The following is a 57671-nucleotide window of genomic DNA, read 5'->3' as shown; positions in this document are numbered from 1 at the left end:
CACATATTTGCCGAAAGTTTTCAGCTCCGACGGCAATCAATACATCTTCTTGTTTTAATAAAGAAAGATTTTTCATAAATGACGAGAGACGAACAGGAGCTAACGAAGTACCAGAAGGCAAAAGTTGTGATAATTTGAATGTAAGCGCCCGTACCGAGCTTTCAACAGTATCATGCACAACGTAAATTGCAGCCGACGTTTTTAACCCAAACAACAAGCAAAAGACAGCCAAGAGAATCTGTTTCACTTTTCTATTCATCCAAGTTAGAAAGTGATATTAGTGTAGACATAGGCAGAAAAATCTTCCGTAAAATTGTTATTGATGGAAGCCAGAGGATTATCATCCAAGCGAGACTGAACACCGATCCCTGCAGTGGCTTTAGATAAACCACCAAGCGATAAATCATAAGATACCCAAGTGTTCAATAGTTTATAATCGCGCCCCCCTAACCTTTGACCGTACCAATAATAACCTTGAACAGCCCAATGCTCAGTCAAAGGTAAGCTCCCAAAGGCAGAAATCATCATTGGTGTTGTCGCTTTTAGCAAATCAGCATTATGTGTTTGAGTATCTTGATAGGCATAAGTAATACGAGTGATCGCACCTGAGCGAAAGCGCCAGTCAAGTTCAAGCTCGATACCATTAATATTGACATCTTCAGTAATGCCTTCTTCTATAGGTCGGTCACTACTTAAAGCGATAAATTTTTTGTCGCTAGCCACCATATCAAGCACTTCATCATGGTATAACTTCATATCAAAAGATAAACCATACATGGGCCAATAATGATAATACCCCGCTTCATAAGAAGTGATTTTTTCTTCCTGCTCACCATTAACGGCATAGGTCGTAGACGATGTTTCTCCGTTCAATAAAACATAATGCCATTTAAAATATTGATCGGATAAATCTGGCGTACGTACTGCCCTAGACACATTAAATCGAATCGATTCTTGCTCTGAAAGTTTGTAAGTTACACCAAACTTTGGAGATAAAAACGTATCACTAATTTCGCTACGCTCAAGCATTGCACCGGTATTAATTACCCAATTGTCATCCACTAAATATTCTAGGTTTGAAGAGAGGCGAAAAACTTCATCTGTCGCTTTACCTGAAAGGTAATGTTCAGATTTTGCTTCATCCCAACGATAACCAATGGCTGAAATAATACGAAGTTGATTTGAAGCTTCCCATAAACTTTGCAACTCTAAGTCTTGACGTGTTTCTAATAAATCAACGTTATAAGAAACATCCATATCGGTTAAACTAGAAGCAGAGAATAGTGCATTATAAATATCCTTTTTTAAATGAGCTGTATGATATTCCCCTAAATCAGATTGATCATAGTAATACTGTATTTTTAACTCATGGCTAGGGGAAACTTGGCTAGAATAGCTCATTTTTATATGTTCTCGGTCAATCAAGCGCATTGGCTTATTGGTATCTCTTCCCCCCAAAGTAGAGTTTACCCTATATTCCATAGGATCAATTTTTCCTCTTAAGCTGCTTGCCCCCATATCCAAATCAAACAAACTTGTTGAAGTATCTCTTTGTATGACAACATTCCCCATTGAGGTCTTATGACCATCATGCCGATCATTGCCATAAAAGTCTTCATCATAACCATGAACCGAGTTGGTAGAAGCTGAAGCTCGATAACTCCAATCATTATTTAAACCACTGTGTTGACCATACAAACGGTAACCTCCTCGAGATCCCGAATAGGCAGTAATGCTATTACCTAAGGTTTCTAAAGGAGAGCGAGTAATAATATTCACCACAGCAAAAAACGAGTTAATACCATAGCTAGCCGCATTTGGACCGCGATTAATTTCAACCCGAGCAACATCTTCAATACTTAATGGTAATGTAGCCCATTCAACACGAGCCAATCCAACACTATAGACAGAACGCCCATTGACCAGCACTTGAATACGTCGATATTGGTTTAATTGCGTACCATGATAAGACGCTTCTTTTTGACTGGATGATTTATACGGCACAACAGAGAATCCCGGCACAAACTGCAAGAGGTCTTCAACGTACTGCACATTAACGCGACGAATAAATTCACCATCTAATACAGATAATGTGGAAGAAACGTCTACTCTAGGCTGTGCTATTTTGGAGGGCGTCACAACAACAGGAATAGAGTCAAAAAAGTCATCATAGGCATTCAGCTCAGAAAAATCGCCCATTGCCATAGACAAATCTTGCGCTTCCACACATAAACTTAAGCTCGACAAAAGAAAGCTACCAACATATAACCAAGAAGTTTTCATGATTACTTCAGCCTATAATCATCCGCTAAATAAGTTCCTAATATACGAACTTCCTCAGAAAAGAAGTTCAACTCCTCAAGTGCCGCTTGCATAGAAGAAGATTGAAAATGTGCTTCAACATCAACATAAAATTGAGTCGCAGTAAAATTGCCATTGACCATATAACTTTCTAGCTTGAGCATATTGATGCCTTGAGTCGCAAAGCCTCCCATCGCCTTATAAAGCGCAGCAGGGATATTGCGCACACGAAACATAAAGGAAGTGATATAAGTTTTACCCTCTTCATGCACAGGCATTTTCTGTTGACGAGAAAAAACCAAAAAACGCGTTGTATTACCTTCACTATCATTAAAAAACGTTTTTAATATCTTAAGGCCATACAATTGTGCAGCTAACTCAGACGAAATAACGGCCAAGCCAGGCTCCTCAATTTCAGCAATATGCTTAGCAGCTCCTGCCGTGTCATACATCGCCAGACTTTTGGCACCAAGAGCCTTAATATTGCCATCACACTGAGCTAAAGCCTGAGGATGACTACCGATTCGCGTAATTTGATCTAGAGACATAGAGTGGCGGGCAATCAAACAGTGATTTACAGGCTCAAAATGCTCTTTAACCACATAAAGTTGAGTGCGTTTAAGCTCCCGATAAATTTCTTCCACCCGACCCGCTGTTGAATTTTCAACTGGAATCATTGCGTAATAAGCCTCTCCACGCTCAACCATTTGTAAGGCATCAACAAAGGAGGCGCAGTGGACACTACTCCAATCGGGAAAGGTATGTTTACAAGCTAAGTGTGAATAGGCACCAGGCTCACCTTGGTAGGCAACAACCTGCATCGCATCAAGGGTTAGATGTTGATCTGGCATAGTGAAATCGATTCTGTGGTATATTTCCAATACAGTAACAAATAGACGATATTATTTACACAAAAATGACAGAATCTCATCCTCATCACACCAATCACAATATATGCGACTTATGAAAAGAATCTTCGTAACATTGGTAAAAGGTTATCAGTTTCTAATTAGCCCATTACTAGGGAACAACTGCCGCTTTTACCCAACTTGTTCGCACTATATGATCCAAGCGATAGAGCGCTTTGGTATTGTGAAAGGAACCTATCTAGGTGTGAAGAGATTATTGAAATGTCATCCATGGCATGAAGGTGGAATAGATCCAGTTCCCGACTCATGTCAGTGCAAAGACAAACATAAATCAGATTAAACGCACACTAACTCTGTACCGAAGTCATTTGCAGTTTCAAATCACTAGCAACCAATACAGCTTGAGTTCTGTTATTAATTTCTAACTTGCGAAATATCGCAGTGATATGTGCTTTCACTGTGGCTTCAGAAATAGACAACTCATAAGCAATTTGCTTGTTCAACAATCCTTCGTGTAAATAGCAAAGCACTTTATATTGCTGAGGGGTAAGCTCAGCCACTTTATTTTGCATAGAAAGATCTGGCTTGGGCTGATTTGCAACATCCTGTCTAAGAGCATCGGGTAACCATATATCACCCGCCAAGATTGCATGAATGGCTTCAACATAAGTTGCAGGTTCACTCGTTTTAGGAATAAACCCAAGTGCGCCAGCATCTATAACCTTCGCTACCATTTCACTATCTTCACTACCAGAAATCACAGCAACAGGAACATCGGGGAAATCTTTACGAATTCTAATAAGGCCATATAACTCACCGCTGCCAGGCATGTTTAAATCCAACAGCAGTAGATCAAGGTCATGGAGGCTCGCCAAACATTGCAAAGTCGAATCCAAATCATGGGATTCGACTACCACAACACCCTCAATTTCTGCCCGTAGTGCACCACATAGTGCACTACGGAACAAGGGGTGATCATCCGCGATTACAAGTGAAATCACTGTGTATCCTTTTTAAATGTGTTAATCGTCACACATTTAAACGGTTTTCGATTAAATCATCAACCACACTCGGATCAGCTAAAGTACTTGTATCGCCTAATTGATCATGTTCATTCGCCGCAATTTTTCTCAAAATTCGACGCATGATTTTGCCGGACCGGGTTTTCGGTAAGCCTTTACTGGCCCATTGAATAAGGTCTGGCGTAGCAATCGGCCCAATTTCCTGCCTAACAAACTGCTTCAATGATTTTGTCAGTTCTTCATCAGGTGTAATGCCAGCAACCGCACTTACATAAACGTAGATACCTTGGCCTTTAATATCATGGGGATACCCTACAATAGCGGCTTCAGCAACAGAAGGATGGGCAACTAACGCACTTTCAATCTCAGCTGTTCCTAATCGGTGTCCTGATACGTTAAGCACATCGTCCATACGTCCAGTAATCCAATAATGACCATCTTCATCACGTGAAGCGCCATCACCAGTAAAATACATACCTTCAAAAGTACTGAAATACGTTTGTTCGAAGCGCTCATGGTCACCGTATACAGTTCGAGCCTGACCCGGCCAAGAATCCGTAATCACCAAGCCACCTTCAACCAATACACCCTGTTCTTCTTGCAAGACACCTTGGGCATCAACCAAGGCTGGCTGTACGCCATATAAAGGACCAGTACATGACCCTGGCCTGACATTGCCTTGGACTACTCGTGGCGTCATCATCATGCCACCTGTTTCAGTTTGCCACCAAGTATCAACAATAGGACAAGAAGAGTTACCAATTTCGTTGTAATACCAAGACCATGCTTCAGGGTTAATTGGCTCACCAACACTGCCTAACACACGCAAAGAGTCACGTTTGCTTGAGCGAGTTGCCTCATCCCCTTTCGCCATCAGAGCTCGAATAGCGGTTGGAGCAGTATAAAGAATGGTTACACCAAATTTGTCGACAACTCGACCGATTCGGCCCGAATCAGGGTACGTTGGCACACCTTCAAATAAGATACTCGTCGCACCGTTAGCAAGTGGCCCATACACCATATAACTATGACCTGTGATCCAGCCCACATCGGCTGCACACCAATAAATATCATCAGGTTTAAGGTCAAAGACTAATTCATGGGTTAAAGAGGCATATACTAGATACCCACCTGTTGTGTGTACCACACCTTTTGGTTTACCTGTTGATCCGGATGTATAAAGAATAAATAGCGGATCTTCCGCATTCATGGGTTCGGCTTGGCACTGTGTGCTTTCGCTTTCCACTTCAACAGCCCAATCAAGATCACGACCTTCAACCCAAGCCACATCTTTTTGGGTATATCGGTAAACCACAACCTTTTCAACGGATGGACAAGCGTTATTATCCAACGCCATATCAACATTATGTTTAAGAGGGATTGTATTACCTGCGCGACGCCCTTCATCTGCAGTAATAACCAGCTTCACTTCACAATCATTTAAGCGGTCAGCTATAGCGTGGGCAGAAAAGCCACCAAAAATAACAGAGTGAATAGCCCCGATTCGTGCACAAGCCAACATGGCATAAACAGCTTGCGGAATCATTGGCATGTATATAGCGACACGGTCACCTTTTGTCACACCCTGACGTTTCAATAAGTTTGCTAAACGCCCCACTTCGTCATGCAATGTTTGATAGGTAATCGAGACTTTTTCGTTACTTTCAACATCACCTTCACAGTAATAAGCAACTTTGTTAGCAGACGTTGCTAAGTGGCGATCAATACAGTTATAAGCAACATTTAGCTCACCATCTTCAAACCACTTAATATTAACTTCGCCGCGCTTAAATGAAGTATTTTTAACTTTGGTATAAGGTTTAAACCAGTCCAAACGCTTGCCTTCTTGTCCCCAAAACTTTTCTGGGTTTTCAATCGATTCTTGATAGCGTTGTTCAAACTCTGCTTGACTCACATTGGCATTTTTTGCCGCCTCATTTGAGGTCGCGCTATATAATGACTTCATAACCCGCTCCATTGTTAAATTTGTTATTCGGATGCTGAACTACTATAACCCGCTAACCGCCTGTATCTATTCCACTTTAGTCTTATGCATAAAGACTATTTATAAAACAGTCTAATCCACTCTCCCAGCCTTCACAAAAAAGGGCAAACACACTTCCTGTTTCTTAGTAGGGTCTGACCATACGGATCGCATAATAGGAACAGCACTTAGTAAAAAATCATCACCTTGTTCTTGAATACGTAATTGCGATGCAGATAACGTTCGAATGAAATCCAAAGTTTGAGTTACAGACCAATGACAGCGTAATTCAAAATCTGGCACTGACATTAAATCAAAAGGAAACTCTATATCTCGATACTGATTCCACAACAAACGACTTTGTGTAGGCCAATAATCTTCAAGGTGGGGTAATATTGCATCCGCGATCGCTCGATCTTCAGCCTCTCCAATTTTCAACCAGTTATACCCCCAACAGACAAAGATCCCTCCCGGCTTTAATACTCGTTTAAGCTCTAACCAAAAAGCCTCTAAATCAAACCAATGAAGAGCGTGAGCGACACAAACTGCATCAAAATAATGATCGGGATACGTCGTTTTCTCGGCTGGAAAAACTTGATAGTTAACCTTACGGTGCGGGGTCGCTGCAGTGACTTGAGACTCACTAATATCAGAGGCTTCAACGCGATCAAAATAAGCTGCCAAATCCACTGATGCTTGACCTGTACCACAAGCACAGTCCCAAACCACACCCGGCTCGGCCACTTGTTGCGATAGCCAATAATACAGCTCGGCCGGATACATAGGACGAGTTTGCGAATAACTAGTAGAAGATTGCCCATCAAAAGTACGCATAGAAGCCTCTAGATTAAATGGCATTCATACCTCAACAACTTAATTAAAGGTTTCAGTTTTTTGCTAATCCAGTAAAAACCTACTGGGACAACACTCCATATTGATTCAGCACATTTCGCGCTTCCTCTATTCCTTTTACTCGGTAGGCCTTCATACCAAGCGCATTCGCCGTATCAATATTCACCTGATTATCATCAATAAAAAGTATATGTTCAGGCTCAACTTGCAATTGATTAATAACATGATGATAAATAGCTTCATCCGGCTTAACAAAACCTACCATATGAGAAGCAAAATAACTGTGAAATTTACCAGCTAATTTCATTTCATCCATTAACCTAGGCCAATGAACAGCATTAGTGTTGGATAAAATCGCTCGATGAAACTCAGGTTTTACTGATTCAACTAACTCTAAAGCACCATCATATAAGCCTTGCGGCCAAGCTGTAAAAGTCGTTTTAAACGTTTCTTTATCTACGGTGGCGTCAACTTCTTTTAGTAAACTATCAACAAATTCATCAAAAGCTATTTTGCCCGAGTCAAATGCTGCCGCCGCAGGAGAGTGTAACCACTTCAACCATACTTCAGATTCTTCGCCTTGGGTATTTAACATGGCTTGCAACTCAGAAATATCGCCTAAATCAACCAATACATTCCCTAAATCAAACAATACAACTCGGACATCATGTTCTGCTTCCATTTTCCCTCTCCATATGCCATCGGCAACTTTTTGCTTATTAATAAATCAATATTTTCTAAAAAAACCATTAAGCACTATTTTACCTAGCTCCATCATAAGCAATTTCTTGCCTATAGGTAAGCGACTAGAATAAGCAAAAAATAGCGCAAATGTGTATATAAAAAGAAAATAAAAAATAGAAAAATAATTAAAATCCATATATATCAATAAGATAAATACTTGGCACGATAATCGCTAATATCTATACGACCAACCCTCAATAGGAGAAAAATAATATGAAATTGGGATTTGTTACTAAAGCGATTCTTTCGACTACCACAGCTGCGGCTATTGCTTTATCGGCAAGCGGCGTTTCCGCGGCAGATAAAAATGATTACATTCTAGCGACAGCCTCCACAGGCGGCACCTATTACCCTGTAGGCGTTGCCATAGCCACTCTAAGTAAGGTGAAACTAGAACCTAAATTCGGCCTCTCTATTTCGGCAATCAGTTCAGCAGGCTCAGGCGAAAATATTAAGCTACTTCGCGAAAATCAAGCACAATTTGCCATTCTACAAGGCTTGTATGGTGCATGGGCTTGGGGTGGAGAAGGTCCATTCGCCAGCTCGGGTAAGCAAACAGAATTACGATCTGTTTCTATGCTGTGGCAAAACGTAGAACACTTTGTCGTCAAATCTGACATGGTGAAAACAGGAACTGTTGCCGATTTAAAAAACTTTGAAGGTTCTGATCATAAGTTTTCTATTGGCAAAAAGAATTCTGGTACTGAAGGTTCTGGTCGCCAACAACTTAAAGGCTTAAATATTGACCCAGATAAGTTCAATTTAGCTTACATGGGCTATGGCGCCAGTGCTGATGCCATGCAAAATGGTAACATTGACGGAATGAACACTCCTGCTGGTGTACCAGTTAGTGCAGTTACTCGACTTTATGCATCTATGGGAGACAAAGTAAGAGTACTAGACTTCACTGACAAACAAATAAAAGAAGCAAACGGAAACTATAACCTTTGGACTCGCTATGTGATTCCTGCGAACACCTACCCAGGTCAAACAAAAGACATTAACACCGTTGCTCAGCCTAACTTCTTAGCGACTCGAGCTGACTTATCTGATGACGATGTTTACGAAATCACCAAATCTCTTTATGAAAACTTAACCTACTTAAGTGCTATTCATAAAGCGACATCGGTGATGTCTATTGAAAAAGCTATTGCTGGACTACCAGTTCCACTGCATCCAGGTGCTGCTCGCTATTATCGTGAACGCGGTATTAATATACCAGACCGTCTTATCGCGAAATAAAACCCTTTAATCACTGTTCTCGCGCCGTAATTTTTTACGGCGCTCTTTTCAAATCTATGCCCCGTTTGTTTTTGTTTACATTAAGGTAGCCTCTCTATGACTGCTTCATCATCACCAACAGAATCAGAAGATATCAATCTTGAAGACTTTGAAACCAAGCACCGTTCTGGCGTTTGGTTAAACCGCTTGGTCTTTGCTCTTTCGGTTTTTTTAGCCGTTGCACATATATACATCAATACCATCGCAACGCTTCCAGAACTATGGGTTTCAGCATTTCATTTTGCAGGCTTTGGTATTTTGTGCGCCTTACTCATTCCAGCTAACCCAAAATGGCGAGACAGCAAAATTGCTCTGCTTTTTGATAGCGCTATTGTACTCGCCCTAATCGGTATGGTGTTGTATATCGTTTTTTTTGAAGATGCACTTTATGAAAGAGGGGTAACATTCAATACAGCAGACTGGATCGTATCTAGCATTACCGTTTTATTATCCCTTGAACTCATTAGACGAACCAGTGGTTGGTTTATCCCCTTCTTAATCCTCATAGCATTAACTTATGTTGTGCTTTGGGGGCGTTGGTTAGGAGGTATGTTTGCTTTCCCAGGATTAAGCGTTGAAACCCTACTGTATCGTAGCTTCTTTAGTACCGATGGAATGTTCGGTTCTATTTCTCGCATTTCATGGAGCTTTGTCTTCATGTTTATTTTGTTCGGCGCCTTTTTAGTGAAGTCTGGCGCAGGTGATTTTATTATTAATTTATCTCGCTCTCTAGCAAGCAAAATGATTGGCGGTCCAGGTTTTGTGGCAGTGTTAGGTTCAGGGTTAATGGGATCTGTTTCTGGCTCTTCTGTAGCAAATACCGTATCAACTGGTGTGATCACCATCCCACTTATGCGCAAAGCTGGCTTTCCTGCACGTTTCGCGGCTGGAATAGAAGCAGCCGCTTCCACAGGCGGACAATTAATGCCACCAGTCATGGGAGCCGGTGCATTTATCATGGCGTCTTACACACAAGTTTCTTATGTCACTATCATTAGTGTTGCAGCCATTCCTGCTTTACTCTATTTCTTATCTGTTGGTTTTTTTGTTCGTGTCGAAGCAAAACGCAGCAAGGTTATTGCCACTGAAAGTGATGACGCCATTAAAGTGTCACAAGTCTTAAAAGAAGGCTGGCATCATATTGTTCCTTTAGGTGTATTAGTCACACTCTTAATTCAAGGGTTCACTCCAACTTACGCAGCAGGCATTAGTATTATTGCCGTCGTCGTTGCTTCTTTCTTATCACGCACACATCGGATGGGACCCGCTGAGATTCTTGATGCGATGGCTCAAGGCGCTAAAAATATGTCGACAACCGCCGTCTTGTTAGTGGGTATTGGCTTGGTCGTTAACGTAATCAGCACCACTGGCGTAGGTAATACTTTCTCGCTACTTATTACCAATTGGGCTGGCGGCAGCCTCTTCTTTACTATTATTTTAGTAGCAATTGCTTCTTTAATTCTGGGCATGGGCTTACCAGTCACCGCATCATACATTGTCTTGGGGACTCTCTCAGCACCCGCTCTATTCAACCTAATCGCTGAAAATCAGTTATTAAGTATGATGTCATCAGGCACATTACCTGAAGCCGCGAATGCCATCTTTATGCTGGTTGATCCAGCGGCGATAGCATCACTCGCCCAAGGAATGCCAATGGATCAAGCACAAGCACTCCTAGCACAAGTACCTAATGACTTTAAAAGCATGTTAATGGATCAAGCCTTAGGTACACAAAGTGTGGCGATGATTTTAGTTACCGCCCATATGATTATCTTTTGGCTCTCCCAAGACAGTAATGTCACCCCACCTGTCTGCCTAACCGCTTTCGCTGCAGCAGCCATCGCCAAAACACCACCGATGAGAACTGGCATGACGGCTTGGAAGTTAGCCAAAGGCTTATATATCGTGCCTTTATTGATGGCATACACGCCTTTAATTGGAGGAGATGCAGAGACGCTACTGAGACTTACTATTTTTGCTATCTTTGGTATGTATGCTCTTGTTGCTGCAATGGAAGGTTACCTAGAAGATAAATTATCCATTGCTCTAAGACTGGCTACCTTGATCGCATCTGTTCTCATGTTATGGCCTAATCTTGAATTATGGCTCCAATGCATCGGCTTGGTCATCTTCTTGACAGTATTTGTCATCGGTAATAAATCTTACAAGAAACAATTTTAAAAGGGCTTCTGTTTAACAAGCCCAAAACAAAAAGGGTATTTCTTGATAGAAATACCCTTTTTTTATTGTCAGTCGACTCTTGTTTACGAGCAAAGTGCTATTCTGGTTGTTGTGTCGAAACCGCTTCTGTCTGAATATCGCTAGGGCTAGTATTTTCTACTTGCTTAAGCAACATCATCACAATCCATTGTTTAACATTGTTATCAAATTCCTCTCGTTCTTTCTTAGGAATAGACTGAGTGGTTGGGATCTCTGCTGTCATAGGATTGACCGGACGCCCCCTAATATGCAATTCATAATGCAAATGAGCTCCTGTCGTTCTTCCTGTATTTCCCGACAAAGCAATCACTTGGCCACGCTTCACTTTTTGGCCCTTTTTTACCAAGATCTTACTTAAGTGAAGAAAGCGAGAGCCATAAGGACCAGTATAATCCACGACAATATATTTACCGGCGTATTTATGAGTCGCCACCCTAGTCACAACGCCATCACCTGTCGCCAACACTTCTGTTCCTGTTGGCGTGGCTAAATCAACACCATTATGTGGCGCAGGATGACCGGTTATTGGATGTAATCGATTGGCATTGAAAGGAGAGCTTATACGGTAATGTTTACGTGTTGGCCAACGCAGTAATGCTGGCGTCAAACTATTACCGTCGATATCATAAAAGCGTCCATCACTGTGAAGAAAAGCTCGGTAAACTTGTCCTTTCACCGTTATTTCTAAAGCCTCTAATTGATCTTCACCTACTTTTACACCATCAATGCTGCCACTTTTTATGACAAAATCAAAAGCATCATTAGCTCGTAAATCTTTACGAAAATTCACTCTGCCTTTTAGCACATCATGAATGATAAGAATGTTGGTATCTGATAAGCCTGCTTTTTTAGCTGATAAATAGAAATTACCTACTATTTTGCTATGAACGGCTTTTTCCGTATAAGTAATCGGTTTTATGTGTTCTTGATAAGTATAAGCACCACTATCATGCCTCACATAAGACACACTTTTACTGATATCAATGACTCGGGTTAATTCAACAAGATCACCATTTTCATCCAACTTGAAAGTAAACTTATCATTAGGAATCAAAGGCTCAAGAATCAAATACTCTTGATCCGCTTCAAGTACCGCATATAAAGCCCCTCTAGACAGACCAAGACGAGCAAAAATTCGTGCTAACGTATCACCTGGCTTAATTACGTATTCAATAGGTGGAAGAGGAGCCACTACTTTGTCCACATTTTGCAGAGGATCTGTCGTGATTAAAGAGTCATAGTTATTATCTTCATCTGCATTTAAATTAGGATATAGAGCTTCTAAAGGGGAAGTTACATTGGATGATGGATGATTTTCGTGAGCATCTAAGCTGGGTAACACGAAGTCTTTTGGGCCTTTTTTAGGAGAAACTGTCGACTGATAGACAAAGAGAAAAATAAAAAAAACAACAAAAATGATGGATAACCAAGCTCGCGGGCCAGACATCACCCAACGGGAAAGGCGTTCTATAAATTGCATAAATAAAAAACTCATTTAACAAAAGGTGGTTCGCTGAGAACCTTATTAGGCGCTAATCTTTTTTAAGTCACGCACGTTCTCAATATATGAAAAAAAACAGAACCACACTTTGTAGTATATGCCTTTTTCTTGCTACTACTGGAGTGCTAACAATCACAATTCATACTTTTTCAAATTGTTTTTTACAAAAACAGTACAAGAAAATAGTTAGTATCAATTTTAGGGGGCTAGAATACGATATTTTACTTTTTAAAGGAATACATAGACTTCTGAAACCCTTACTCTTAATGCGTATTTTTTAAACAACGTCCAAACTTATCGCCATTGTCTTGTCACTCATCAATACAAAACTATTGGACGCATGCAATCACACTCCTTACTATAAAACCCTCAACTCTTTAGACTAAATTTTTCTTATGCGACACTCGTCTATTTCACTACCCAGTTCCCAGCGTCAGCCTTTTAATCGCTTTAGGCAAGGAGCTCAACAGACACCAGCGGAGTTTGCAGACCTTGTTGAAGAAATACCATTGGCAATTAGCGTCAACGGTATTGCTCATGCTGTGATGATGGTAACCCCCGTCAACTTAGACGCTTTCACAATAGGCTTTGCACGTACAGAAGGCATTATTGAACATATTAATGATGTGCGAGACATATCTACTCAGCACGCACACACCTACCCAAATATAACAAGTATTGCCATTAACCTAGAAATCAGTCCTCGTCGTTTTGCCCAATTTAAACACAAAAAACAGACTCATTTAGGCGCAACGGGATGTGGTTTATGCGGCGTAGAATCTCTATCTGAAGCCATCCCTGAACTCTCCCCTCTTCCTACTAGCCACCCCCTAAAAGAAAAGGACCTGGCTTCTCTTAGAAAAACGCTATCTGAATATCAGGTTTTGGGAAAACAAACAGGGGCAGTCCATGCCGCTCTGCTCATATCATCTACAGGCGAAGCAATTTGTTGCATGGAAGATATAGGCAGGCACAATGCCCTTGATAAAATCATAGGTTACGCATTACAACAAGACATCAATCTACACAACCATAGCGTTTTGATGTCAAGTCGATGCAGTACAGAGTTAGTTCAAAAAGCCGTACGTGTCGGCTTATCTCGGCTTATTCACCTCGCCTCACCAAGTACACTTGCGGTTAAACTGGCTCAACATTACGGACTAACTCTCATTCATTTACCCAAGCAAGACGAGCCAAGAGTATTCTCTTCTTCAACTTAATAACAATATAAAGAAGATGCTTTTAATGGCGCCACATAACAGGGAAGAAAAGTACCAGTACCGTGAAATATTCCAAACGTCCTAAAATCATCGCAAAACTCATCAGCCAAGTTCCGGTATCACTTAACGGAGAAAAATTACTGCCGAGCTCCGCAAAACCAGGGCCAAGCACATTTAGACAGGCTGCGGTGGCACTCAACGAGGCCATAAAACTCATGCCCGTCATCATCAGCAATATCGTAAATAAGACCGTAACCATCGCGGCAAGACACATAAAACCCATCACAGAATGACGCACATCAGCGCTGATGGTTCGCCCCTGAAACTTCATCGAAAAAACACCATTTGGATGCACTAAGCGCTTTAACTCCAACGAAATAGACTTTAAGGAAATAATATTTCGAATGACCTTGTTACCACCCGCCGTCGATCCCGCACAGCCACCAATATAACCAACAAAAATCAATATAATCGAGGTCACCGCAGGCCAAGAACCAAAATCGGTTGCCGCATAACCAGTACTGGTTATAAACGAAATAACATGAAAGAACGACTGAGTAATTGAGCCCCAAAGCCCGTCTTCAGAATCCGTTTGGAAAAGGAATAACGCCAACAATAAGGCAACAAAGCCAATGATTTTTAGAAAACCACGCGTCTCCTCATCCTTCCAATACAGTTTAATACTGCGAGCAATATAAATACGATAATGCAGAGCAAAGTTTACAGCCCCCAATACCATAAAAAGATTACAGATCCACAAAATAAGAGGACTATTAAAATAGCCCATACTGGCATCATGAGTCGAAAAACCACCAGTAGAAACGGTAGTGAAACTATGGCCAATTGCATCAAAAGCTGACATACCAGCCAAATAATAACTTAACGCGCATAGCCCAGTTATCGCCAAATACACCATCCACAAATAGTGAGTTGTACTAGAAACACGAGGAGACAGTTTGTCGTCTTTAATCGGACCTGGAGTTTCTGCTTTTAGTAAGCGCATACCACCAATATTTAACATAGGAAGAATGGCTACCACAAAAATCACCACACCAAGACCGCCCATCCATTGCAAAAATTGGCGATACATTAAAAAAGTGGGCGGCATATTATCTAATCCAGACAGCACCGTGGCACCAGTGGTTGTCAAAGCACTGATGGATTCAAATACGCCATCGGTAAAAGAAATATGCGTCACTGAGATGATAGGAATCGCCCCAAGTACTCCCACAGCCAGCCAAGTTAATGTGGCAAACAACATGGCTTCGCGAGAATTCACCGAAGGTAAAGGGTATTTTTTAAAACCCAGTAGCATAACCAAGGCAATACTAAAAGTAATCAAGGCCGGCTCTGCAAAAGCACGCCCAACATTATCCTTAAAAAACATAAAGGATAATTCACCGAACACAAACTGCACCACACTCATCCATAAACACGGCATAGTCAGTAAGCGCATAACTAACAATGGGCGAATCATGAGTCGACACGACTCCTATAAACAATCTGCACGGTATAAATACATCTTTCAAAAGCGGGAATAATTCAACAGAACGATAGGATCGGGGCTCTCAACAGATCCAGATTCGTACTATAAGTCAATCTGGCAAAATTCTAAACGTTTCTAACGTAAACACACGCATTTTAACAATGACTCAAAACACTTACGCCATTTAAGGAACACAAACGCCAACCTCAATGCGATATCAAGATAGGTCGATGAAAAACATATAATTATTACTTCAGTATGGTTGAATAAAAAAACCGAGCCTAAGCTCGGTTAAAACACCAAATAGAGCACGAACTGTCCAGTTAGTTCATCAAACAGTTCTGCATAGTATACGAAGATAAATTCACTACACTTTATCGGTCATTTCAGGCAGTACATCAAAAAGATCGCCTACCAAACCATAGTCTGCCACTTGAAAAATAGGCGCATCTTCATCCTTATTCACCGCCACAATTACCTTAGAATCTTTCATGCCGGCCAAATGCTGAATTGCCCCAGAAATACCAAACGCCATATACAAATCCGGAGCGACGATTTTACCTGTCTGACCAACTTGCAAATCATTAGAGACAAAACCCGCATCCACCGCCGCACGAGATGCCCCTACTGCTGCACCTATTTTATCCGCCAAGGCTTCTACTAAGGCAAAGTTTTCTCCACTTCCTACACCGCGACCACCAGACACAATACGACTAGCGCTCGCTAGATCGGGTCTCGCTGATTCAGTAATATCATCTGACTGCCAACTAGACACAGCATTCTGAGCAATAAAATCAACCATTTCCACAGCACAAGCTTGATCATTCTGTTGGGTGCTTTTATCAAAAGAAGATGCTCGCACTGTCATAACTTTTTTCTCATCCAGCACAGTCACCGTGGCAATGGCATTACCCGCATAGATAGGACGCTTAAACTGATCGGCACTTAATACAGCACAAACATCAGACACCTGCCCCACATCCAATAATGCTGCCACTCTTGGCATATAATCTTTTGACTCAGAATTAGATGGCGCAACAATGTGGGAATAAGCGGTCGATAAATGTACAAGCAAATCGCCCATCGGCTCGGCCAAGGCGTATTCATAAACATCCGCATCGGCACACAGTACTTTAGTAATGCCAGACAAATGAGCCGCTGCTTCAGCGACCGCAGCGATATTTTTTCCCGCCACCAGCATGTGAATGTCACTACCAATAGCTTGAGCGGCCATCAATGTCGAGAAAGTTGAAGGCGAAAGTTTTTTTGAATTATGTTCTGCAATCACTAAAGTTGTCATTAGATCACCTTCGCTTCATCTTTTAGTTTACTGATCAACTCATCCACTGATGATACCTTAATGCCAGCGCTACGAGTGGCTGGTGACTCCACTTTATCTAGGCGACAATGGGATTTTAGCGTCACACCTAAATCCGCTAACGACAAAGTCTCCAGTGGCTTGCGCTTGGCTTTCATGATGTCGGGCAGCTTGGCATAACGCGGCTCATTAAGGCGTAAATCTGTCGTCACTATTGCAGGAAGTGACAGCGCAATGGTACGTAGACCGCCATCAATTTCACGAGTAACTAATGCTTTGTCGTCTTCAATAACAAGCTTAGAAGCAAAAGTGCCCTGAGGACGTTTAGTCAAAGCCGCTAGCATTTGCCCCATTTGATTATTATCTGAATCTATCGACTGCTTACCAAGAATGACCAAACCTGGTTGCTCTTTTTCAACCACAGCGGCAAAGGCTTTAGCCACATTTAACGGCTCTATTTCCCCTTCTGCTTCAACCAATATGGCACGGTCCGCCCCTAACGCCATCGCATTACGAAGCTGTTCTTGGCTTTGCGTAGCCCCCACACTCATGACGACAACTTCAGAAGCGACTCCCGCTTCTTTTAAACGAACGGCTTCTTCGACCGCAATTTCACAAAATGGATTCATCGCCATTTTTACATTGGTTAAATCCACATTACTTTGATCTGCTTTGACACGAACCTTGACGTTGTAATCAATGACTCGTTTCACTCCCACTAAAATTTTCATTCTGTCGATAACCTTCTTCTTATCCATGACTCAGCATTTTGGCTCGAATGTCATCCGGGATGGGTTTAGCTTTAAGAACCCCTTCGGCATTATGACAAGCCCAAACCCGCTTTTCGGTACATTCAACCGCTAAATCATCACCATTAAAAAGTTGGTGACGAATCCCAAAGCTGGCACGACCAACCTCAGTAATTTCACTTTTAATCACTACCTGATCGCCATATTTTGACGGTTTAAAAAATCGAGATCGAGTATCCACCATTGGAAAACCCACATCACCTAGCCCATCTCGTATATACCGCAAACTGAACCCCATCGCTTCAAACAAGCTACCCGTCGAAGCATCAAAAAAGGCAAAATACCGTGGATAGAACACAATATCGGCGGGGTCGCAGTCACCCCACTCAATTTGCAATTGACGCTCATTTGTAAACATAAAGCGCCCCTTTTAAAGACTAATAACAAGATCCGATAGTGGCTCTTGATACAGAAGCTCTATTTGGTCTTCACGATGAGCTTGCACCGCACGTTGGTTCAACGACCCCTTATCTGTCACCTCATGGGCATCAATACTGGGTGGTGTCGCCTGTAATAAAATACGCTGAACGACCGTTGAACTTCCGGTACTATTTTTTGAGAACTCAACCAACTTTTGTTTAAATGCTTCGCGAACTGCCGAATGAGCAATAATCTCTTCGTTTGTTTCAACTAGATCATGAGGAAGAATGGCCTGGCAATGTGCCCAATCAGGGAAAATCAACGCTGTGATATAACCACGGTTTGTGCCACATAGAACAACATCCTGCACAAATGGCGCAAACGCACTAATAAACTTCGCTCGCAGTGTACCCGCACTCACCCAAGTCCCACTGTCTAATTTAAAATCTTCTGATACTCGGCCATCAAAACGGAAACCACGTTGGGGCTCGTTTTCGTCTAGGTAGGCGAAGGCGTCACCTAAGCAATAATAACCTTCTTCATCAAAGGCCTTAGCGGTCAACTCCGGCTGGCGCCAGTAACCAGGCATAACGGTTTCGGCTTTTACTCGGGCTTCAAGCTTGCCTTCGTTTGGTACTAATTTAATAGACACACCAGGGGCAGGTACGCCAATTACTCCCGAAGTTGATTCTTCAACGGAAGCAAAGGTCGCGGATGGAGCCGTTTCGGTGCAACCAAGACCCGTCACCATAGGAATCTTCTTACCCGTATACTTAATGGCTAAGGCATCCAAATCGTCCCAAATATGCTGCGCCAATCCCGCCGCGGCAAAAAAGGTAAACTGCAAACGAGCAAAGAATTTTTCGGCCAACTCATTGTCTGCTTTTAGACTTTTTACTAAAAGTTCAAAACCTTTTGGCACATTGAAATAGACAGTTGGAGAGACCTCTGCCAAATTCTGCAACGTCTTAGCAAAAAGTTTTTCGGTTGGCTTACCATCATCTAGATACAAACTCCCTCCGTTGTACAAGGCGATACCGATGTTGTGGTTACCACCAAATGTATGGTTCCAAGGAAGCCAATCCACCATGATAGGCGGCTGATCTTTAAAGAATTGCATCACCTGATGAATCATCACTTGGTTAGCACAAATCATGCGTTGAGTATTAATAACGCCTTTTGGCATACCGGTTGTACCAGAAGTGAAAAGCACTTTGGCAATGGTATCGCCATTTACTTGTGCGTTCTTTTCATTCACGGCATCTGATTCAGGGAAATCCCAAAACGATTGAAATGACAGTGTCGGATTTTTGATTTTTTGCGGTGTAATATCGCCTTTTATCACCGCAACAGGGGTATCTAAATCTTTACAAACCGATTGGATCGCATTCTCATAAGGGGCAAGCTCATCTACCACAATCAGCCCAGGTGTCAAAATATCAAAGATATGCTGCAATTTACTGTAGTCAGTAGCAATCAAAGAATACGCAGGCGAAACAGGAGCATGAGCAATCCCTACATACATTCCTGCTAAAGCGAGCATCAAATGCTCTAAACTGTTGCCACACAAAAAGACAATAGGACGCTCAACCGACACTGGCTGAGTCAATAACCAAGAGGCAATCTTGCGTACTCGCGTTACGGCTTCTGCATAAGTAACTTTCTGCCATTCACCTTGTTCATCACGTTCTGCAACAAACATCTGATCAGGCGTTTTTGCCGCCCAATATTCAAGCTGATCCGTCCAGCAGCGTGCATAATCATCTAACGCCTTTTGACTATTAATGATTTGCACACCATCGGCTCGTTTTTCAACGTTTATTGGATGGGCAACGACCTTAATAGGATGAAATTCACCATTCATTTTTTTGCTCCCACAACCACTTTGGTTATTTTTATGCGGTTAGAGTTTAGGGAGTGGTTTGTAAACCACTGCCGAATTGTTATTGTTTTCTCGACTTCAGACCATTTGGTCTATTTCAAAATTCATACTCGCTGACACCCGCGCCAGCGTTTTCAACGACTTTTAGAGCCGCCAATGCAGAAGGCAAACGGTAAGCACCATAAAATGCTGCCAATGCGCGAATATTCTGCATATAAGCTTCATCTAAGTTCCCGTCTGCTTGCTGATAAGCCAACACATTTAATAGCTGCCATGAGCAACACAAAACACCCATTGCTTCTAAAAATGGCACTGATACAGCCTGTAAAGACGTGACATCTCGTTCACCATTAAGCATCTGAGAGCCCAACAAAGACATCACTTTTGTAATCACTTGCTGGGTGTCCTTTGCCATGGCTGAAAGAGCTTCATCCGCGTCAAACTTACCTAACAACTGAGAGATCTCAGCCAATAACTCAGTGAGCACGTGTCCTTTGTCACCCAATACTTTTCTAAACAGCAAGTCGCGGGCTTGAATGCCAGTTGTGCCTTCATAAATAGTAGTGACTCTGGCATCTCGCATAATTTGCGCCACGCCGGTTTCTTCAACGAAGCCCATCCCGCCAAACACTTGAACCACTTGACCCGCCATCACATTGGCTCGCTCTGTTGCAAACGCTTTAAAGATTGGCGTCAGCAAAGCAATTCTGTCTTTTTTCGCTTGGTTGTCTTGCGCCTCTCCATTTTCCGCTTCTGTCGCATCAATTTGAGCAGCAATCTGATAACCCAAAGCACGCAAAGCAAAACTTTCGGAGCGCATTTCTAACAACATACGCTTCACATCCGCGTGTTCAACAATGGCCACTTTTTCGCCTTGGGCATTTGTGCCCTGAGTTCGCTCTTGGGCATAGGACAATGCTTGTTGATAACCTAATTCAACAAGCGCGACACCTTGTAAACCGCAACTCAAACGCGCTTCGTTCATTAGCACGAACATCGCCATTAAGCCTTGATTCAGTTCGCCGACTAACTCCCCAATGCAAGCATCTTGATCGCCATAACTTATGGAGCAGGTCGGACTGCCATGAAGTCCCATTTTGTGCTCAATACCTGTACAACGAACATCATTAAACTCTCCAGATGTACCATCCTCGGCAACCCGAAACTTAGGCACAATAAACAACGAAATGCCACGACTTCCAGCCGGTGCATCAGGTGTTCTTGCCAACACTAAATGAGCGATATTGTCGGTAAGATCATGCTCACCATAGGTAATGAAAATCTTCTGACCTTTAATTTTATAAGTGCCGTCCGCTTGTGGCATCGCTTTAGTATTTAATGCACCAAGATCTGAACCCGCATTGGGTTCAGTCAACGCCATTGCCACGGTCCATTCACCACTGACAATCTTTGGCAAATAGCGGTTTTGAATCGATTCATTGGCAAAGTTCAACAAAATTTCTGAACCACCTTGCGCCAAAGCTTGAAACATCACAAAGGCCAAGTTTGCTGACAACCACATTTCATTAACCGGTTGCGCGATATACTTTGGCAGATCCTGTCCACCAAATGCTTCCGGCAAGGCCAAACCAATCCAACCGGATTCAGCAAATTGCTGATAGGCTGCCTGCCAACCCTCTGGCGTAATTACTTGGCCATTATCAAAGCGACAACCTTGAACATCGCCAACGGTATTCAATGGCGCGAGAACACCGGAAGCAAACTTAGCCGCCTCTTCCATCACCGCATTGGCGAGCTCAGGGTCAAAACCAGCTAAAGACTCATCAGCGTCTAGACCTTGTTGCTGGTAAGCTTGCGCCACCAGCAACTGCATGTCTTTGTAAGGAGCTTGATAGTTCATCATTAACTCCGAATTACTTCGCTGCCATACGAATCGCACCGTCAAGACGAATCACTTCGCCATTCAACATGCCATTCTCAATAATATGCTGCGCCAAAGAAGCGTATTCATCCGGCTCACCAAGGCGTGGCGGAAAAGGCACGGACTCTCCTAGCGACTTTTGCACTTCTTCTGGCAAAACATCCATCATAGGGGTTTTAAATAGGCCCGGAGCAATAGTCATTACTCGAATACCAAAACGCGCTAATTCACGGGCAATTGGCAAGGTCATAGCACACACACCGCCTTTAGAAGCCGCATAGCCAGCCTGACCAATTTGACCGTCAAATGCGGCAACTGAAGCCGTATTAATGATCACACCACGCTCTAAATTGGCTTCCGGCTCATTGTGCTGCATTTTGTCTGCCACCAGACGAATCATATTAAAAGTGCCGATTAAGTTAACCGATACAGCACGTTGGAAAGACGCTAAACGATGCGGACCTTCACGACCGACAATACGCTCTGCCCCCGGAATCCCTGCACAATTTACTAATCCGCTAATCGGCCCAAAAGCTTCTACCGCTTTATCAATCGCACTTTGCACCGACTCTTCGTTAACAATATCGGTCACGCCACCTTGTACTCGCTCACCAAGGTCCGCTTTAACACGCTTCAAACCCTCTTCATTCACATCGGCTAAGGTGACTTTCGCTCCCAAGCCATGAAGACGACGAGCCACCGCTTCACCAATACCAGAAGCCGAACCTGTAACTACAAAATGTTTGTCTTGAATTTGCATAACTCACCTTTAATTTGCTTTGTTATTTTTAGAGAGACCTTTGCACTGTGTAGCGAGCGAAGGTTTCTAGAGCAACTGCGCAGCATTTATAAAAGAAAATGCTTAGGATTTTTTACGATTCAAAAAAGCATCAATACGCGCTTTTACTTCTTCGCTGGTTTGCGTAATACCACAAATCAGTGACTCAGCGTACAAACCCTCTTGCGATGACATATTACTAATACGGCTCAAACCAGTGGTCATGGCCCAATTTGAATATTTAGAGTTCTTGGCAATGCCTTGTGCAATTTCAAAGGCTTTTGCCAAAGCTTCGCCATTGCCAACAACATAATGAGCCAAACCAATACGCAGGCCTTCTTCTGCTCTGACATCACGGCCGGTTAACATCATTTCGGTCATACGACTGGCACCAATCACATTCGCCACGTTGACAGATGCGCCGCCACCTACAAAGATGCCGTGTTTGCCTTCAGGCAAACGATAAAAAGTATTTTCTTCCGTGACTCGTACATGCGCACAAATCCCCAACTCCAAACCACCGCCAATGACCGCGCCATGCATAGCGGCAACCACAGGAATGCCCGATTCACGAATATGACCAAACACGCGATGCCACATTTGTGAATGCTTTACGACTTCGAAGGGTTCACGAGCTTTATGCTCTTGCAAATCCAAGCCAGAACAAAACTCAGGGCCGTTACCAGACAGCACAATCACATTGACATCATTGGTCAAATTCAAAAAAACATGTTCAATCTCAAGGCACAAATTGTCATTGATGGCATTTTTCTTCTCTGGGCGATTCAGCTGCAAATGCGCCACGCCATTTTCTACAGAGTAATTAATAAATTGATACGTCATATTGGGTTACCTTTAAAATTTTATTGAGCCTTTGCACCATATGATGTGCAAATGAGCGACCGTATAATCGAGTACAGTAGTCGTGCCTGTTTAGCGATCTGAAACCTTGATCACCACCGCCATACCGGTATCCCCAGCGGCACACCCTGTAAACAAACCATAGCCACCACCAATCAGTGTTAACTCTTCAATCAGCTCAATAATGGCGCGCATTCCTGTTGGACCTTGAGGATGCCCCCAAATCAAGGAACAACCGTAGTTGTTCATGGTCATCACATCGATTCCCATCGCTTTAGCAAAGGCCACATCATTCACCGCAAATGGGTTATGGGTTTTGATTGCTTTCACTTGTTGGATATCAACTTCAGCTACCGCAAGAGCGCGTTTTGCCGCTTCAATTGGCGCGGCTGGCATAAAGGCCAAATCGTCTCGGGCTTGCCCAAAACCTAACACTTCAATTTTTATTTCTGGACGTGTGGTAAGAGAAGCCACATCCTCAGATCGGCAAAGAATCGCAGAAGCGTTACCATCAGCGGGGTGAGTTTGATTACCGAACGTAATCACGCCACCTTCCTGAATCGGTTTCAGTTTTTGCAAACCTTCTAACGTCGTTGGAAACACGCCTTCATCCCCTGTGACCACGGTTTCTTCTTTTTTGAAGTTGGCCGTTGGCACCGACAAAGGCAATGTCATGTAGCGTTTTTGAAAAGCTTGATCGTCTTTTAATGCATCTTGATATTGCTCGTAACGACGGTAAGTAACTTCGTCTAATTCTTCTCGCGTAATATCAAAACGCTTGGCGACATTTTCGCCAGTTTGCATCATGGAATGGCCACCTACACAATCGTTCATCATGTTGTAGGTAACCTGATCTTCCGACGCACCCGCTGGTCCTTTGGCATTTGGGTAATACATATGCGGACCATTCGAGCAACGATCAGCCGTCATCAAAAGAGAAACATTGGCCATACCGCAGACAATTTCTGATGCTGCTGCAAACAGACCACGAGCACTGGTAGCACACACTTGGTTCACTGCATGCCCCGCTGTATTCACCGCACCAATCTCATACAAAGGCCATGGTGCACCGTTGAAAGATTGATATTGGTTTACCGTCATCCCCAGCACACCAGAATCAAACACCTTGGGATCGATATTACGCTTTGCCAACTCGGCTTTAGCCACATGAGCGGCAAACTTCATTGAATGCAAATGCTGCAATGAACCTTGCCATTTGGTAAACGGTGTACTCCAGTAAGCACCGTAAGGAATTTCTACATTCTTGATAGACATAATATTTACTCTTTATTCTTGTTGTTATTTTGACTATGGATTTGACGTTGCCATGATGTCGCCCAAACCACCCCACTGCTCAGCAAAAATGGCAGCAGGCATGTCTTTAAGGTCATCCGCAATAATTGGGCGGAAAGCCATCATGCTAAGCACGTCTTTTTCCAAATCCAATCCAGGGGCAATTTCCGTGAGTACCATACCTTCCTGACGTAGCTCTAATACACAACGCTCGGTCACAAACACCACGGGTTGATGGTTTTGACGGGCAACCACACCACTAAATGTAATGTGATCAACGGCTTCGACAAACTTCTGCACCTTGCCTTCTTCCAGTACTTTCATCTTGCCATTCTCAAAGCCAAGCTTAGCGCCATTGACCAAGGTACCGCAGAACACGACTTTTTTAGCGCTCTGGGAAATGTTGATAAAACCACCTGGCCCAACCACTTTCGGGCCAAACTTACTGACGTTTAAGTTGCCTTCTTTATCCGCTTGCGCCAGTCCCAAGAAAGCGATATCTAAACCACCGCCATCATAAAAATCGAACTGAGCTTCGTGTTCAATAATGGCATCCGCATTCCAAGCTGCACCAAAATCTCCACCAGAAGCAGGAATACCACCATAGGTACCTAGCTCTGTCGTTAGGGTAAATAAATGAGAAACCTTTTCTTCTGCGGCAATTGCGGCCACACCATCTGGCATACCAATACCAAGGTTGACCATGACATTGGCTTTTAACTCCATAGCGGCACGACGAGCAATCACCTTGCGGTCACTAAACGGCATAGGGGGTAGCGCATTTAATGGCACACGAGAGTTACCCGCTAATCCTGGGTTATAGGTTGTTGTAATGGTTTGTTTGTGGTCTTCGGCTGGAGCAACCGTAACGTAATCCACTAATACACCCGGCACTTTGACTTCTTTAGGGTGAATGGAGTGACGCTCAGCAATATATTTCACCTGCGCAATGACAATTCCGCCACTGTTTTTAGCCGCTTGCGCCATAGGCAATATTTCCGCCAACATCGCTTCTTCTTCTACGGATAAGTTACCGTCTTCATCGGCTGTCGTGGCACGAATTACTACAACATCTAGGGGAAACGTTTTATAAAGTAGCCATTCTTCCTCTTCAATTTCGATGCGTTTGACTAAATCTTCTGTGGTTAATGAGGTGACTTTGCCGCCACTAATTAAAGGATCTACGTAAGTTCCCATGCCGACTTTGGTAATAACACCCGGTTTGTTACCAGCAATCTGACGCCACATGGTAGTCAGTACGCCTTGAGGTAAAAGGTAGGCTTCAATGGCATTGTCTGTGATCATTTGCGCCATTTTCGGTGCTTGACCAGTATGACCTGAAATTAAACGCTTAACTAAATTCGGATGCGCCATGTGCGACATACCTGCGTCTTTACCATCGCCACAGCCGCAATCATGGATAAGCGTTAATTGTTGTGGGTGCCCCGTTTCCGTAAAACGTTGCTCAACAGATTTTGCGACCGCCTCGGCAAAATAAGACATACCGACTGTGGACCAAGCAACATTGGCACCATCAGGGATCAAATTAGCGGCCTGCGCTAGGGAAATAACCTTACTCATTTTTTACCCTCACATCTCTTTTATAGTTGTTTAATTGGCTGGGGTTTTATTATGTTGTACACCACAACTATTTTTTTCACAAACATTTTTTAATAACGTTGCTTTTTTTGAATACCCTAATCAAAAAATCTATTAATTCAATTATTGAAAAGCACAACAATTTGTGTCACAACTTAATTGTTCTACATGATGAATGATAAAAAGGCGTTGAAAAATGTAGGTAAGACGTAAGAAATTGCCCAAAAGGCCTTTTTTACACCTTCGTTTATAAGGAACATGGAAAACTAGAGCAATACAGCAAAAAACATCATTAAAAATAAAAACACCAAGGTGATTAAATGAATAATTTAAAATTGCAAGGCTTGGCTTTAATGCTAGGTTCCATGGTATCTATCAGTGCTTTAGCGGCTGATCCTGAATACACTCTAAAGCTTCATCATATGCTTCCACCTGCCTCCAATGCCCATAGTAATTTTTTAGAGCCTTGGGCTAAAAAGGTGGAAGAAGAATCCAATGGTCGTATCCATATCGATATTTACCCAGCCATGCAATTAGGAGGGAAGCCAGCTCAGCTTTTCGACCAAGTGCGCAAAGGTATTGTCGATATGTCATGGACAGTTGCTGGTTATACTCCCGGCCGTTTCCCTAAAATGACCTCTTTTGAATTACCATTTGTCCCTGGCACAGCCAAAGCAACCAGTATGGCATTGCAAGAATACGCTGAGACAGAGATGCAAGATGAGCTAAAAGATGTTCACCTACTTGCCGTTCATACTCACACTCCTGGCTCCCTTCATTCTCGTGACAAAAGAATTCAAAAATTGGAAGACATAAAAGGATTAAAAGTACGCGCGCCAAATAAAGCCATGTCGCAAGCTTTTGATCTTGTCGGTGCAAACACAGTATTTTTGCCCGTTACTGAAATGCCAAGTTCTCTCTCCAAAGGGGTTATAGACGTTGCCGTATTACCCTATGAGGTGGTTCTACCCATGAAAATTCACGAACTGGTTAGCCATCACACGGAATTCAAAGGCACAGGCTTATATACCAATACCTTTATTTTTTCCATGAACAAGAAAGTCTATGACAGCATGCCTGCCGACTTACAAAAAGTGATCGATAATAATTCGGGAATCACACTCGCTGGACACATTGGCGAGCTTTTTGATACCTATGAAGTGTTTGCTCGCAAATTTGCTGTAGACCGTGGCAATACGTTTGATTATATCGAGGGAGCAGAACATCAACGCTGGGAGAAAGCCATGTCACCAATCGCAGAAGAGTGGGTTGAAGACATGAATGATGATGGCTATGACGGCCAAAGATTGCTTGATAAAACCAAGTTATTGATCAAAAAGTATCAAGACAAACAATAGAGTTAAGGAAATTATTTAACTCTCAGGTTAGAAGTGAGTTCTTAAAACTCACTTCTAATTCTTAGGAAGTTTTGCCTTATTTGAATAGCTAGACTTTTGTATTTTATAGCAATATAACTTTATCAATACTAAAGCGTCTTGCTTTTTTTGAATGGTTAACGCAGAAATTCTATTTTGGCATTTGAAGCAAACACTCCATACTTCTTACACAAACAGGACGAAACACTTACAACCCTAAAAATAAGCCCGTAAAAGCAAACTTAGCAACGAATCAAAATAAAACCAGATATTCAATAACAAAAACAAATAAGGTGATCAATCATGAGTAAATTTAACTTACGCCGCGTAATGCTCTTAGCTTGCTCGGTCATGTCTATTGGTGCAACAGCCGCTCCCGAATACACATTTAAGCTCCATCATATGCTTCCGCCAGTGTCTAACGCACACACTAACTTTTTACAGCCTTGGGCAGATAAAGTAGAAGAAGAGTCTAATGGGCGTATCCATATTGATATCTACCCAGCAATGCAGTTGGGTGGTAAACCACCACAGCTATTCGACCAAACACGTAAAGGGGTTGTTGATATTACTTGGACGGTAGGCGGATATACGCCAGGACGTTTCCCTAAAGCCACAGTATTTGAATTACCTTTTATGCCACTTAATGCTCGTATCACGAGTATGGCATTACAAGAATATGCCGAAAAAGAAATGCAAGATGAACTAAAAGATGTTCATTTACTTGCTATGCACACACACTTCCCTGGTTCATTACATTCACGTGATAAAGACATCAAATCGCTAGAAGACCTTGAGGACTTAAAAGTACGCGCGCCAAATAAAATGATGGCTGATGCTTTTGGTATTTTAGGTGCAAATACCGTTTTCATGCCGGTTCCTAGTATGCCAAGTGCGCTATCAAAAGGCGTTATCGATGTGGCTGCACTACCGTTTGAAGTGGTTAAACCATTAAAAATTGATGAATTAGCGCCACACCATACTGAGTTCAAAGGCGATCGAGGTCTTTATACTCAATTCTTCATTTTTGCTATGAATAACGATTCTTACGCAAAACTTCCTGCAGACCTTAAAGCCGTAATCGATCGCAACTCTGGTGTTCACTTAGCAGGCTTTATCGGTGATGCATTCGATGCTTATGAAGTGGGTGCTCGTGGTGATGCGGTAAAACGCGGCAATACTTTTAGTACAATCGAAGGTGCTGAATACGATCGCTGGAAAACAAAACTTGCCCCTGTTACTGAGCAATGGCTCAAAGAAATGAATGATGATGGTTATGATGGACAACGTCTACTAGACGAAGCCAAAGAACTAATCAAAAAGTACGAAGACTTTTAAGACACACCGTACGTAGGATGATTTAACATGATACGTTTTACTACCGACTTACAGCGCTCTTTCCTAGGGCGCATCTCGGACATATTTGCACTGACAGGTGGGTTTATCATGTTAGTGGTTGCGGCGGTCACCGTCGCAAGCATCATTGGTCGAACCACAATAGGACAGTCAATTGAAGGCGATTACGAGATTACAGAGATGGGGCTTGCTATGGCGATATTTCTGTTTTTACCAACTTGCTATATTCGCAAAGGCCATGTGATTGTCGACCTATTCACTGCAAACTGCAAACCGAAAACCTTACGAACCTTAGAGGTCATCAGTGACCTTGTATTTACCTTTATTTCTTTTGTTTTTGCCTACCGCATGACACTCAGCGGTTTTGAAGCCAAAGAATATTTAGAGCAAAGTATGTTACTTGAACTCCCCACTTGGTGGACTTTTATTGTTGGTGTCATCGCGATGACGCTTTGTGGTCTGTGCGGCCTGTATCGCTTGTCCGCAACATTTTGTGGAGGTGATCATGAGTAATATTGAACTGGCCTTTTTAATGATGGCTGTACTGCTAGTGTTAATGAGTATTCGCATTCCAATCGCATTATCCATGCTGGTGTGTGGTGCTTTTGGTTATGCCATGATTGGGGGCTTCCCCGCGCTTTTGGAATACCTTGGAACCGCTCCTGTTTCAAAGTTTTCCAGTTATGATCTATCTGTAGTACCACTCTTCTTACTAATGGGAGAACTGGCAACACGCTCAGGAATTACCGCAGAGCTCTTTAAAACCTGTAATACTTGGATAGGCCGCCAGCGCGGTGGTATCGCTATGGCCGCCATCGCAGGTTGTGCAGCATTTGGCGCTATTTGCGGATCTTCTCTAGCAACCGCCTCCACCATGGGGAAAGTAGCGTTACCCGAAATGAAACGCCTCAAATACTCAGGCAGTCTTGCTGCTGGAGCGTTAGCAGCTGGGGGAACACTAGGTATTTTGATTCCACCTTCAATGGTGCTAATCATTTTCGCTGTACTCACAGAGCAAAACATTTCTAAAATGTTTATCGCTGCATTTGTACCCGGATTCCTAGCGGCTGGCGGCTACATTCTAGCGATTGCTATTTATGTTCGCTTATACCCTGAAGCAGGCCCACGAGGTGAAAAAACAACCTTTGCCCAAAAAATAAAATCTACTAAGGATGTTTGGCACATTACTGGAATTTTCCTAATCGTGCTGGGTGGTATTTATTTAGGCGTTTTCACCCCTACAGAAGCCGCATCAGTTGGCGTTATTTTAACCGCTTTATTGGCTTTTACTCATGGTAAGATGCGCTTTGATGGCTTGTTAATCTGCTTGATGAAGACGGCGGTATCTTCTGCGATGATCTTCTTTATCGTCTTGGGTGCTGACCTATTTAGTGTCTTTATTGCACTTTCTAGATTACCAGATTTGGGCGTTGAACTAATTCAAAGCTCTGGTTTGTCTGCTTATACTATTTTAGTTTTGATGCTTTTAACCTACTTAGTCATGGGCTGTTTTTTAGATAGCTTAGCCATGATTCTGCTAACCATACCGATCTATTTCCCTATGGTAATGGCAATGGATTTTGGCATTCCACCGACAGATTTAGGTATCTGGTTTGGCATTCTTGCACTGATTGTAGTAGAGGTTGGACTAATAACCCCGCCGGTAGGAATGAACGTTTTCATCATTAAATCATTTGATGACAGCCTAAGACTCAAAGAGTGTTTTAAAGGCGTCATTCCATTCCTGATTTCTGACTTTGTCAGGGTCGCACTTCTGATTCTCTTCCCGAGTATTACTCTTGGGCTAGTGCACTTAATAGGCTAGTACCAATCAACAATAGCTGGAGATATCTCCAGCTATTGTTGGTTTGAGAGCATCCTCAACAGTTTAGTATTACACCAAATGCGTATTTTTATATTACAATGCGGATTTACCTGAATAAAAAGAGACTGACATGGCAGACGATACAAAAAAAACAGACCAACCAATAGACTTTGGTATATTAAATAGCCTAGTTGGTTATCGACTACGTCGCGCCCAAATGAACTTTTTCAGTAAATTTTCTGAAGTCTGTTCTGACCTTGGCATTAGTCCAGGCTTATTTGCCATCATTGCTATTGTTGAAAGAAACCCTGGGCTCACACAAACCGCTGTCGCTCAGGCTCTTGGTAATGATAGATCAGCGATGGTTTCTGCGGTTGATAAATTAGAGCAAATGGACATTATTGAACGTAGACCAGCTAAAAATGATCGCCGTTCTTATGCTTTATTTATGACCAAAAAAGGCGAGCAGTTTTTCATCACCATCACTGATAGAGTCATGGAACACGAACAAACAATGGCGGCACGTTTAGAAGGCGAAAATGAATTAAACTGGCTACTGAAAACACTCGATACCTTATCTAAATAATCAGTACAAGAGCGGCCGTTCATGTGATCGACCGCTTTTGCATCCTTACTTCCCCTCCCCCAAAATCCTTTAACTTCATTAAGAGACTAGAACCTCATGCTTTGACACGTCATTCATGGGATTGAATTTTAGCAAAAATAGTAGCCAACTCTTCCTCTAGTTCAAGATGCAATTGAGCGGTATTAATAGAGGATAAACAGGCGTCGATCTCAGAACTATCCTCAGATGTCTTCAATACCTTTTCATAAGCAAACAACCGATTAGAAAGTTTTAATAAGCCCATGGTCAATGACGCACCTTTTAGAGTATGAAGGCTCTCCCGTGTTTTGACCTCGTTTTTCTCTTCAATACCCGACTTGATGTCACTTAACAATTCATTCGCTTCATGCGTAAACCCTTCAACAACACTTTTATACAACTCAACACTACCACCGAATCGTCCCAAAATAGACTCAATCTCTTCGTATTCCTCTGGCTCTGTAGATTCGGTTTTAGCTTCTTCCGGTAAAAAGTTTTTCTCTTTTTCACTTTCCATAACTAAGTCATGTTTCTGGGTATACTTGAGGATACAAACTATCATCTGATCTATATCTAAAGGTTTACCAATATGATCATTCATACCAGCGTCTAAACAGGCCTGACGGTCCACCTCAGATACATTAGCCGTCATCGCAATAATAGGAAGTGAGTCAAATCTCGACTCCTTACGAATCTCTTTAGTCGCTTCTAGGCCATCCATTCCCGGCATCTGCATATCCATTAAAACCAGATCAAAACCTCCTTCATCATGATTTAATATTGTTGCAACACCTTCTACCCCATCTTCAGCAACAAAAACCTCAGCCCCTTCGGCAATAAGTAGCTCTGTTGCGACCTGTCGGTTAAAAACATTATCTTCAACCAAGAGAAGTTTTACGCCAGTTAAACTTCCTCTCTCATTCTTATGACTAGATTGAGAATTACCCAAAGCACCCTCAGCGCCTAAAAAAGATCGATAAACAGACTCAGAGAGTTTTCTCAATGTTATCGGCTTCAATAAGTAACCAGAGATTGATTCAAGCTCATCACCATCACCGAATTGATTATTTAGCATGTTAGACAGCATGATTATTTTCGGCTCTGATTTATACGAACCGACCTGGTTACGAATCTCTTCAATGCTTTGCTGCCCCATAAAGTCCGTTGTTTTTGTGTCCAACAAGATAACATCATAAAAAACACCTTGTTCAGCAGCCTGTTGAATCGATTCTACCGCTTGCTCAAGAGATTCGACTTTTTCACAATACCAGCCTTGAGCTTCTGCCATACGAGCCAAAATAGCTTGTGTTACCGCGTTGCTATCGACAATGAGAATACGCAGTGCTTCTCTTGATAATGGATTCGCTGTTTTTTCAACCGAGCTATCTGCAATAGGCAAATCAACCGTAAAATAAAAGCGACTCCCTTCCCCCAAGACACTGTCAACATGCAGCTCTCCTCCCATCAACTCAACAAATCGGCGGCAAATAACCAGACCTAAGCCTGATCCGCCAAAGCGTCTGGCAGTAGAAGATTCTGCTTGAGAAAACACATCAAAAATAGAGTTTATTTGATCTTGTGCTATACCTATGCCGGTATCATTCACAGAAACGCTTAAACGCGACATTCCAGATTCAATGGCAAGAGAATGAATCTTCAATACCACGCTACCTTCTAAAGTAAATTTCACTGCGTTGCTGACTAAGTTGATGAGTATTTGTAACAGGCGCAATTTATCGCCAACAAGGTAAGCAGGAATCTTCTCATCAATATCAAAAATGAGCTCAACATTTTTCTCTATGGAGCTACCAGACAAGACAGTAGACAGTTCGCAGAGCAACTCTTCGACTTCAAAAGGTGCTTTTTCTAACTCCAACTTACCGGCATCGACTTTAGAAAAATCCAATATATCATTAATTAAACTCAATAAAGATTTGGCCGAAATTTGTGCCTTTGAAATGTAATCATTTTGTTGATGGTTCAAATTCGTCCGTTTGACCAAATGCAACATACCAAGGATTGCATTCATTGGCGTACGAATTTCATGACTCATATTGGCAAGAAAATTTGATTTTGCCGCACTAGCTGCGTCAGCTTCGTCTTTCGCCTTTCTAAGCCAACTTTCCAGCTCATGCTCTTGGGTAATATCTCGGTTTATCCCCGTCATCTTCGTCATTTTGCCTGATGGACCTTTATGAAGAGAGCCACTGGCGACAATGTAACGAATACTGTTATCAGGCAAAATAATTCTAAATGTAAAATTAAAATCACTACTACTATCAACGGCCTCTTTTAGAGACTTCTCAACCATAGTTCTATCATCAGGGTGTACTCGGCTGAACCAGTCCATGTATTCAACATCGTTTTTCACAGGAAGATGATAGATCTCAAACATTAAATCACTCCACTCAAGAGTGTTGTCTTCAATATTCCAACTCCAAATCCCCAATTTCGCCACTTCAGCGGCTAGTAATAGTTGGTCTCTAGTATAAATTAGCTCACGCTGGCTTCTCTTCTGTTCAGAAATATCCATAGCAATACCCAGAAAGCCAACGACCTCATCCTTACTGTCTTTCATTGGAGTAATAACTAAAGAAACAGGGCGAGTATTGCCTTGCTTATTAATATAAGTCCACTCTTGAGGGTCGTAATTACCACGTAGCGCGTTATAAATTAATACATCCAAATCACCTATAACATGCGTCCCAGTTGCTTCTCGAATATCATCGCGTTGTTGCTCAATTTCAGACTCTATGTGAAACCCTACCGGGGTGATCTTTCCAACCACTTCATCGGCGCTATGACCCAACATACGTTCTGCGCCCGTATTAAAGAGTTTAATAATGCCTTGAGTGTCGGTTGCAATGATAGACACCTCTGATGATGCACTTAACACCTCATTCAGTAATAAATTAAGCTCCTGTAATTCAGCCGTTCTCTCTTTTACTTGGAACTCAAGATTTGCATTTAATTCTCTAATTTTCTCTTCTGCTTTTTTACGTTCAGAAATATCTCGCACACTGATAGAAACACCAATAACATCATTTACAACATCCAAAATGGGTGACAAAGTCAAAGCAACTGGCACTTCTCCACCAAATTTCGTTTTCCTACGTGTCTCAATAGAACGTGCTTGTTTTTGTTTTTTGACATCGAAAGAAATATCAATGGCTTCTTTCTGTAGATCCTCCGGAACAAGTAAAGTGGTTATAGACTGTCCTATCGCATCGTCCTGTGTAAAACCAAAAATACTTTCTGCGCCTTTGTTCCAACTAAGAATGATTCCATCTAGATTCTTACTAAGAATGCCATCTGCCGAGTTTTCTACGAGTGCAGTAATTCTAGCTTGATATTCAACGACTTCCCGACGACGTGCCATATTGACTCGAATAGCCGCCACTATAGCCGCTACGAGAAAACTAATTAGTAAGCCAAATACTAGAAAAATGAGTGGATTAGGGAGGTGTAAATCACGAATAAAGGTAGGAGAAACAGATAAAGAAGCTCGCCAGTTTCGACCATACACGACAGATGTTTCTATTTGCTCATAGGCACTACCTTCATGAGTACCTGCAGTATAAAAAAGTACCGGATCATCTAAATCTGTCACATCATATAACTCATAATATAACTTTTCAGGGTCATAGTTTAAGCCAGACAAAACCTCTTCCATTATCAATGGCGCATAGCTCCATCCAAACCCTTTTTCAACTCTCTCTTCAAGCGTTGACGGGGTGCTTCCTCCGCGATAAATAGGCATAAGAATTAAAAAAGATTGCTGGGGCTTACCTGTCGCCTGCACCAGAGTAATCGGGCCAGTCAAACGAACCTCACCGGTAAAAAAAGAAGAGGCGGCCGCTTCACGACGATTGCGCTCCGAGGCAATATCCAGCCCCACAGCCTGACGATTTCGTTCTACAGGCTCAATATATTGAATAACATAATGTTCGTTAAAGTTTGGGTTGAGCATTTTTATAGAGAAGCCAGGCCAACCATCTTGGCGTGCCATTGCCGTAAAAGACTCTTCTTCAGCAGGAAGTACGCGACGGATAAAGCCAAAACCACGAGCCCCAGGAAACTCACCATCCACATCACGCGTTAAACTGTACTGTAAAAAGATATCTCGCGTTATGCCATTTTCACCAGCCGTAAGAACAACACCGCGAGCACCTCGAAGCCCATATTGATAAAGCTGAATTCTAGAAGCCACCTCTTGCTTTAATTTACGAGACGCTTCAGAAGCCGCTTGGTTAATCCTGACTTCATTAAAGTCCTGTACTTTGTAAGTAACAATGCAAGTAACCAATACTCCCGTTAGTAAAGTAAGCATCACCCAACGGTTGTATATAGCACTAGATGAAAGCCGATTCACATGTGCCTCCAAGCGAAAAACGGATTCAGCATAAACGCCTCATGCCTCAAATAATAAAATAAAAATCTCTGTAGTAAGCTTAGACTAACTAATAACTGATAATTAAAGAATGTGCGATAAGAATGGAAAAGACATTACAAAATTTTACTATTAATAATATGCACTTAACCCTTAGTTCAAATGTTATGAATAAAGACATCCTTGTTTCCTACTAGCCAAAGACACTTGTTCTAAATCAATATCCTCAATATAAGACGCGCATAAAACACCATTTTAGGCTATAAATAGCCTAACTTTTCCAACCAAAAGACAGGCCCCGTTTTATGAAAGTCGCCGTTTTTTCCTGCAAACCCTATGATAAAAGAACTCTGACAACCTTTGCTGATAATACAGAATTATCCATGAGCTACTTTGAAAGTCGCCTAAGTATGGAGACCATTAGTCTAGTAAAAGGCTTTGATGCGGTTTCTTGTTTCGTGAACGATGATGTTAATGCCGAAGTCATTCACCTATTAAAACAACAAGGAGTCAAAACCATTGCGCTGCGCTGCGCTGGATTTAACAACGTTGACCTTAAAGCCGCAAAAGCTGAAGGCATCAAGGTATTTCATGTCCCCGATTACAGCCCAACATCCGTTGCTGAACATGCCGTCGCTCTTATCATGACATTGAACCGTAAAACTCATCGCGCTTATCATCGTGTTAAAGAAGGCAACTTTGCGTTAGAAGGGTTAATGGGATTTAACCTCGAAGGCAAAACCATTGGCTGTATTGGCACAGGACGAATTGGAGCGGCTTTTTGTCGTATCATGAAAGGTTTCGGTTGCAAAGTTTTATGCTATGACCTCTACCCATCACAAGATCTGATCAACCAAGGCTGCCAATACCTAACGCTTGATGAAATCTATCAACAAAGTGACATCATCAGCCTTCACTGCCCGTTAAACGAATCCACCCACCATCTCATTAATAAAAACAGCCTAGCAAAAATGAAAGACGGCGTGATGATCATCAACACCAGCCGTGGTGCACTCGTCCACGCCCAAGAAGCCATCGACGCCCTGTACAGCGGAAAAATTGGTTATTTAGGCTTAGATGTCTATGAGCAAGAAAACAAAATCTTCTTTGAAGACATGTCTTCACACATCATTCAAGACAGCGTTTTCCAGCTCATGCTTACGTTCCCCAACGTCGTCGTGACAGGCCACCAAGGCTACTTCACTATTGAAGCGCTTAACCATATTGCTGAAACTACCGTCGACAACTTACTGCACCACCAAAGTGATAGCAGTGGCACAAGGCAATTGGCGTAAAATAGTATTTCGCTTCTGTAGTGATAGTGGCTGTTATCAGCCGCTAACAAGGCGAAAAGATAGTATTTTGATGGTACGACCTTTATTATTGTTCTCAAGAATAAAAGACCATTGAGAGACCAAGAGATAATGTCAAAAGCTGATGAAAAAAGACTACTATTAAAAATAGCTACACTCTATTACCAAGATGGTTTAAAACAAGCAGACATTGCAAAAACACTACGACTATCACAATCTCAAGTATCTAGAGCAATTACTCGATGTCTCAAAGAAGGCATAGTAAAAATCAGTGTTATTCAACCGCCTTCTGTTTTTATTGCTTTAGAATCCCAAATTCAACAGCGTTTCAACGTTTCTAACGTAATTGTCGTCGACATTGAAGATAACCCCAGTGATACACAGATCAAACGTGTAATAGGCTCTTCAGCCGCCCATTATTTAGATACTTCATTACGAGACGGTGATCTAATTGGTATCTCTTCTTGGAGTGATACCATTCGCTCCATGGTCGACCACTTACACTCAACCAAAGCAAAAGCAAAAGGCGTTATTCAAGTGTTAGGTGGTGTCGGTCACAATGGAAATATTCAGGCAACCATACTAACGCAAAACATGGCGGATATTCTGTCCTGTGATGCCTTTATGCTTCCAGCACAAAGTATTGAGCACTCTCTAGAAGATAAAAATAAACTGCTCAGCACAGACGAAGTATCAGAAGTAGTGGAAATGTTTAATAAAGTAAACCTTGCCATTGTCGGCATTGGCATGCTTGAGCCATCGAACCTACTACGAAATTCTGGCAACTACTACGATACAAAGATATTAAAAGAACTGGCTAGCAAAGGTGCCGTAGGCGACATTTGCCTACATTACTACGATAAAGAAGGTAAACCAGTTATTAAGCTTGAAGATGATCCTGTGATTGGTATGTCGCTAGAACAACTAGAATCATGTGAACTCGTCGTTGCCCTAGCGGGCGGCCTAGATAAAGTAGAAGCCATAAAAGGCGCTTTATCTGGAAACTACATTGATGTGCTAATCACCGATAGGATAACGGCTGAAGCAATTTTGAAACACTAACCTAAGCGACATTTCTTAACAGCTAATGCCCATCCATGGTAGCGGTTTTGCCAGTAATCATATCTACCTTGTCTGGGAGTAAATAGCGTTCCATCACCTTCAAGTGCTGAGAGCGCTTCCTTATTATTCCACCAGCCAATTGCAAGTCCAGCAAGATAACCGGCACCAATCGCAGAGACTTCAGCAACCCCTCCTCTACGAATAGGAACACCAAGTAAATCTGCTTGCGCCTGCATCAACCAATCATTCAATGTTGGACCACCATCGACACAAAGACACTCTATTACTTCTGGTAATTCTTCAGTAATAACATAAAACACATCAGCTACCTGAAAGAGTACCGACTCAAAAGCCGCTCGAGCAAGATCTGCTCGCTCTGTTGCGCTTTTCAATCCACAAAAAATACCAGTCGCATCTAAATCCCAGTAAGGTGCACCAAGTCCCGACAAAGCTGGTACAAAAAATACAGAATGATCGATATCCGCCTGGGCTGCCAATTGACACATAGCGTCCATATTTTCAACGCCTAGCATGCGTCTAGTCCAATCTATCGCTGAGCCAGTATGAGTAATATTACCCTCTAGAGCATAAAATAATGTCGAATCATCCCACGCTATAGTAGTACTGATCTCATTCCGAATATCCGGTAGTTTCAGCATCGCAGCCATAACTGAACTGCCAGTCCCATAGGTTGCTTTAACAACCCCCGTTTTATAACCACCATGACCAAATAAAGCAGCATGAGAATCACCTATTTGAGATGCCACAGGAATACCTTGTTGAAGCACACCAAACTCACGAGTCAAACCAACGATATGAGAAGAAGCCACAACAGGAGGCAACGCTACATTAGGAATCCCCAATCGCTCTAAAATAGCGTCATCCCAAACTTGCTTACCAATATTATAAAGCTGTGTTCGAGAAGCATTAGAAGCATCGGTCACAAATACGTTATTGGACAAATTCCAAACCATCCAAGTATTAATAGTGCCGATACAAATATCTCCTTTTTCCGCTCGAATATGACCGTCAGGAATTTGTTGCAGAGCCATGGAAACTTTCGTAGCGGGAAACATCGGATCAAGGGTTAACCCTGTCGATTGTTGTACATAACGACTAAATACATCATCTTGACGTAAGGTCTCACAAAGAGACTCTGAGCGCCTGCATTGCCAGCTGATAACCGGAGTCAAAGGTTTACCAGTGCTTCTTTCCCAAAGTAGAACAGATTCCCGCTGATTACTGATTGCAATCGCCTCAATTTGAACACTTTCAGCAATCGAGCCTACTGCCAATGCAATAGACTCTTTCATCTTTTCGATGATTTCAACAGGATCCTGCTCAACCAACCCAACTGAGGGGTGACTAATAGACAAAGGGACAGAACCTTTACCAATGACCTTTCCAAGCGGATCCAATAGTAACGACTTAACATTTGTCGTTCCTTCATCTATGGCTAAAATCACCTTACGCATTCAATATCTCGCTTTGCAACAGCTGTTGGCACACAGCAACAATCCCCATACTATCAATAGATAGCATTTTACGAGTATAAGGGCGGTCTCCTGCGGCGGCATAACCACCATCTTCTACACCAAGGCGTACTAACTTAGCAACAATGCCCTGTTCCGCCATAATTTCAGCAACCACGCTCCCCAGTCCGCCGTTAATATTATGCTCTTCCACACTAATAATGTGCTTCGTCTCGCCGAACATCTTAGCTAAAGTCTGTTTATTAAGAGGACGAATGGATGACACATTGACCACAGAAACGTCAATTCCTTGTTCTTTTAGTACGTCTGATGCAGCTACGGCTTCGTGAACGACAGACCCCAAAGCACAAATGACCACCTGTTTTCCCGAGCGAAGCAAAGACGGTTCACCAGCAACAAACTGATAGTTTTCATCATGCAATTCAGGTAATGCTTTACCATCCATACGAATGTAAACGGGGCCCTCCTCTGCTATCGCATAATCGATGATTTGCTTACATTCTAGTGGGCAACTGGGTGCAAAAATCCTAATATTACCAAACCCTCTCATGACACTAATATCATCTATTGAGTGATGAGTACTCGCTAAAGGTCCGTAACTGGCACCAGAATTCAACCCAAATAACTTCACATTGGTATTGTTATAGCAAACATCCACTTTTACCTGTTCATTTGCACGAGAAATTAAAAAAGGTGCTGCATTACAAGTTACGGCCACTTTTCCCGCCAACGCCAAGCCAGCCGCGGTACCGACTAATACTTGTTCGGCAATCCCAACATTAACAAGTCGATCAGGAAAAGCATCAACAAAAGGTTTAATCTTTGCAGTAGAAGTTGAATCCGCTACGACAGGAACAAGATCTACACCATTTTGAACAGCATCGATAAAGCACTGCACCATGATATTGGCAAAATGTTCACTGTTAGACATCACTTAACTCCTTTAATGCAAGTTCCACTTCATCGCCTTTAGGTACTCTATGATGCCATTCTGGACGCCCAGCAATAAAAGAAACCCCTGCACCTTTTATCGTATTGGCAATCACCACATTAGGTTTACCTTCTGCTTTAAGCCCTTCTAGAGTCTCAACAACCGAGGCCACATTATTGCCATCACATTGAGCGACATTAAAACCAAACGCCTGCCACTTTTTATCTAGCGGGTCAGTTTTCATAATCGATTCAGTGGATCCTGCTAGCTGCAAGTTATTCTTATCATTGATCACAATAAGGTTATCAAGTTTATAGTGAGCCGCCACCAAAGCCGCTTCCCAGTTACTGCCCTCCGCTAATTCACCATCTCCCGTTAATACATACACTTTTCTTGGGCTAGCATCACGTTTCGCAGCCAAAGCCAACCCTACTGCAACAGGAAGACCATGCCCCAAAGCACCTGTGTTTAATTCCACTCCTGGCGTTTTCTGACGAACAGGATGACCTGGCAAATGAGAGTCATTATGTTGATACGTTGGCAGCCATGCTTCAGGAAAATAACCCGCCTCAGCAAGACAGCAGTAATAACCACCAACAGCATGACCTTTAGATTGAATATAGATGTCACGAGTATCATCAGTTAAACGATCTGGCGCACAATTCAATATACGAAAATACAAAGCGGTAACAATTTCCACCTGAGACAAATCAGCCCCTGTGTGCCCGCCCGCTGGGCTGTTCGCATTTAGTTTAATGATCTTTCTTCGGACTGAACGTGCTTTACGTTCAAGCTCCTCAACTTCTAGTTTAAAAGGATTCATATATCCTCCTGTTAAATAAGGTGGTATGAATTAAATTTCCAACCTGAATATTTATTCTATTTGATCAAAAAAAGTCTGCTGATTTACCAGCAGACAAATCCACCATCAACCAATAAATCTACACCTGTACAAAATGACGCCGCATCAGAAGACAAGAAAATCGCAGGCCCTGCCATTTCATCAACTCTTGCCATTCTTCCCATTGGCGTTTGACGTTCAAATTCTTTAGTTTGATGAATCATTTCTGGTCGAGTGTTCATTGGTGTTGCGGTGTAACCAGGACTAATAGAGTTAACACGTATGTTTTTATCGACCCATTCCATTGCTAGGCTTTTTGTTAGATGGATTACGCCGGCTTTAGATGTGTTGTAATGAGCCTGCTCCAAGCCACGGTTCACAATCACGCCTGACATAGAAGCGATATTGACAATTGAGCCTCCACCGCTTTTTTCCATTAATTCAGCTTGAGCTTTACAAGAATGCCAAATACCAGTCAGATTAATATCAATCACTCGCTGCCATTGGTCTGGTTGCATATCTAACGCAGGATTGGCATTAGCAATCCCAGCAGCATTCACAGCAATATCAAGACGGCCATAAGTGTCTTCTGTCAACTGAACAGCAGATCGTAAAGATTCAAAATCACACACGTCACCAGTATAAGAAACCGCGTCACCACCCATGCTTTTAATGCTTTGCACCGTGTCAGCTAAACCGCCGTCATCGCGCAAATCAAAACAAGTAACCTTAGCACCAGCACTAGCCAAAGCCTGAGCAATGCATTGCCCTATTCCACTTCCAGCTCCAGTGACCATAGCCACTCGTCCAGATAAATCAAAAAGTTTGGCTGCATTTATATTGAAATCAAGCATCATATTTACCTATTGAAGATATTTAAAATTTACAATCATAGACAAACCCTACCTATCCGAAGGCTGTCGCTAACTCCATTACCGAGACATCATTCGCCTTATCACGGTCCAAAATCCCCGTCATTTTCCCTTCAGCCATGACCATAATGCGATTGGAAATACCCAACACTTCTTCAAGATCCGAACTAACCACAATGACAGCAATGCCTTTATTAGCTAATTCAACGATGATTTCGTAGATAGAGGATCGAGCACCAACATCAATGCCTCGGGTGGGTTCATCAAGGACAACTACTTTAGGATCTTTTGCCAGCCATTTAGCCAGAATCACTTTTTGCTGATTACCACCAGACATTTCACCTGCGTTTTGCCCACCGCTGCCCTTTACACCAAAACGAGCTATACCCGCTGCTGAGTATTTTTTGATACTACCAGGACGAATAAAGCCGAATTTGGAAATCGTGGATAAATTCGCATAGGCGATGTTGTCTTCTATGGAGTGGTCGAGTACCAACCCTTGTAGCTTTCGATCCTCTGGCACCAATACCACACCATTCTCAATAGAACTCGTTGGGGTCTTAGGCGTAATGTCCTTACCATGCAAAAATACTTGTCCCGCAGCTATGGGATCTGCGCCTGTTATCGCACGAACCATTTCAGTTCTACCTGCACCAATAAGACCAGCAATACCAAATATTTCGCCTTTTTTGACCGAGAAATTAATATCGTGAAACGTACCACTTGGTGACGACAAATTTTTAACTTCTATACATATCTCGTCTTGCGGTACAGGAATGGCGGGGAACATCTGGTTGAGATCTCGTCCTACCATGCTTTCAACAATGGTTCGAATCGGAACATCGCCAGTATCAAAGTTTTCGACTGTATTTCCGTCACGCATAACTACCAGACGGTCAGCCACTTTACGTATCTCTTCCAAGCGATGAGAAATATAAATAATCCCAACACCATCAGCTTTTAACCGTTCAATTTGTTTAAACAAAAGTTCAGTCTCAGCTCCACCAAGGGCTGCTGTCGGCTCATCTAATATTAATAGCTTAGCGTTAAGAGCAAGAGCTTTGGCTATTTCTATCAGTTGCTGGTTGGCGGTTGAAAGACCGCGCACCAAAGTGGATGCCGAAATGTTCAGACCAAGTCTTTCTATCTGAGCTTGTGCTCGCTGCTCCATCTCTCTTCGGCTAACAAAACCGCCTTTGCTCGGCCAACGACCGATAAAAACATTTTCAGCAATAGATAGATGCTCCAGTAGTCGCAGCTCCTGATGGATAAGTACAAGGCCTGAATTGATTGCTTCTCGCGGACTATTGGGCGAATAAGCTTCACCCATCCATGTCATTTCCCCAGAGCTTTGGTGAAAACCACCAGCAATGATATTGGAAGTTGTCGACTTACCAGCGCCGTTTTCACCCAACAACGCCACGACTTCTCCAGGGTAAACCTCAAGATCTATACCGTGTAACACTTCTGTCGGGCCAAAGCTTTTACGAATTTGACGCAGAGTGAGTATAGGTTTTCGTTCAGTCGTCATGATTTTGTTAGCTCCAGAATTAACGATTACGGATGATCAACAATAAATGCATCAACGTTTGCAGACGTCGTTAAGACTGCATCAATAATCTGCTCTTTTGGTACCGAGCCACCAGCAGCAAGCTTGATTGCCGAATCTACAGCTAAACGTCCCATAGCACGTGTACTCTGTGTTGCAGTTACATCAAACACGCCTTTTTGAATAGCGAGCAATGCACCAGTATCACCATCATAACCGCCGACAAAAACTCTTTGTTTTGTACCTGAAGCAGCCACAGCCTTAGCGGCTCCCATTGCTAAACCATCAGCTTGACCAAAAATCAAATTAACTTTTGGATAAGCCTGAAGTAGATTTTGAGTAATAGAAAAACCTTCATCTTGTGACCAACGCTCACTCCATTGGTTAGCTACTAATTTTACTCCTGGGTTTTCAGCGATTGCTTGCTCACAGCCTTTGGTACGGTTAACTTCTGGAGTCACCCCCTTTTGACCGTGGATCATAATCATTTCGCCCTTGCCATTTGCAAGTCCAATAATGTGATTACAAACCTCATAAGCAGATTTAACCCCCTCACCCGCGATAAAGGTATCACCCGGCTCAGTTTCAGCATTACGATCTAAATTCACCACAGGAATCCCTGCAGCACGAGCCAAACGAGGCGGAACAGTTGCCGCAGCGGCACCAGCTGGAATATACAAAAAAGCATCAATATTTTGAGTCATCAAATCTTGAACTTGGCTTACCTGTGTAGAGCTGTCGTCATTGGCATTAACCGTAATAACTTTAATGCCTTTTTTCGCCGCATAGTCTTCAACAGACTCTTTAATCTGGATAAAGTAATTAGCAGACAAGTTAGGTACAGCCAAACCTATTTTTTTGACTTCTGCTGCACCAGCACCTGCAGACAAAAGAGAAGCCGAAATAGCACAAGTCAATAACAATTTTTTAGTTTTCATAAGGGATTCCCCTCCTAGATTATTATTTTTATTAAACACCGCTTAACACTTGCTCGCGGCCTCTAAGGTAATCCGATAAAAGCATCGGATGAATTTCACTTCGATCTAACATCCATTCATTTGATTACTAAAACATCCATTTTTATTTCTTTTTCAATGCCTCAATAGAGACAGCTAACGCAATAACAAGACCAATCACCACTTGTTGCATGAATGGAGAAACACCTAAAAGATTCAGCCCATTACGCAGAACACCGATAATCAAAACCCCAATAATTGTGCCAACTAAACTGCCTGTGCCGCCCGACAAACTAGTGCCGCCAATAACCACAGCAGCGATAGCATCAAGTTCATATGAAACACCTGCCTGAGGCTGTACCGAATCAAGTCTAGCGCCAAGTAATACTCCAGCCACACCAGACAAAACCGCAGCAAAGACATAAACACCGACCGTATGTAGCTTCACTTTAATACCTGCAAGACGGGCAACCTCTGCATTACCACCAATAGCGTATAGGCTACGTCCGCCCGAAGTGAATTTTAGATAGGCCCAACAAAGAACAAACACTGCGAGCATAATGCCAACAGTAATTGTCAAAATACCGCCGTAACGGATAACCGCCATCAAATTAAACCAAGCAGGAAAACTAATAATTTGATGCCCATCACTAACCATATTGGCTAATCCACGGGCTGCAGACATCATCGCTAAGGTAGCTATAAACGCAGGAACTCGGAAAAAAGCAATTAACGACCCAGACACAAGACCAGCTACAGCAGAAGCAAGTAAGCCAACCGCGATAGCCGCTTCCATTGACCAACCTAACTCTTTAGCAAAATACCCCATAACCATGCCGCACAGGGCAAGTATAGAACCGACAGAAAGATCAATCCCGCCAATTAAAATCACAAAGGTCATTCCAACTGCAAGAATACCTAGAACAGTTATTTGATCGAGAATATTGACAAAATTACGTAACGAAAAGAACGACTCGGTCGTAAAAGAGAGGAAAAAACAGAGTAGCAACAGACCAATTAATGGGCCTGTAGAACCACCGAATAAGAAAGATGCACTAACTCGGCTACGCAGCATAGCTATCACTCCAATAAATTGTTTTGTTTTTATATTTGTATTGAATATTTATTCATATATGTTTAATTATTCAATACATACTATTCATTTCTCGGATAAGCTGTCAAGTAATTAAAAACACAGAACCAACAAAAACAACTTATCATTGACTCGGAATGATTAAATATTCTAATGTGAATTTTTATTCATAAAACAAAATATTATTAACAGGTGGTTTCATGACTAATAAATATAAAAATGTCGTCGTATGTGGTGGTAACAAAGGAATAGGTTTAGGTATTACTGAGCGCTTTTTACACGACGGATTCAATGTTGTTGTCGGAACAATAGACAAAGATTACGCTCCAACATTAGAAAAACTAAAAAACAACTTTCCACAACAAATTATCAGTTTTCTCGAATGCGACGTAAGCTCGGTAAACGCTATTAAAGCCTTTTACAAACAAGCATTTAAATTAATGGGATCTATCGACATTTCCATTCAAAATGCAGGAGTCATTCGCATTTCAAAGCTAGAAGATGTCACTGAAAAAGACTGGGATATGACTCTAGATGTAAATACAAAAGGCATGTTTTTTTGCTGCAAAGAAGCCATCAGCTACATGAAAAAAACAGGAGACGGCGGTCGTATAATCAACACAGCTTCCGGTCAAGCAAGAGATGGTTTTATCTATACACCTCATTACGCAGCTAGTAAATTTGGAGTCATAGGGTTAACACAAAGCTTAGCGAAAGAAGTAGCAACAGATAACATTACAGTAAATTCCATTTGCCCAGGCATCATACATACCGACATGTGGGACTACAATGACCGTGTATGGGGTCAACTAATGGGAGATTTTAAACCTGGTGAACTAATGAACTCTTGGTTAGAAAACATCCCGATGAAACGTGCAGGTACAGTAAAGGAAGTTGCTGGGCTAATCGCTTTCCTAGCGGGTCCAGACGCCGCTTACATTACAGGACAAGCAATTAATGTCGATGGCGGACTTATCATGTCTTAATCAGCACTCAATATATAAGGCAACCAATAACTGCATATAAATGATCTAGTGATTATTCAATAGATCTTTTTTATGCATTAAAACGATTCAAAATTAATCCAAGTACCCATTACTTCTCGTACTCATCAGGTATAATTCCTTCTCATCTAAGTCAAATAAAAGGAATGGCGACGTATGAACCTCGATAAACCAACTCAAGAAAGACTGATCAGCATCGTCCGTAGAGCAGGCCAAGAGATTGTCATGCCTAGCTTTCGCCAACTCAGTGCTGCCGATGTAGAAACCAAAAGCAGCTTAACGGACCTTGTTACCATTGCCGACAAAGCCAGCGAAGCCTTTATCACCAGTGAAATCCAACACGCGTTTCCTGATTGGGAAATCGTCGGTGAAGAAGCCGTCGCCGATGATCCCTCAACAATCGACAAAATCGCCACTGCGGACACTTGTGTCATCATCGACCCAATCGACGGCACGTGGAACTACGCTCATGGTTTATCGGATTTTGGAATCATACTTGCCGTGGTCGTAAAAGGGGTCACACGTTTTGGTTTACTCTACGACCCAGTAAACGACGACTGGATTTATGCCAATCTAGGAGAAGGCGCTTTTTTCCAACGCACCGCCATGAAAGAAAAAGGCAAGAATCAAGTACCCACTCAAGTACCTCTGCCCTTGCATATCACTGCCGAACCCGAGCTAGATAAACTCGCGGGCATCATGTCGGTAAACTCTTACAGTGATGAGAGAAAACGAGACTTTGCCCTAAAAGCGTCTCGCTTTGTACGCATCAACAACCTACCCTCTTGTCCCGCTTATCGACAAATCGCCCAAGGCCACTTTCACTTCAGCCTAACCTACAAAATGCTGCCTTGGGATCACGCCGCAGGGGCATTGGTTCACACCGAGGCGGGTGGCATCTGCCGAACCCTTGATGGCCAAGAATACAGTCCAACCCTACTCGATGGCGAAATGCTCGCCGCTCAATCAGAAGAGCAATGGCAAGTACTGGCTGAGTATTTTCGAAACTAGGCACTAAATACTGAATAGGTGGCTATTTAAAAGCCCCCTAACAGTTTTTCCCTGACAAATATCTGGCCATCACAAAGAAACAACGACAGAGCAAGTGAGCCTTACGGCTCAGATGAGGGGCTAGTACAAACAAAAAGTCGAGTTCACTTTTTAAAAATTACATTCCATGCAGGCGACGAAGTCATTGTCTTTATCGCATTGTACCTTTTTCATTTTGTTCCATTCAGCGGAACAGATTCTATATTTCAGTTTACCTCTAATCGCTTTGCAATAATGATGGTGAGGTGTTGGTTATTACAGCAAGTAATACCAACTTGCCGCACCATAAACCATTTCGTCCAATAAAAATAACAGAGCGATTTCCGATTATGATGAAACATTTACCTCACTATGCTTTTCTCTCATTCAGCCTATTGGCGACACCGCTTCTAGCGCAGACCCAGCTCATTACGCTTGGGACAGGAACCCCGGTCCCCAACCCTGAACGTGTTGGGTCTTCCACCGCCGTAATCTATAACGATACGGCCTATGTCTTTGATATTGGACCAGGATCGGTGCACCGCGCCATTCAAGCGGCAAGCAATGGCTTCCCTCAATTGTTCCCTTCAAATATTAACCACCTCTTTTTAACACACTTGCACAGTGATCATATTTTGGATTACCCCGAACTGGCATCGACCTTTTGGTGGCACCGTACGAAACAAATTTCTGTTTATGGCCCAAAAGGAACACAAGCCATGACCAATGGCTACTACGAGATGTTAAAAGCCGACTTGGATCTTCGCATCAATGGCTCACAGCCGATTAAAAATCCAGACTTATATAAAACCCAAGTACACGAATACGAGCATGGCGGTTGGATAGTAAAAGACGGGGACGTCACTATTGAAGCATTCGATGTACCACATGGGCATATCAAACCGGCGTTTGGCTACAAAATCACGACACCAGATAAAAGCATCGTAATTTCTGGTGATACCGCTTACAGTGAAAAGCTCATCGAGATGTCCAAAGGGGTAGATATTCTGGTACACGAAGTCCTTAATGATGAATCATTAAAGAAAACTCCAGAGAAACTGGCTAAATACTTTTTGGAAGCCCATACCACCGCCTCTGCTGTGGCCAAAATAGCCAATGCGGCAAGACCGAAATTGCTAGTGTTAAGTCATGTACTTAACGATGATGAACCGGAAGAATCTACCGCAGACCAAGTTCGTAAGCACTACGATGGCAAGGTTGTCTTAGCCCACGACCTTGATGTATTTGAATAAAGACTGATACATTTCAATAACACAATGCTTCTGGCTTTTGTTCAGCGGCATATTTACGAAGAACTCATATAAATAGCCCTATGACCTTAGCCCTTGATCGTGGTATCCAAATCTTAGCAGAACTTGGCAACGCTCAAGGGTTAACGCTTTCCGAAATTGCCAGACGAACTGGCATCCCCAAAACCACCGCTCACCGCTTACTTAAGCTGTTATGTGAAAAGCGCCTAGTACGACAAAACTTACTTGATCAGCGCTATCGCAGCAATGTATTGCTACCGCAGCAAGCAGAGATTCATATACCACCAGCTGACCAACCTCTTATTGAAACCATATGCCATTATGCAGAAGCGTTAACCGCAAAGGTCATGTGGCCAACCGATATTTTTATCCCAATAGAAAAAGATATTGTGCTGGTAGAAAGTACTCGAACACTAACACGAGTCTATGTTCCAGATTGTCGTATCCAAGTGAAAGTAAGCACTCTGGATTCAGCTGCTGGTCGTGTTTTTCTGGCCTTTAGCGACCCAGATAGTATTGAGGGTTACCTACAAAACACTTGGCAAAAACAGTCATCCACAGAACAAGAACGCCAGCATTTTTATGACACATGGCCTGCTATTCGTGACAGAATCCGCAAACAAGGATACGCCTTTCGTGCGCCCTCCTACTTCGGAGGGAGAGAAATCAGTGATGGTTATAGAGCCATCGCCGCGCCCATCTTTGTAGACGGAACAATACGTGCCTGTATCAACCTTATCTGGTCTAAAAACTTCGCCAGCGAAGAAACCTTTGCCGACACCTTCGCCCAACAGCTGCTCAATACTGCTGACGAGATCAGTAAACAACTCACCAACAAATAGCCCACCTCGCACGCCTATTTCTGTAGTTCATACTTTGGAAAACCGACTGGATTCAAATTCACTCACCAACAGGCTTGGACGGTGTTAAAAGACTACCTATGACACTTTCGCAATACGATATTCCAAACCAATTACTGCAAAAAATGTCTGAGATATTCACGACGTATCCAGACATTGAAAAAGTGACCTTGTTTGGCTCCCGAGCCAAACAAACTTAGACAAACCAACTGGCTCCTCCCCCTGCTAAGGGGGAGGCTGGGAGGGGGTTAACACTTCTCTGTCTTTTTACTTTTTCTTCCCAACCTTCTTTGCGGCCTTGGCAAGGGCTTCGCTTTCCGCGCGGGCGGCGGCGATGCGTTTAAGCAGTTGGTCGGCGGGTTCGTCGCTTGGATCTTGTGGCACTAGCTCGCCGCGGAAGGCTTTGGCTAAGATGGATTGGGTGAGTTTATCGACCCGCTGTTGGGCTTTTTGCACTTGCTTTTCGATAGTGTCGGCAAAGGCAAAGTATTGATCCACAAGGCGGACGATTTCGGTTTGTTCTTCTTGAGATGGTACTGGTACTGGAATTTCAGACAACTGCTTCTTATTTATTTTTGGTAAAACTGTTCTACTGTTAGCATTAGCAGCCCAAAAAGTAAATTGCTCTGAGAGCAACCAATTCAATAAATACTTTTTCTCCAACTCCGTATTTAAAGGGTACATATCCGCACTACAAAGACCACTAAAGTGAACAAGGGCAGCCTTACACAAATAAGGTCGAATTTTAGAGTAAAGGATTTGACCTGAATAAAAACGATGTTTAGAGCTTTTCACTGCATCTTCTTCAACCGTTTTAAATTCTAACAACTTCCCTGTTCTAGGCTCTATATGATTCGGTGCAATATGAATATCATTAGGAGTTTCTAGTGGATTGACTAAATTAGAGGCTATCTCCACAACCTCACCAAATTTTTTCCAGCTCCAGCTATTAGGCAAAGTACTCAATGCTTTTCCACGAAACTCGTTAATTGATAGAGAAGCAAAAGCTAATACATTCATCCCCCTCCACTCCTCAGTCAATTTCCCACTCACTGCGGCGGCGAGGACGGATTGGCGGAAGCGTTTGAGGATGGCAGGGATGCCGTCGAGGCGAGCTTTGATGGTGTCCACCTGCGCCAAGACTTGATCGAGTTTTTCGACGATGCGTTTTTGTTCGGCTAGGGGAGCTAGTACAAGATGGTATTTAGAAACTAATTTCGGCTTAGCTCTAGTCAAAGAGCCGCCAACGCCACTTATATCTGAGCATAATAAAGTTCGAAATCTTTCAGAGGTAAAGAAGTATCTTATGAAATGGCCATTTTGCAAGTTTGATCGAAAAACAATCCACTCAGATGATGCTATTTGACGATGCCCCTTGCTCTCTGTAACTACCCATACTCTATTAATTCTGGGGTTGATTTTACATAACAGAACATCACCTTCTCTTACTACTTGCTTAGTTGATCCTATATCTTTCCCTAAAATAAATTCAGCTCTACCTGTTGGGAAAATAGGCACACTAAAAAGCTCAAACATTTCGTCTGGGAACTTTAAAGGATTTAGTGTCTGAGCCTTATACTCATTAACTACTTCAATCTTTTCTTCAACCCACCCTTTCGGCAATTCGCTCACGCTTGGCCTCCAAATAGCTCACTTTGGCCTTTTTTATTGCCTTGCTCTGGATTCCCTTCGACGGCTTTTTCTTCCAGTCCAAAGGCTTGTTCTAGCAGTTGCTTTTGCGCTTCGGCTTCATCGTCGGCACCAAGGGCTTGCATCAGTCGATACAGCTCGCTCATGGCTTCGGTCAGTTCCGCCATGGCTTCGCCAGCCAGTATGTCTGGCTCGGGCAGGTTTTCAGAGTTGCTAGCTTCTAGGTCTTTTAACCAAGCTATATCTAGGCTGTCGCCTTTTTGCTCGCGAATATAGTCGCGGCTAAATCTGCGCCAGCGGGCAGTATCCTCACCTTCTTCGGTAGAAAGACCGTCGATTTCGCCCATTTGCTGATAGACGCCCTCTTCCCGTAGCGATTGGCCGTTGGCGTCGTCCCCATAGGCAGCGATAAAAGCATCAAAATGGGCGTCGGTTAACATGCGGCGTTTCCCAAAGGTTTGCATATTGGTGCGCATATCGTAGACCCAAGTTTCTTGCGTGCAATCCATGTCTTGCTGTGGGTTGTCTGGGGTGCCTTTTTGGAAAAAGAGCACGTTGGTTTTCACCCCAGCGGCGTAGAAGATGCCCGTTGGCAAGCGCAGAATGGTATGTAGGTTACACTTGTTCATTAGGTCGCGGCGGATGTCCGTGCCCTTGCCGCCTTCAAACAACACGTTATCGGGAATTACCACCGCCGCGCGGCCACCAGGTTCCAGCGTTTCGATAATGTGTTGTATAAAGCACAGCTGCTTATTGCCCGTTGGGTGAATAAATTTACGGGTGATATTGCTGCTGGACGCGCTGCCAAACGGCGGGTTAGATAACACAAGATTGGCTTTGGGAATGCTCTCGCCATCGGCACCCAAGGTGTTACCCAAACGAATCGCACCGTGTTCGCTGTCGCCTTCGATGTCGTGCAATAAACAGTTCATCAAGGCCAAACGGCGCGTCTCAGGCACCAGCTCTAGACCGATAAAAGCGCGCTCCATTTGGAATGTCTGTATGTCGTCGGGCAAGTCTTCAAGGTTATTGCTGTGGGCTTTGATGTATTTATCGGCTTCGATCAAGAAGCCTGCTGTGCCTGCCGCTGGATCTTGGATAATCTCGCGCGGTTGCGGCTTCATCAGCTCAACAATGGCGCTGATCAAAGGACGAGGCGTAAAGTACTGCCCCGCGCCGGATTTGGTTTCGTTGGCGTTTTTCTGTAACAAGCCTTCGTACATGTCACCAAAATCATCACGGCCTTTGCCTGTGCCATCGGTGTCGTACCAATCGAGCTTGTCCATATTGGTGATGAGTTCAGTCAATTGGGCCGGCTGAGTGATAGTGGTCGTGGCGTTAAGAAATATGGCTTGCACTATGGCATGATGATCACCATCCAACTTGTTTAATAAGGTTTTGTAAAAGCTGTGCTGCTCTATGCCAATTTTGCTGGTTAGATCCTTCCAACGGTAACCTTCTGGCAAGAGATCTTCTTCTTGGCCAGTTTGTTCGCACATTTTTAAAAACAGCAAAGAAGCCAGTTCGTTCACATAGTTTTGGTAGGACACACCACCATCGCGTAGGTTGTCGCACAGCTTCCAGAGTTTGGCGACCAGCTCGTTGTTATTCATAAAAAATCTCTTTAGGAAAGGAAACACACTTGAACCAGCCAAGCGTGTTATTAATAGATGTTCGAATGGGCACTATGATACCGACCTAAGCCAGTTCGTCCCAGATGTACTCGTTAAATTTTTGCAGAATCTCGTCCAGTTCGTTGTTCAAAGCTTCTTGCAGTTTGCGTTTGCCACCGTCCCGTCGGTAATTGCCGATTTTATAAACATCGTCATCCAATACGACCTTGTCTTTAATGGAGCTGGCAAGGCGATCCAGCCATTTGATTTGCACTGGGTTCCAGTCGTTTTCGCTTTTTATCTTGTCTAGGGCGTGATCCACTCGCACATCAAAAGGCAAAAGCTGCGGGTTTTTCATGCTAGCACGACGAATGTGCCCGACTAACTTAGCGGCAATGTCTTGGTTGGTTTTCTGTTTCCATGCGGTTTGCAAAGCGGATTCATCGAAGTGCTTGGCATCGAACCATTCTTGTAATTCCACCAGTCCTTTTCGGGTGAGATCTCGCGGCCGATTGACCACGGCATCCAGCGCCGCCAGTTGGTTCACATTGTCTTTGACGAGTTGATCAAAAGCATCAAGGAAATCGTCTGGCTGGTTATAGTCACCGTATAGCGTTTCCACGCCAATCACTCTGTCTTCTATGTCGGTAAAGATGGGTCGATCTCGCAAACTGTTCAAAGTGCGTTTTAAGTCTTCAATTTGCTCTACCAAGTTCGGCAACTCGGCAAAGTACTGAGCCGACATGCGCGCCCCTTGGCTTTTTAAGGTTTTACCCAGTTCGGCAAAAGAGCAACGGGTAACGTTTTTCAAACGCTCGTCGAGCTTTTGGGTCTGTTGTTCCACTTCTCGGCTACGCAGCTTTTGGTAGTTGGCTTGGGTAATTACCCGCTGTAGTTTGGACACCAACTGTTCGTGACTGTTATCGGCAAAGGATTGTCCATTGCTTTCCATCACATCGTAGGTTTTGTCATCACTGATTTCTGTTACCAAGGTTGATAAGCTGACGTTTGGACGCACGACGACCGCTTGCATGGTATCGACGTCTTCTAGGGTTTTGTATAAATCCACCGCATCAAAAATACGGAAATTGGTTTTACCAATATCGGGACACAAACGTGTAGCACGGCCTTTCATTTGCTCGTACAAGATACGGCTACGAACTTTGCGTAAAAACACCAAATTACAAATGCTGGGAATATCGATACCTGTGGTTAAAAGATCCACGGTGACAACGATATTCGGCAAGCGATCTTTTTCAAAGCGAGTAATCAGACTTTGCACCTTGTTGGCATCTTTGTCTGAATTACCGGTAATTTTGATAATGGCATTGTGTGGTAGGTTGGCGTATTTCGGCTTGCCCGATTGCTGGAAAGCGTCTCTTAACGCATCCACCACAGCATCCGCGTGCTCGTTGTTGACACAGAAGATCAAGGTTTTCTGTTGGCTGTTTGGGTCAAGCCAGTTGGTCAGCTCTTGGCAAATGGCCTTGGTAAAATTCGACGCGATGATTTGTTTGTTGAAATGATCCACTTCGAAGTTTTGTTCGTCTTCTAGCTCATCCAGTTGTAAATCACCATTCACTGCGAGTCGCGCCACCTGCTCACCTTTGGCAATCGTAATACCTTTGGTGTTGAGTTCGGTGTTGATTTTGATCGGCGGCTGATAGTCGTTCAAATAGCCATCGATCACGGCGGTACGATAGGAATAATTATAAATCGGACGACCAAAAATCTCGCTGGTGTGCAAGGCTGGCGTAGCGGTGAGCGCCAGTTTGAATGCATCAAATTGGTCAATTACGCGACGATAGGCCGAGATATAGTCGCGCTGATCACGAAACGCTAGTTCGCCTTCGGTTTGTTCTTTATCAAGAATATAACCTCGGTGGGCTTCGTCTATGATGATGGCATCGTACAAACCAACGGGGATAAATTCGTCGTTTTGCAGTACGCGTTTCACTAGGGATTGCACCGTGGCCACATGGATTTTGGTGCTGTCTTCTGGGAAGCGATCTGTCAGGCCTTTAATATTGAAAATGCTGTTGAAAGTCCGCTCGTTAATACGCGTGTCATCAAACGAGGCAACCGCTTGATTGCCCAAGGAACGACGATCCACCAAGAACAAAACTCGTTTAAAACGTTGCGATTGGATCATACGATACATGATGGCTATGGCGGTGCGGGTTTTACCTGTGCCGGTTGCCATGGCAAGTAAGGCACTACGTTTGCCTGATACAACGGCGTTTTCTACCGTACGCACGGCGTCTTCTTGATAGTAACGCAAGCCCAGCTCGCTCATATCCTCATGGGTGGCAAACCAGTTGTTCAATTTGCCTATGTTTTGCGCCAATTTGCTGAGCAATTCTGCTGGCTGGAACCATTGAGTTAATGCGTCTGGCTGGTTGCTAGCAAGCCTTGTATCACGATACCAAATCCCGCATTTGCTTTTTACCGCGGCGCTGTAACCACGACCATTAGCAGAGAAGCAAAAGGGAATGTTAAAGCCATTGGCATTGTATTGATTGATTTTGAGCTCGCTGACGTGCGCCATCATCTCGTCATCGTTGGCTGCACGTTTTGCAAGTTCATCATGATATGCCAGCAAATCAAAGGTTTGGCTGTAGCGGTAGGCTTCGTTGAGTTTGTCGGCCACATCTTGGTTGTAGCGCTTGGCTTCCACGACGCCAATTGGTCTTAAACCGACAAACAAGACATAATCCGCAAAGCCCACCTTGCCCGTTTCGTCCTTTCCTGTTGGCCATTCTGCAATCGCCATATTGCGGCCAATATCTGGATATGTGCCATTACTATATTTTAGGTTTTGCGTGTCTGCTTCCCAACCCGCGAGACGCAATTGCTCGTCAATTAAATAGCGGGTTTCTTTCTCGCTAAGGCCAAGTTTGTTTTGGTTGGCTTGCGTAAGGACAACCTTATGGAAAGCGTTGCGATCAGCCTCGCTCAACTTGGCTAATTCAGTGTCTTTCGCTTTTAACTGAGCTTCCAGAGCAGCAATGCGTGCTTCACTTTGCGCTTGGGTTTCTTGCTGTTGGCTTTCAAAGACAGACAAACGGCCTTTTAGCTCGGTCAGTTCGATGTGCTGTGCTTCAATCTCGACTTGGCTTTTATGCTCGTTTTGTTTGGCCGCTTGTTCGGCAGCAACAAGCGCCAATTTTAGCGTAGCCAATTCTTCTTGGTAAGCTTGTTTATCTTGCTGACTTTGTTTGCTGGGCAGTTGAAAAAGCGGTGCAGGGAAATCTTTGTCTTTGCTAATCAGTCGGTAATACCAAACCGCCAAGCGAAACGCTAAGCGCAGGCACATTTCCGCATCGTTTAGGTCGTTATGATATTGATGAACCGCTTGGTTGCCTATTCGGCGCAGTTTATGAAACACATCCAGAATAGTTTGATCGACATTGGTTTTTTTACTGATTTCATCAAGTAATTCATACTGCTTATCTTGCGGTTCGATATTCAGTAGTTTGCCAAGATGATTAGCAACATATTCACCAAAAATTCTCAGCTTCACCAAAGTGGTATTTGGATCGTCTGGGTAGTTTTTCTCGGCAGCTTGGGCAATAGAAAAAAGGAAATCGTTATGACCTTTGAGAAATGCAAAGTTTGATTGGGTCGTTGTCATTGCGTTCTAAAGTTCCTTCTTCACTTATTGTTGTCATCTTGAATTGTCAGTTTACCCTTACAATACTTAATGCGGAATCCTTTCTTTATGATTCATCACCAAAGATGCTCGGCAAAGTAGCTTTCTAAATGATCAATCAAGGCACGGACGTTAGGCGATAGGTGTTTTCGAGACGAATAAAGTGCGTAGATGGTGAGATCTTTGGGTTTCCAGTCAGATAAGACGTGGCACAAACGGCCATCCTTGATGTAGCGATTCGCTAAATAAGTGGGTTGTAGACAAACCCCCATGCCATTCAATGTAGCATGTAAGAGCGCTGTGGCTTCGTTAATACTTAAACGACAATCTACGCTAATCGATTCAAACTGATCACCTTTGGAAAGATGCCAGGTGTGGCGTTCAAAGTTTTTATAGCCCAAGCATTGATGATGTATCAAGTCCTGCGGTTGTTGAATCTTACCTATCGTTTGTCGTGTTTTTTCAAGATAAGCAGGAGACGCCACCAGTACAGATTCACAAATAGCAATGGGTTTACCAATTAAGGAAGGATCAGGGTTCGAGGCAATTCGTATCGCAAGATCAATGCTTTTTTCGGTTAAATCTGCTGCGCTGTCTTCTAAATCAATATCAATATGAACCTTAGGATGTTTCTGCATGAAGTCTTGAATGGCAGGCATCAATTGAGAA

45 protein-coding genes (2 of these 45 only partly in view) are annotated in these 57671 nt (G+C 43.0%); 15 read left to right on the top strand and 30 right to left on the bottom strand.

Annotation, left to right across the window (positions count from 1 at the left end; all coding sequences use genetic code 11):
- The 3 genes in view from C0J08_RS07370 to C0J08_RS07360 are tightly spaced (at most 17 nt apart) and all read right to left on the bottom strand, a layout consistent with a single transcriptional unit that may run on beyond the window.
- Window positions 1–247, bottom strand: partial view of a hypothetical protein gene (locus tag C0J08_RS07370; protein WP_249344557.1) — the beginning only. Its footprint begins 659 nt before the window's first position; 247 of the gene's 906 nt are visible here — the first part of the coding sequence; the start codon lies at window positions 245–247; the stop codon falls past the left edge of the window.
- A gap of 17 nt (window positions 248–264) precedes the next feature.
- Entirely contained in the window at window positions 265–2283 is a 2019-nt protein-coding gene (locus C0J08_RS07365) for a TonB-dependent receptor plug domain-containing protein (RefSeq protein ID WP_212655449.1), read from the bottom strand.
- Window positions 2284–2285: 2 nt separating this feature from the next.
- Window positions 2286–3152: a prephenate dehydratase gene (locus C0J08_RS07360; RefSeq protein ID WP_212655448.1), complete on the bottom strand. Its 867-nt coding sequence runs from the start codon at window positions 3150–3152 to the stop codon at window positions 2286–2288.
- Window positions 3153–3255: 103 nt separating this feature from the next.
- Here C0J08_RS07360 and yidD point away from each other — a divergent pair, with 103 nt between their 5' ends.
- On the top strand, window positions 3256–3510 hold the full coding sequence (yidD, locus tag C0J08_RS07355) for a membrane protein insertion efficiency factor YidD (protein WP_349304785.1): 255 nt from the start codon (window positions 3256–3258) through the stop codon (window positions 3508–3510).
- A 7-nt stretch (window positions 3511–3517) separates the two neighbouring features.
- On the opposite strand, the gene C0J08_RS07350 is transcribed toward yidD, so the two are convergent.
- The 4 genes from C0J08_RS07350 to C0J08_RS07335 form a co-directional block, all read right to left on the bottom strand.
- Window positions 3518–4171, bottom strand: coding sequence for a LuxR C-terminal-related transcriptional regulator (locus C0J08_RS07350; protein ID WP_212655446.1), 654 nt, complete (start codon window positions 4169–4171; stop codon window positions 3518–3520).
- A gap of 28 nt (window positions 4172–4199) precedes the next feature.
- On the bottom strand, window positions 4200–6158 hold the full coding sequence (acs, locus tag C0J08_RS07345; protein WP_212655445.1) for an acetate--CoA ligase: 1959 nt from the start codon (window positions 6156–6158) through the stop codon (window positions 4200–4202).
- Between the two features lie 111 nt (window positions 6159–6269).
- Window positions 6270–7034 carry a class I SAM-dependent methyltransferase gene (locus tag C0J08_RS07340; protein ID WP_249344555.1) on the bottom strand — a complete coding sequence of 255 codons (765 nt, stop codon included), beginning with the start codon at window positions 7032–7034 and terminating at the stop codon, window positions 6270–6272.
- Window positions 7035–7089: 55 nt separating this feature from the next.
- Window positions 7090–7710 carry an HAD family hydrolase gene (locus tag C0J08_RS07335; protein WP_212655444.1) on the bottom strand — a complete coding sequence of 207 codons (621 nt, stop codon included), beginning with the start codon at window positions 7708–7710 and terminating at the stop codon, window positions 7090–7092.
- A 275-nt stretch (window positions 7711–7985) separates the two neighbouring features.
- Between C0J08_RS07335 and C0J08_RS07330 the strand changes: the two genes are divergently transcribed.
- Window positions 7986–9014, top strand: coding sequence for a TAXI family TRAP transporter solute-binding subunit (locus tag C0J08_RS07330; protein ID WP_212655443.1), 1029 nt, complete (start codon window positions 7986–7988; stop codon window positions 9012–9014).
- 96 nt (window positions 9015–9110) lie between these two features.
- The gene (locus C0J08_RS07325; RefSeq protein WP_212655442.1) at window positions 9111–11234 is read left to right on the top strand and encodes a TRAP transporter permease; all 2124 of its coding nucleotides are present in this window, start codon (window positions 9111–9113) and stop codon (window positions 11232–11234) included.
- 97 nt (window positions 11235–11331) lie between these two features.
- Here C0J08_RS07325 and C0J08_RS07320 read toward each other — a convergent pair whose 3' ends face one another.
- Entirely contained in the window at window positions 11332–12753 is a 1422-nt protein-coding gene (locus tag C0J08_RS07320) for a peptidoglycan DD-metalloendopeptidase family protein (RefSeq protein WP_249344553.1), read from the bottom strand.
- Between the two features lie 416 nt (window positions 12754–13169).
- Between C0J08_RS07320 and fdhD the strand changes: the two genes are divergently transcribed.
- Entirely contained in the window at window positions 13170–13994 is an 825-nt protein-coding gene (gene fdhD, locus C0J08_RS07315; RefSeq protein ID WP_212655440.1) for a formate dehydrogenase accessory sulfurtransferase FdhD, read from the top strand.
- Between the two features lie 22 nt (window positions 13995–14016).
- On the opposite strand, the gene C0J08_RS07310 is transcribed toward fdhD, so the two are convergent.
- The 10 genes from C0J08_RS07310 to C0J08_RS07265 form a co-directional block, all read right to left on the bottom strand.
- Complete coding sequence (locus C0J08_RS07310) at window positions 14017–15471, bottom strand: TrkH family potassium uptake protein (RefSeq protein ID WP_212655439.1); 1455 nt, start codon at window positions 15469–15471, stop codon at window positions 14017–14019.
- A gap of 376 nt (window positions 15472–15847) precedes the next feature.
- Window positions 15848–16780: an FAD-binding protein gene (locus C0J08_RS07305; RefSeq protein ID WP_212655438.1), complete on the bottom strand. Its 933-nt coding sequence runs from the start codon at window positions 16778–16780 to the stop codon at window positions 15848–15850.
- A complete protein-coding gene (locus C0J08_RS07300) occupies window positions 16780–17529 on the bottom strand; it encodes an electron transfer flavoprotein subunit beta/FixA family protein (protein WP_212655437.1) in 750 nt (249 codons plus the stop codon). The genes C0J08_RS07305 and C0J08_RS07300 overlap by 1 nt, the downstream gene beginning before the upstream one ends.
- Before the next feature lie 19 nt (window positions 17530–17548).
- Entirely contained in the window at window positions 17549–17965 is a 417-nt protein-coding gene (locus C0J08_RS07295; protein ID WP_212655436.1) for an acyl-CoA thioesterase, read from the bottom strand.
- 12 nt (window positions 17966–17977) lie between these two features.
- Window positions 17978–19831, bottom strand: coding sequence for a feruloyl-CoA synthase (locus C0J08_RS07290; protein WP_212655435.1), 1854 nt, complete (start codon window positions 19829–19831; stop codon window positions 17978–17980).
- Between the two features lie 115 nt (window positions 19832–19946).
- Entirely contained in the window at window positions 19947–21710 is a 1764-nt protein-coding gene (locus tag C0J08_RS07285; protein WP_212655434.1) for an acyl-CoA dehydrogenase family protein, read from the bottom strand.
- Between the two features lie 13 nt (window positions 21711–21723).
- Complete coding sequence (locus tag C0J08_RS07280) at window positions 21724–22491, bottom strand: 3-hydroxyacyl-CoA dehydrogenase (RefSeq protein ID WP_212655433.1); 768 nt, start codon at window positions 22489–22491, stop codon at window positions 21724–21726.
- A 102-nt stretch (window positions 22492–22593) separates the two neighbouring features.
- Window positions 22594–23352: a crotonase/enoyl-CoA hydratase family protein gene (locus tag C0J08_RS07275; RefSeq protein ID WP_212655432.1), complete on the bottom strand. Its 759-nt coding sequence runs from the start codon at window positions 23350–23352 to the stop codon at window positions 22594–22596.
- A 90-nt stretch (window positions 23353–23442) separates the two neighbouring features.
- A complete protein-coding gene (locus C0J08_RS07270; protein ID WP_212655431.1) occupies window positions 23443–24645 on the bottom strand; it encodes a thiolase family protein in 1203 nt (400 codons plus the stop codon).
- A 33-nt stretch (window positions 24646–24678) separates the two neighbouring features.
- Entirely contained in the window at window positions 24679–26244 is a 1566-nt protein-coding gene (locus tag C0J08_RS07265) for an acyl CoA:acetate/3-ketoacid CoA transferase (RefSeq protein WP_212655430.1), read from the bottom strand.
- A gap of 338 nt (window positions 26245–26582) precedes the next feature.
- Between C0J08_RS07265 and C0J08_RS07260 the strand changes: the two genes are divergently transcribed.
- The 5 genes from C0J08_RS07260 (at window position 26583) to C0J08_RS07240 (ending at window position 31405) form a co-directional block, all read left to right on the top strand.
- Window positions 26583–27620, top strand: a complete 1038-nt coding sequence (locus C0J08_RS07260; RefSeq protein ID WP_212655429.1) for a TRAP transporter substrate-binding protein — start codon at window positions 26583–26585, stop codon at window positions 27618–27620.
- A gap of 321 nt (window positions 27621–27941) precedes the next feature.
- Complete coding sequence (locus C0J08_RS07255; protein ID WP_212655428.1) at window positions 27942–28976, top strand: TRAP transporter substrate-binding protein; 1035 nt, start codon at window positions 27942–27944, stop codon at window positions 28974–28976.
- A gap of 27 nt (window positions 28977–29003) precedes the next feature.
- Window positions 29004–29507, top strand: a complete 504-nt coding sequence (locus C0J08_RS07250; RefSeq protein WP_212655427.1) for a TRAP transporter small permease — start codon at window positions 29004–29006, stop codon at window positions 29505–29507.
- Window positions 29500–30819 carry a TRAP transporter large permease gene (locus C0J08_RS07245; protein ID WP_212655426.1) on the top strand — a complete coding sequence of 440 codons (1320 nt, stop codon included), beginning with the start codon at window positions 29500–29502 and terminating at the stop codon, window positions 30817–30819. Before C0J08_RS07250 ends, C0J08_RS07245 begins: the two co-directional genes overlap by 8 nt.
- Before the next feature lie 130 nt (window positions 30820–30949).
- Window positions 30950–31405, top strand: coding sequence for a MarR family winged helix-turn-helix transcriptional regulator (locus C0J08_RS07240; protein WP_212655425.1), 456 nt, complete (start codon window positions 30950–30952; stop codon window positions 31403–31405).
- 109 nt (window positions 31406–31514) lie between these two features.
- On the opposite strand, the gene C0J08_RS07235 is transcribed toward C0J08_RS07240, so the two are convergent.
- On the bottom strand, window positions 31515–35795 hold the full coding sequence (locus C0J08_RS07235; RefSeq protein WP_212655424.1) for a CHASE domain-containing protein: 4281 nt from the start codon (window positions 35793–35795) through the stop codon (window positions 31515–31517).
- Window positions 35796–36118: 323 nt separating this feature from the next.
- On the opposite strand from C0J08_RS07235, the gene C0J08_RS07230 reads away from it, so the two are divergent.
- Window positions 36119–37108 (top strand): 2-hydroxyacid dehydrogenase, encoded by a 990-nt coding sequence (locus tag C0J08_RS07230; protein WP_212655423.1) that lies wholly within the window; start codon window positions 36119–36121, stop codon window positions 37106–37108.
- Window positions 37109–37237: 129 nt separating this feature from the next.
- Window positions 37238–38188, top strand: a complete 951-nt coding sequence (locus tag C0J08_RS07225; protein ID WP_212655422.1) for a sugar-binding transcriptional regulator — start codon at window positions 37238–37240, stop codon at window positions 38186–38188.
- On the opposite strand, the gene C0J08_RS07220 is transcribed toward C0J08_RS07225, so the two are convergent.
- The 7 genes from C0J08_RS07220 to C0J08_RS07190 form a co-directional block, all read right to left on the bottom strand.
- Complete coding sequence (locus C0J08_RS07220; protein ID WP_212655421.1) at window positions 38185–39663, bottom strand: FGGY family carbohydrate kinase; 1479 nt, start codon at window positions 39661–39663, stop codon at window positions 38185–38187. The genes C0J08_RS07225 and C0J08_RS07220 overlap by 4 nt on opposite strands.
- A complete protein-coding gene (locus C0J08_RS07215) occupies window positions 39656–40612 on the bottom strand; it encodes a transketolase family protein (protein ID WP_212655420.1) in 957 nt (318 codons plus the stop codon). Before C0J08_RS07215 ends, C0J08_RS07220 begins: the two co-directional genes overlap by 8 nt.
- Window positions 40605–41435: a transketolase gene (locus C0J08_RS07210; RefSeq protein ID WP_212655419.1), complete on the bottom strand. Its 831-nt coding sequence runs from the start codon at window positions 41433–41435 to the stop codon at window positions 40605–40607. The genes C0J08_RS07215 and C0J08_RS07210 overlap by 8 nt, the downstream gene beginning before the upstream one ends.
- 83 nt (window positions 41436–41518) lie before the next feature.
- Window positions 41519–42307: an SDR family oxidoreductase gene (locus C0J08_RS07205; RefSeq protein ID WP_249344551.1), complete on the bottom strand. Its 789-nt coding sequence runs from the start codon at window positions 42305–42307 to the stop codon at window positions 41519–41521.
- A gap of 52 nt (window positions 42308–42359) precedes the next feature.
- Complete coding sequence (locus tag C0J08_RS07200) at window positions 42360–43856, bottom strand: sugar ABC transporter ATP-binding protein (RefSeq protein WP_212655417.1); 1497 nt, start codon at window positions 43854–43856, stop codon at window positions 42360–42362.
- Between the two features lie 26 nt (window positions 43857–43882).
- Window positions 43883–44812: a substrate-binding domain-containing protein gene (locus tag C0J08_RS07195; protein ID WP_212655416.1), complete on the bottom strand. Its 930-nt coding sequence runs from the start codon at window positions 44810–44812 to the stop codon at window positions 43883–43885.
- 142 nt (window positions 44813–44954) lie between these two features.
- Window positions 44955–45905 carry an ABC transporter permease gene (locus C0J08_RS07190; RefSeq protein WP_212655415.1) on the bottom strand — a complete coding sequence of 317 codons (951 nt, stop codon included), beginning with the start codon at window positions 45903–45905 and terminating at the stop codon, window positions 44955–44957.
- A gap of 218 nt (window positions 45906–46123) precedes the next feature.
- Here C0J08_RS07190 and C0J08_RS07185 point away from each other — a divergent pair, with 218 nt between their 5' ends.
- The 4 genes from C0J08_RS07185 to C0J08_RS07170 all read left to right on the top strand — a co-directional run bounded on the left by C0J08_RS07185 (window position 46124) and on the right by C0J08_RS07170 (window position 50069).
- On the top strand, window positions 46124–46909 hold the full coding sequence (locus C0J08_RS07185; protein ID WP_212655414.1) for an SDR family oxidoreductase: 786 nt from the start codon (window positions 46124–46126) through the stop codon (window positions 46907–46909).
- Between the two features lie 174 nt (window positions 46910–47083).
- The gene (locus tag C0J08_RS07180; RefSeq protein WP_212655413.1) at window positions 47084–47938 is read left to right on the top strand and encodes an inositol monophosphatase family protein; all 855 of its coding nucleotides are present in this window, start codon (window positions 47084–47086) and stop codon (window positions 47936–47938) included.
- Between the two features lie 284 nt (window positions 47939–48222).
- Window positions 48223–49209, top strand: coding sequence for an MBL fold metallo-hydrolase (locus C0J08_RS07175; RefSeq protein WP_249344549.1), 987 nt, complete (start codon window positions 48223–48225; stop codon window positions 49207–49209).
- 80 nt (window positions 49210–49289) lie between these two features.
- The gene (locus C0J08_RS07170) at window positions 49290–50069 is read left to right on the top strand and encodes an IclR family transcriptional regulator (RefSeq protein WP_212655412.1); all 780 of its coding nucleotides are present in this window, start codon (window positions 49290–49292) and stop codon (window positions 50067–50069) included.
- Window positions 50070–50354: 285 nt separating this feature from the next.
- On the opposite strand, the gene C0J08_RS07165 is transcribed toward C0J08_RS07170, so the two are convergent.
- From C0J08_RS07165 to C0J08_RS07150, 4 genes are all read right to left on the bottom strand, one after another.
- Window positions 50355–51719: a restriction endonuclease subunit S gene (locus tag C0J08_RS07165; protein ID WP_212655411.1), complete on the bottom strand. Its 1365-nt coding sequence runs from the start codon at window positions 51717–51719 to the stop codon at window positions 50355–50357.
- On the bottom strand, window positions 51716–53350 hold the full coding sequence (locus C0J08_RS07160) for an N-6 DNA methylase (protein ID WP_212655410.1): 1635 nt from the start codon (window positions 53348–53350) through the stop codon (window positions 51716–51718). Before C0J08_RS07160 ends, C0J08_RS07165 begins: the two co-directional genes overlap by 4 nt.
- Window positions 53351–53435: 85 nt before the next feature.
- Complete coding sequence (hsdR, locus tag C0J08_RS07155) at window positions 53436–56984, bottom strand: type I restriction-modification system endonuclease (protein WP_212655409.1); 3549 nt, start codon at window positions 56982–56984, stop codon at window positions 53436–53438.
- 95 nt (window positions 56985–57079) lie between these two features.
- Window positions 57080–57671 carry the 3' portion of a LysR family transcriptional regulator gene (locus C0J08_RS07150; RefSeq protein WP_212655408.1) on the bottom strand. It continues 308 nt past the right edge of the window, so 592 of the gene's 900 nt are visible here — the last part of the coding sequence; its start codon lies off the right edge, out of view — the gene reads right to left on this strand; the stop codon is at window positions 57080–57082.

It is taken from the genome of Marinomonas sp. CT5 (assembly GCF_018336975.1).
GTDB lineage: Bacteria > Pseudomonadota > Gammaproteobacteria > Pseudomonadales > Marinomonadaceae > Marinomonas.
Note: the sequence above shows the minus strand (reverse complement) of the source record. Positions and strands in the feature narration are given on the sequence as shown.

Excerpts from the sequence above, each read along its gene's own strand:
- C0J08_RS07340 (WP_249344555.1), bottom strand. The coding sequence starts at position 7,034 with ATGCCATTTAATCTAGAGGCTTCTATGCGTACTTTTGATGGGCAATCT.
- hsdR (WP_212655409.1), bottom strand. The coding sequence starts at position 56,984 with ATGACAACGACCCAATCAAACTTTGCATTTCTCAAAGGTCATAACGAT.
- C0J08_RS07365 (WP_212655449.1), bottom strand. The coding sequence starts at position 2,283 with ATGAAAACTTCTTGGTTATATGTTGGTAGCTTTCTTTTGTCGAGCTTA.
- C0J08_RS07215 (WP_212655420.1), bottom strand. The coding sequence starts at position 40,612 with ATGTCTAACAGTGAACATTTTGCCAATATCATGGTGCAGTGCTTTATC.
- C0J08_RS07280 (WP_212655433.1), bottom strand. The coding sequence starts at position 22,491 with ATGCAAATTCAAGACAAACATTTTGTAGTTACAGGTTCGGCTTCTGGT.
- C0J08_RS07185 (WP_212655414.1), top strand. The coding sequence starts at position 46,124 with ATGACTAATAAATATAAAAATGTCGTCGTATGTGGTGGTAACAAAGGA.
- C0J08_RS07250 (WP_212655427.1), top strand. The coding sequence starts at position 29,004 with ATGATACGTTTTACTACCGACTTACAGCGCTCTTTCCTAGGGCGCATC.
- C0J08_RS07310 (WP_212655439.1), bottom strand. The coding sequence starts at position 15,471 with ATGATTCGCCCATTGTTAGTTATGCGCTTACTGACTATGCCGTGTTTA.
- C0J08_RS07300 (WP_212655437.1), bottom strand. The coding sequence starts at position 17,529 with ATGAAAATTTTAGTGGGAGTGAAACGAGTCATTGATTACAACGTCAAG.
- C0J08_RS07265 (WP_212655430.1), bottom strand. The coding sequence starts at position 26,244 with ATGAGTAAGGTTATTTCCCTAGCGCAGGCCGCTAATTTGATCCCTGAT.
- fdhD (WP_212655440.1), top strand. The coding sequence starts at position 13,170 with ATGCGACACTCGTCTATTTCACTACCCAGTTCCCAGCGTCAGCCTTTT.
- C0J08_RS07330 (WP_212655443.1), top strand. The coding sequence starts at position 7,986 with ATGAAATTGGGATTTGTTACTAAAGCGATTCTTTCGACTACCACAGCT.
- C0J08_RS07335 (WP_212655444.1), bottom strand. The coding sequence starts at position 7,710 with ATGGAAGCAGAACATGATGTCCGAGTTGTATTGTTTGATTTAGGGAAT.
- C0J08_RS07195 (WP_212655416.1), bottom strand. The coding sequence starts at position 44,812 with ATGAAAACTAAAAAATTGTTATTGACTTGTGCTATTTCGGCTTCTCTT.
- C0J08_RS07275 (WP_212655432.1), bottom strand. The coding sequence starts at position 23,352 with ATGACGTATCAATTTATTAATTACTCTGTAGAAAATGGCGTGGCGCAT.
- C0J08_RS07220 (WP_212655421.1), bottom strand. The coding sequence starts at position 39,663 with ATGCGTAAGGTGATTTTAGCCATAGATGAAGGAACGACAAATGTTAAG.
- C0J08_RS07260 (WP_212655429.1), top strand. The coding sequence starts at position 26,583 with ATGAATAATTTAAAATTGCAAGGCTTGGCTTTAATGCTAGGTTCCATG.
- C0J08_RS07320 (WP_249344553.1), bottom strand. The coding sequence starts at position 12,753 with ATGCAATTTATAGAACGCCTTTCCCGTTGGGTGATGTCTGGCCCGCGA.
- yidD (WP_349304785.1), top strand. The coding sequence starts at position 3,256 with ATGCGACTTATGAAAAGAATCTTCGTAACATTGGTAAAAGGTTATCAG.
- C0J08_RS07255 (WP_212655428.1), top strand. The coding sequence starts at position 27,942 with ATGAGTAAATTTAACTTACGCCGCGTAATGCTCTTAGCTTGCTCGGTC.
- C0J08_RS07190 (WP_212655415.1), bottom strand. The coding sequence starts at position 45,905 with ATGCTGCGTAGCCGAGTTAGTGCATCTTTCTTATTCGGTGGTTCTACA.
- C0J08_RS07325 (WP_212655442.1), top strand. The coding sequence starts at position 9,111 with ATGACTGCTTCATCATCACCAACAGAATCAGAAGATATCAATCTTGAA.
- C0J08_RS07290 (WP_212655435.1), bottom strand. The coding sequence starts at position 19,831 with ATGAATGGTGAATTTCATCCTATTAAGGTCGTTGCCCATCCAATAAAC.
- C0J08_RS07245 (WP_212655426.1), top strand. The coding sequence starts at position 29,500 with ATGAGTAATATTGAACTGGCCTTTTTAATGATGGCTGTACTGCTAGTG.
- C0J08_RS07285 (WP_212655434.1), bottom strand. The coding sequence starts at position 21,710 with ATGAACTATCAAGCTCCTTACAAAGACATGCAGTTGCTGGTGGCGCAA.
- C0J08_RS07360 (WP_212655448.1), bottom strand. The coding sequence starts at position 3,152 with ATGCCAGATCAACATCTAACCCTTGATGCGATGCAGGTTGTTGCCTAC.
- C0J08_RS07270 (WP_212655431.1), bottom strand. The coding sequence starts at position 24,645 with ATGTCTATCAAGAATGTAGAAATTCCTTACGGTGCTTACTGGAGTACA.
- C0J08_RS07225 (WP_212655422.1), top strand. The coding sequence starts at position 37,238 with ATGTCAAAAGCTGATGAAAAAAGACTACTATTAAAAATAGCTACACTC.
- C0J08_RS07210 (WP_212655419.1), bottom strand. The coding sequence starts at position 41,435 with ATGAATCCTTTTAAACTAGAAGTTGAGGAGCTTGAACGTAAAGCACGT.
- C0J08_RS07240 (WP_212655425.1), top strand. The coding sequence starts at position 30,950 with ATGGCAGACGATACAAAAAAAACAGACCAACCAATAGACTTTGGTATA.
- C0J08_RS07205 (WP_249344551.1), bottom strand. The coding sequence starts at position 42,307 with ATGCTTGATTTCAATATAAATGCAGCCAAACTTTTTGATTTATCTGGA.
- acs (WP_212655445.1), bottom strand. The coding sequence starts at position 6,158 with ATGAAGTCATTATATAGCGCGACCTCAAATGAGGCGGCAAAAAATGCC.
- C0J08_RS07295 (WP_212655436.1), bottom strand. The coding sequence starts at position 17,965 with ATGTTTACAAATGAGCGTCAATTGCAAATTGAGTGGGGTGACTGCGAC.
- C0J08_RS07180 (WP_212655413.1), top strand. The coding sequence starts at position 47,084 with ATGAACCTCGATAAACCAACTCAAGAAAGACTGATCAGCATCGTCCGT.
- C0J08_RS07160 (WP_212655410.1), bottom strand. The coding sequence starts at position 53,350 with ATGAATAACAACGAGCTGGTCGCCAAACTCTGGAAGCTGTGCGACAAC.
- C0J08_RS07170 (WP_212655412.1), top strand. The coding sequence starts at position 49,290 with ATGACCTTAGCCCTTGATCGTGGTATCCAAATCTTAGCAGAACTTGGC.
- C0J08_RS07200 (WP_212655417.1), bottom strand. The coding sequence starts at position 43,856 with ATGACGACTGAACGAAAACCTATACTCACTCTGCGTCAAATTCGTAAA.
- C0J08_RS07230 (WP_212655423.1), top strand. The coding sequence starts at position 36,119 with ATGAAAGTCGCCGTTTTTTCCTGCAAACCCTATGATAAAAGAACTCTG.
- C0J08_RS07305 (WP_212655438.1), bottom strand. The coding sequence starts at position 16,780 with ATGACAACTTTAGTGATTGCAGAACATAATTCAAAAAAACTTTCGCCT.